This is a genomic window from Clostridium sp. 19966 (assembly GCF_032335695.1).
GTDB lineage: Bacteria > Bacillota > Clostridia > Clostridiales > Clostridiaceae > JACTOJ01.
Map to the genome: position 1 here is coordinate 1 of NZ_JACTOJ010000019.1, position 57,671 is coordinate 57,671.

General features: G+C 31.7%; 68 protein-coding genes and 1 pseudogene (1 of these 69 running past the window's edge). 3 read left to right on the plus strand and 66 right to left on the minus strand.

Annotated features, from left to right (window positions below; genetic code table 11):
* Positions 1-187: 187 nt before the first annotated feature.
* The 47 genes and pseudogenes from IAI10_RS17350 to IAI10_RS17580 form a co-directional block, all read right to left on the minus strand.
* Positions 188-808: a nuclear transport factor 2 family protein gene (locus IAI10_RS17350; protein WP_315674569.1), complete on the minus strand. Its 621-nt coding sequence runs from the start codon at positions 806-808 to the stop codon at positions 188-190.
* Positions 809-925: 117 nt separating this feature from the next.
* Complete coding sequence (locus IAI10_RS17355; RefSeq protein WP_315674570.1) at positions 926-1,486, minus strand: histidine phosphatase family protein; 561 nt, start codon at positions 1,484-1,486, stop codon at positions 926-928.
* Between the two features lie 90 nt (positions 1,487-1,576).
* Positions 1,577-1,756, minus strand: coding sequence for a hypothetical protein (locus IAI10_RS17360; protein WP_315674571.1), 180 nt, complete (start codon positions 1,754-1,756; stop codon positions 1,577-1,579).
* Positions 1,722-2,630, minus strand: a complete 909-nt coding sequence (locus IAI10_RS17365; RefSeq protein ID WP_315674572.1) for a BtrH N-terminal domain-containing protein — start codon at positions 2,628-2,630, stop codon at positions 1,722-1,724. Before IAI10_RS17365 ends, IAI10_RS17360 begins: the two co-directional genes overlap by 35 nt.
* Positions 2,631-2,708: 78 nt before the next feature.
* The gene (locus IAI10_RS17370; RefSeq protein WP_315674573.1) at positions 2,709-3,518 is read right to left on the minus strand and encodes a MerR family transcriptional regulator; all 810 of its coding nucleotides are present in this window, start codon (positions 3,516-3,518) and stop codon (positions 2,709-2,711) included.
* Between the two features lie 72 nt (positions 3,519-3,590).
* The gene (locus tag IAI10_RS17375) at positions 3,591-4,418 is read right to left on the minus strand and encodes a DUF2785 domain-containing protein (protein ID WP_315674574.1); all 828 of its coding nucleotides are present in this window, start codon (positions 4,416-4,418) and stop codon (positions 3,591-3,593) included.
* 138 nt (positions 4,419-4,556) lie between these two features.
* Positions 4,557-5,024: an NUDIX domain-containing protein gene (locus IAI10_RS17380; protein WP_315674575.1), complete on the minus strand. Its 468-nt coding sequence runs from the start codon at positions 5,022-5,024 to the stop codon at positions 4,557-4,559.
* Positions 5,025-5,126: 102 nt separating this feature from the next.
* Positions 5,127-6,188: a GNAT family N-acetyltransferase gene (locus tag IAI10_RS17385; protein ID WP_315674576.1), complete on the minus strand. Its 1,062-nt coding sequence runs from the start codon at positions 6,186-6,188 to the stop codon at positions 5,127-5,129.
* Positions 6,189-6,309: 121 nt separating this feature from the next.
* Positions 6,310-7,131, minus strand: coding sequence for a GNAT family N-acetyltransferase (locus IAI10_RS17390; protein ID WP_315674577.1), 822 nt, complete (start codon positions 7,129-7,131; stop codon positions 6,310-6,312).
* 110 nt (positions 7,132-7,241) lie between these two features.
* Positions 7,242-7,826, minus strand: a complete 585-nt coding sequence (locus tag IAI10_RS17395; RefSeq protein ID WP_315674578.1) for an FtsX-like permease family protein — start codon at positions 7,824-7,826, stop codon at positions 7,242-7,244.
* A 139-nt stretch (positions 7,827-7,965) separates the two neighbouring features.
* On the minus strand, positions 7,966-8,226 hold the full coding sequence (locus IAI10_RS17400; protein ID WP_315674579.1) for a type II toxin-antitoxin system Phd/YefM family antitoxin: 261 nt from the start codon (positions 8,224-8,226) through the stop codon (positions 7,966-7,968).
* 103 nt (positions 8,227-8,329) lie between these two features.
* Complete coding sequence (locus IAI10_RS17405) at positions 8,330-9,163, minus strand: helix-turn-helix domain-containing protein (RefSeq protein WP_315674580.1); 834 nt, start codon at positions 9,161-9,163, stop codon at positions 8,330-8,332.
* A 207-nt stretch (positions 9,164-9,370) separates the two neighbouring features.
* Entirely contained in the window at positions 9,371-9,898 is a 528-nt protein-coding gene (locus IAI10_RS17410; protein WP_315674581.1) for a GNAT family N-acetyltransferase, read from the minus strand.
* A gap of 30 nt (positions 9,899-9,928) precedes the next feature.
* The gene (locus IAI10_RS17415) at positions 9,929-10,432 is read right to left on the minus strand and encodes a kinase (RefSeq protein ID WP_315674582.1); all 504 of its coding nucleotides are present in this window, start codon (positions 10,430-10,432) and stop codon (positions 9,929-9,931) included.
* Between the two features lie 102 nt (positions 10,433-10,534).
* On the minus strand, positions 10,535-11,437 hold the full coding sequence (locus IAI10_RS17420; protein WP_315674583.1) for an NAD-dependent epimerase/dehydratase family protein: 903 nt from the start codon (positions 11,435-11,437) through the stop codon (positions 10,535-10,537).
* Between the two features lie 27 nt (positions 11,438-11,464).
* On the minus strand, positions 11,465-11,734 hold the full coding sequence (locus IAI10_RS17425) for a GNAT family N-acetyltransferase (protein WP_315674584.1): 270 nt from the start codon (positions 11,732-11,734) through the stop codon (positions 11,465-11,467).
* Positions 11,734-12,417, minus strand: coding sequence for a zinc dependent phospholipase C family protein (locus IAI10_RS17430; protein ID WP_315674585.1), 684 nt, complete (start codon positions 12,415-12,417; stop codon positions 11,734-11,736). Before IAI10_RS17430 ends, IAI10_RS17425 begins: the two co-directional genes overlap by 1 nt.
* 82 nt (positions 12,418-12,499) lie before the next feature.
* Positions 12,500-12,943, minus strand: coding sequence for a GNAT family N-acetyltransferase (locus IAI10_RS17435; RefSeq protein ID WP_315674586.1), 444 nt, complete (start codon positions 12,941-12,943; stop codon positions 12,500-12,502).
* A gap of 82 nt (positions 12,944-13,025) precedes the next feature.
* Complete coding sequence (locus IAI10_RS17440; protein WP_315674587.1) at positions 13,026-13,445, minus strand: hypothetical protein; 420 nt, start codon at positions 13,443-13,445, stop codon at positions 13,026-13,028.
* A 469-nt stretch (positions 13,446-13,914) separates the two neighbouring features.
* A complete protein-coding gene (locus tag IAI10_RS17445; protein WP_315674588.1) occupies positions 13,915-15,129 on the minus strand; it encodes a hypothetical protein in 1,215 nt (404 codons plus the stop codon).
* A gap of 385 nt (positions 15,130-15,514) precedes the next feature.
* Entirely contained in the window at positions 15,515-15,916 is a 402-nt protein-coding gene (locus tag IAI10_RS17450; protein ID WP_315674589.1) for a metallophosphoesterase family protein, read from the minus strand.
* A gap of 50 nt (positions 15,917-15,966) precedes the next feature.
* The gene (locus IAI10_RS17455; RefSeq protein ID WP_315674590.1) at positions 15,967-16,545 is read right to left on the minus strand and encodes an N-acetyltransferase; all 579 of its coding nucleotides are present in this window, start codon (positions 16,543-16,545) and stop codon (positions 15,967-15,969) included.
* Positions 16,546-16,813: 268 nt separating this feature from the next.
* Complete coding sequence (locus tag IAI10_RS17460; protein WP_315674591.1) at positions 16,814-17,269, minus strand: GyrI-like domain-containing protein; 456 nt, start codon at positions 17,267-17,269, stop codon at positions 16,814-16,816.
* Between the two features lie 128 nt (positions 17,270-17,397).
* The gene (locus IAI10_RS17465) at positions 17,398-17,850 is read right to left on the minus strand and encodes a GNAT family N-acetyltransferase (protein ID WP_315674592.1); all 453 of its coding nucleotides are present in this window, start codon (positions 17,848-17,850) and stop codon (positions 17,398-17,400) included.
* A 126-nt stretch (positions 17,851-17,976) separates the two neighbouring features.
* Entirely contained in the window at positions 17,977-18,429 is a 453-nt protein-coding gene (locus tag IAI10_RS17470; RefSeq protein WP_315674593.1) for a GNAT family N-acetyltransferase, read from the minus strand.
* 18 nt (positions 18,430-18,447) lie between these two features.
* Positions 18,448-19,254 (minus strand): hypothetical protein, encoded by an 807-nt coding sequence (locus IAI10_RS17475; RefSeq protein ID WP_315674594.1) that lies wholly within the window; start codon positions 19,252-19,254, stop codon positions 18,448-18,450.
* Positions 19,255-19,266: 12 nt separating this feature from the next.
* Positions 19,267-19,404, minus strand: a complete 138-nt coding sequence (locus tag IAI10_RS17480; protein WP_315674595.1) for a hypothetical protein — start codon at positions 19,402-19,404, stop codon at positions 19,267-19,269.
* A 41-nt stretch (positions 19,405-19,445) separates the two neighbouring features.
* Positions 19,446-19,607 carry a hypothetical protein gene (locus tag IAI10_RS17485; protein WP_315674596.1) on the minus strand — a complete coding sequence of 54 codons (162 nt, stop codon included), beginning with the start codon at positions 19,605-19,607 and terminating at the stop codon, positions 19,446-19,448.
* A gap of 95 nt (positions 19,608-19,702) precedes the next feature.
* A complete protein-coding gene (locus IAI10_RS17490) occupies positions 19,703-20,332 on the minus strand; it encodes a class I SAM-dependent methyltransferase (protein ID WP_315674597.1) in 630 nt (209 codons plus the stop codon).
* Positions 20,333-20,403: 71 nt separating this feature from the next.
* Positions 20,404-20,952, minus strand: coding sequence for a helix-turn-helix transcriptional regulator (locus IAI10_RS17495; RefSeq protein WP_315674598.1), 549 nt, complete (start codon positions 20,950-20,952; stop codon positions 20,404-20,406).
* Between the two features lie 205 nt (positions 20,953-21,157).
* Complete coding sequence (locus IAI10_RS17500; RefSeq protein WP_315674599.1) at positions 21,158-21,910, minus strand: methyltransferase domain-containing protein; 753 nt, start codon at positions 21,908-21,910, stop codon at positions 21,158-21,160.
* A gap of 35 nt (positions 21,911-21,945) precedes the next feature.
* Complete coding sequence (locus tag IAI10_RS17505) at positions 21,946-22,203, minus strand: TfoX/Sxy family protein (protein ID WP_315674600.1); 258 nt, start codon at positions 22,201-22,203, stop codon at positions 21,946-21,948.
* A 42-nt stretch (positions 22,204-22,245) separates the two neighbouring features.
* Positions 22,246-22,767, minus strand: a complete 522-nt coding sequence (locus IAI10_RS17510) for a GNAT family N-acetyltransferase (protein ID WP_315674601.1) — start codon at positions 22,765-22,767, stop codon at positions 22,246-22,248.
* Positions 22,758-23,345, minus strand: a pseudogene (locus IAI10_RS17515) (RNA-guided endonuclease InsQ/TnpB family protein); the annotation flags it as partial. The gene IAI10_RS17510 and the pseudogene IAI10_RS17515, both read right to left, overlap by 10 nt.
* 170 nt (positions 23,346-23,515) lie before the next feature.
* Positions 23,516-24,394: a carbon-nitrogen hydrolase family protein gene (locus IAI10_RS17520; RefSeq protein WP_315674602.1), complete on the minus strand. Its 879-nt coding sequence runs from the start codon at positions 24,392-24,394 to the stop codon at positions 23,516-23,518.
* Between the two features lie 99 nt (positions 24,395-24,493).
* Positions 24,494-25,024 (minus strand): CDP-alcohol phosphatidyltransferase family protein, encoded by a 531-nt coding sequence (locus tag IAI10_RS17525; protein ID WP_315674603.1) that lies wholly within the window; start codon positions 25,022-25,024, stop codon positions 24,494-24,496.
* A 292-nt stretch (positions 25,025-25,316) separates the two neighbouring features.
* Positions 25,317-25,886 carry a histidine phosphatase family protein gene (locus IAI10_RS17530; protein WP_315674604.1) on the minus strand — a complete coding sequence of 190 codons (570 nt, stop codon included), beginning with the start codon at positions 25,884-25,886 and terminating at the stop codon, positions 25,317-25,319.
* A gap of 42 nt (positions 25,887-25,928) precedes the next feature.
* Positions 25,929-26,282 (minus strand): DUF1801 domain-containing protein, encoded by a 354-nt coding sequence (locus tag IAI10_RS17535; RefSeq protein WP_315674605.1) that lies wholly within the window; start codon positions 26,280-26,282, stop codon positions 25,929-25,931.
* Positions 26,283-26,456: 174 nt separating this feature from the next.
* Complete coding sequence (locus tag IAI10_RS17540) at positions 26,457-27,011, minus strand: GrpB family protein (protein WP_396334407.1); 555 nt, start codon at positions 27,009-27,011, stop codon at positions 26,457-26,459.
* Positions 27,012-27,123: 112 nt separating this feature from the next.
* Positions 27,124-28,461, minus strand: a complete 1,338-nt coding sequence (locus IAI10_RS17545) for an amidase family protein (RefSeq protein ID WP_315674607.1) — start codon at positions 28,459-28,461, stop codon at positions 27,124-27,126.
* A 120-nt stretch (positions 28,462-28,581) separates the two neighbouring features.
* Positions 28,582-29,493: a phosphotransferase gene (locus IAI10_RS17550; protein ID WP_315674608.1), complete on the minus strand. Its 912-nt coding sequence runs from the start codon at positions 29,491-29,493 to the stop codon at positions 28,582-28,584.
* Between the two features lie 148 nt (positions 29,494-29,641).
* Positions 29,642-30,352: an HAD family hydrolase gene (locus IAI10_RS17555; protein WP_315674609.1), complete on the minus strand. Its 711-nt coding sequence runs from the start codon at positions 30,350-30,352 to the stop codon at positions 29,642-29,644.
* A gap of 165 nt (positions 30,353-30,517) precedes the next feature.
* Entirely contained in the window at positions 30,518-31,018 is a 501-nt protein-coding gene (locus IAI10_RS17560; RefSeq protein WP_315674610.1) for a hypothetical protein, read from the minus strand.
* A 293-nt stretch (positions 31,019-31,311) separates the two neighbouring features.
* A complete protein-coding gene (locus tag IAI10_RS17565; protein WP_315674611.1) occupies positions 31,312-31,464 on the minus strand; it encodes a hypothetical protein in 153 nt (50 codons plus the stop codon).
* Between the two features lie 78 nt (positions 31,465-31,542).
* Entirely contained in the window at positions 31,543-32,397 is an 855-nt protein-coding gene (locus IAI10_RS17570; protein WP_315674612.1) for an AraC family transcriptional regulator, read from the minus strand.
* 164 nt (positions 32,398-32,561) lie between these two features.
* A complete protein-coding gene (locus IAI10_RS17575) occupies positions 32,562-32,942 on the minus strand; it encodes a VOC family protein (protein WP_315674613.1) in 381 nt (126 codons plus the stop codon).
* 63 nt (positions 32,943-33,005) lie between these two features.
* Positions 33,006-33,143, minus strand: coding sequence for a hypothetical protein (locus tag IAI10_RS17580; RefSeq protein WP_315674614.1), 138 nt, complete (start codon positions 33,141-33,143; stop codon positions 33,006-33,008).
* 387 nt (positions 33,144-33,530) lie between these two features.
* Between IAI10_RS17580 and IAI10_RS17585 the strand changes: the two genes are divergently transcribed.
* A complete protein-coding gene (locus IAI10_RS17585) occupies positions 33,531-33,911 on the plus strand; it encodes a VOC family protein (RefSeq protein WP_315674615.1) in 381 nt (126 codons plus the stop codon).
* 187 nt (positions 33,912-34,098) lie between these two features.
* Here IAI10_RS17585 and IAI10_RS17590 read toward each other — a convergent pair whose 3' ends face one another.
* The 4 genes from IAI10_RS17590 to IAI10_RS17605 form a co-directional block, all read right to left on the minus strand.
* A complete protein-coding gene (locus IAI10_RS17590) occupies positions 34,099-34,698 on the minus strand; it encodes an NAD(P)H-dependent oxidoreductase (RefSeq protein WP_315674616.1) in 600 nt (199 codons plus the stop codon).
* Between the two features lie 120 nt (positions 34,699-34,818).
* A complete protein-coding gene (locus IAI10_RS17595; RefSeq protein WP_315674617.1) occupies positions 34,819-35,487 on the minus strand; it encodes a nucleotidyltransferase domain-containing protein in 669 nt (222 codons plus the stop codon).
* 56 nt (positions 35,488-35,543) lie between these two features.
* Positions 35,544-36,092: a dTDP-4-dehydrorhamnose 3,5-epimerase gene (rfbC, locus tag IAI10_RS17600; RefSeq protein WP_315674618.1), complete on the minus strand. Its 549-nt coding sequence runs from the start codon at positions 36,090-36,092 to the stop codon at positions 35,544-35,546.
* A 22-nt stretch (positions 36,093-36,114) separates the two neighbouring features.
* Positions 36,115-36,696: a DUF4256 domain-containing protein gene (locus IAI10_RS17605; RefSeq protein ID WP_315674619.1), complete on the minus strand. Its 582-nt coding sequence runs from the start codon at positions 36,694-36,696 to the stop codon at positions 36,115-36,117.
* Between the two features lie 171 nt (positions 36,697-36,867).
* On the opposite strand from IAI10_RS17605, the gene IAI10_RS17610 reads away from it, so the two are divergent.
* On the plus strand, positions 36,868-37,332 hold the full coding sequence (locus IAI10_RS17610; RefSeq protein WP_315674620.1) for a hypothetical protein: 465 nt from the start codon (positions 36,868-36,870) through the stop codon (positions 37,330-37,332).
* Positions 37,333-37,487: 155 nt separating this feature from the next.
* Here IAI10_RS17610 and IAI10_RS17615 read toward each other — a convergent pair whose 3' ends face one another.
* Together IAI10_RS17615 and IAI10_RS17620 are read right to left on the minus strand one after the other, a co-directional pair.
* Entirely contained in the window at positions 37,488-38,075 is a 588-nt protein-coding gene (locus IAI10_RS17615) for an ACP phosphodiesterase (protein WP_315674621.1), read from the minus strand.
* A 144-nt stretch (positions 38,076-38,219) separates the two neighbouring features.
* Positions 38,220-39,554 carry an ATP-binding protein gene (locus IAI10_RS17620; RefSeq protein ID WP_315674622.1) on the minus strand — a complete coding sequence of 445 codons (1,335 nt, stop codon included), beginning with the start codon at positions 39,552-39,554 and terminating at the stop codon, positions 38,220-38,222.
* 167 nt (positions 39,555-39,721) lie between these two features.
* On the opposite strand from IAI10_RS17620, the gene IAI10_RS17625 reads away from it, so the two are divergent.
* Positions 39,722-40,387: a L,D-transpeptidase family protein gene (locus IAI10_RS17625; protein WP_315674623.1), complete on the plus strand. Its 666-nt coding sequence runs from the start codon at positions 39,722-39,724 to the stop codon at positions 40,385-40,387.
* Positions 40,388-40,472: 85 nt separating this feature from the next.
* Here the strand turns inward: IAI10_RS17625 and IAI10_RS17630 are convergent, their stop codons facing one another.
* The 13 genes from IAI10_RS17630 to arsA form a co-directional block, all read right to left on the minus strand.
* Entirely contained in the window at positions 40,473-42,419 is a 1,947-nt protein-coding gene (locus IAI10_RS17630) for a transglutaminase domain-containing protein (protein ID WP_315674684.1), read from the minus strand.
* Positions 42,420-42,662: 243 nt separating this feature from the next.
* The gene (locus IAI10_RS17635; protein WP_315674624.1) at positions 42,663-43,826 is read right to left on the minus strand and encodes a DUF58 domain-containing protein; all 1,164 of its coding nucleotides are present in this window, start codon (positions 43,824-43,826) and stop codon (positions 42,663-42,665) included.
* A gap of 6 nt (positions 43,827-43,832) precedes the next feature.
* A complete protein-coding gene (locus IAI10_RS17640) occupies positions 43,833-44,768 on the minus strand; it encodes a MoxR family ATPase (RefSeq protein ID WP_315674625.1) in 936 nt (311 codons plus the stop codon).
* A 299-nt stretch (positions 44,769-45,067) separates the two neighbouring features.
* Positions 45,068-45,298: a DUF3892 domain-containing protein gene (locus tag IAI10_RS17645; RefSeq protein WP_315674626.1), complete on the minus strand. Its 231-nt coding sequence runs from the start codon at positions 45,296-45,298 to the stop codon at positions 45,068-45,070.
* Positions 45,299-45,390: 92 nt separating this feature from the next.
* A complete protein-coding gene (locus IAI10_RS17650) occupies positions 45,391-46,101 on the minus strand; it encodes a polysaccharide deacetylase family protein (RefSeq protein ID WP_315674627.1) in 711 nt (236 codons plus the stop codon).
* Between the two features lie 180 nt (positions 46,102-46,281).
* On the minus strand, positions 46,282-47,802 hold the full coding sequence (locus tag IAI10_RS17655) for a HAMP domain-containing sensor histidine kinase (RefSeq protein ID WP_315674628.1): 1,521 nt from the start codon (positions 47,800-47,802) through the stop codon (positions 46,282-46,284).
* A gap of 419 nt (positions 47,803-48,221) precedes the next feature.
* On the minus strand, positions 48,222-49,472 hold the full coding sequence (locus IAI10_RS17660; RefSeq protein WP_315674629.1) for a glycoside hydrolase: 1,251 nt from the start codon (positions 49,470-49,472) through the stop codon (positions 48,222-48,224).
* Positions 49,473-49,512: 40 nt separating this feature from the next.
* Positions 49,513-50,343 (minus strand): SUMF1/EgtB/PvdO family nonheme iron enzyme, encoded by an 831-nt coding sequence (locus IAI10_RS17665; RefSeq protein WP_315674630.1) that lies wholly within the window; start codon positions 50,341-50,343, stop codon positions 49,513-49,515.
* A 191-nt stretch (positions 50,344-50,534) separates the two neighbouring features.
* Entirely contained in the window at positions 50,535-51,173 is a 639-nt protein-coding gene (locus IAI10_RS17670) for a glycoside hydrolase family 11 protein (protein ID WP_315674631.1), read from the minus strand.
* A 527-nt stretch (positions 51,174-51,700) separates the two neighbouring features.
* Positions 51,701-52,921, minus strand: coding sequence for a U32 family peptidase (locus IAI10_RS17675; RefSeq protein ID WP_315674632.1), 1,221 nt, complete (start codon positions 52,919-52,921; stop codon positions 51,701-51,703).
* An 11-nt stretch (positions 52,922-52,932) separates the two neighbouring features.
* On the minus strand, positions 52,933-55,797 hold the full coding sequence (locus tag IAI10_RS17680; RefSeq protein ID WP_315674633.1) for an EAL domain-containing protein: 2,865 nt from the start codon (positions 55,795-55,797) through the stop codon (positions 52,933-52,935).
* Between the two features lie 207 nt (positions 55,798-56,004).
* Complete coding sequence (locus IAI10_RS17685; protein ID WP_315674634.1) at positions 56,005-56,322, minus strand: helix-turn-helix transcriptional regulator; 318 nt, start codon at positions 56,320-56,322, stop codon at positions 56,005-56,007.
* Positions 56,323-56,495: 173 nt separating this feature from the next.
* A protein-coding gene (gene arsA / locus IAI10_RS17690; protein ID WP_315674635.1) for an arsenical pump-driving ATPase crosses the window boundary here: on the minus strand, positions 56,496-57,671 show its 3' portion. Its footprint extends 576 nt past the window's final position; only the last 1,176 of its 1,752 coding nucleotides appear in the window; the start codon falls outside the window, past its right edge; the stop codon is at positions 56,496-56,498.

A 57,671-nucleotide genomic window follows, 5' to 3' on the forward strand; every position in this document is an offset into this window, starting at 1 on the left:
AAATTGGTAGCCAATTATAACAAAGCAGCCCTTAGAGTTTCTTACATGGGTTCTGAAAGAAACCATGCTAGACGAAAAACGCCTTTATCAACATCCTTTTAAAACATAGCCATTTTTTATTATTAGTTCGTAGTTTAAGAAAATTGTGAATCAATTTAATAAAATAAGGTTTATCAGTTTTTTTACATTAATAAATCTTGCGGCCTTCTATAATATGAATGTCTGTAGGTGGGGCTATGTGATAAGAAAAATGAATGTTATGAAATTTCCATATGTCATTTTTATTTACAAGAATCGCAGAAAATCTTACTGGTCTAACAACTTCTTCACCAAGATTTCCTTCATACAAACAATTAGAAACGGACTTTAATATATGTACAAGTTTATCCTTTGATTCTAATTCATAATCTAAATTTTCTCTTATTTTTTTAACACAATTGTCATACTTTTTATCTAATTTTAATTTCTTCTTTAATACTCCTTCTGTTGTTACCCACGCTACATCACCATATGATGATACTATCGCTCCATCAATATCAATAATGAAATCTCCCCAATATACCCAATCTATTTCAATTAATTCACTAATTTCTTTATTTCCCAAGCACCATTCACCATCTCCAGTTCCAACTATCAATGTATCATTATCATCCCAAAAAAGTTCCTCCACAAAACTATCTTTTAAGTTAATATCCCTTTTTGAGTATCCATTTTGAAATTTTTTTAATACATTCCTTACACTATACTGCACTTCCTCATTTGCATTCCCCTTGCCAAAATTTCTTCTATCTCCATTACAACCATTCACTTTTTTTATCCTCATTTCTTTCACTAAATTATAAAATTAAAATTTTAATTAGTTCGTAGTTATCTACAATTTTCACTTAAACATGATACTTTTTCGCAATCACATTCCATAAAGTTATTATGCAAAAGAATAAGTATCATCAGCTTTCCCTATTTCATAATGACACTCAATTATTTCACCAGGTGCAATTTCTTCTTCAGATGCCAATGCATTTATAACCATTCCATGACATACCATGATCACTTTATTGTAATGGGCATATTTATCTGCAGCCTTTTTAACCCTATTTCTCAATGAGTTTAAATCTTCCCATTTTCTTTCTTCTCCATTAGGATATATACCTTTATGGTGGTTAAAATCTCTGTATAACTCTAAGAATTCTTCGAATGCACCATATTGAAAAGTTAAATCAGGCATCCATTCATGTAAATCCATTTCTACTGTTATATCAATATTGGTCTTTTGAGAGATGATTGCAGCAGTCTGTAAAGCTCTTGTATATGGAGAAGATACAATAATGTCTGCACTTTTTAATCTTGAGTCCAATGCTGCTTTATAAGCTTGTGCTATACCTTCTTTTGATAAAGGCGCTAAATCTCTTCCGTGCCCTATATATCCTCTTTCATCGCAGGGACTATAATCTGGTTGTCCATGCCTAACTAAATAAAATTGTGCCATAAAATACCCTCCATTTAATTCGTATTTTTGCTGTTGTTGCTTAATTATTTGTAATTATATCATATACATACAAATACTGCCACAAGCCTTTTAAAAATCTAATGCATGATATCCGTCTATCATACTCTCTAAAACTTCAGCAAATAGTTTATGTAACAAATCTGTATTATCTTCTTTATCAGATAGATACTCTATTATGATATCAGAAATTCTCTTAATCACCGCTGCACCCTTATCAAAAAAAAACTGCTGACTTTGCCCAGTAATCATTTTGGGTTTCATCTCCTAAATATATAAGCAGCTTACTCATTTTATCAAATCCACATTTGAATTCAATTAAATCAGGCTCATCAACTCCCTTAATAGCATTTGGAATTGTTGGAACTGTGCCGAAAAATTCTACCATATTAGTTAGTATTTTATCATACTCTTCTTTGCTAATCTCCTCCTTCCATTTGGGGAGTTCACTGATAAACTTTTCAAACCCTTTATATCCTAGAAAACCTGTCGTTGGATTTAAGAATGAATATTTTTTCCTTGCAAGAGCATCTTTGGCAATTTCAATTTTATTTTTTCCTTCAAGCATTCTAATCGTGCATATTGTATTTGCCTTACTTAAGCCAGGATAATTACAATTCATAGCATTACATAGCTGAATATATGAGAGCGAGAGGAGCTCTAACCTACCACAATCGTATATATAAATACTTTGTTTTTGATCATCATATCCAACCATAAGTATATAATGAAAAGGAATATGTTCCTTATGGTACAACTTTTCAAAATATGGCAGGTAAAACATATCTATAGCTCCCAAAACCACTGGATATCCAGAATCAATTTCTGATTTAGCTTTTATTAATGCTTTTTCAAAATTCTTGTATTCATAATGCTTGTATTCAAAACCAACAATTGGTGCCAAAAATTTATACATCTTTTTGGTTCGTCCGTCTCCCAAAGCAACCGTCCTCTTTAGCTCAGCTTTTTGAGTTTTTAAATAGCAAAATGAACCAAAGCTTGATAAAATAAAGAAGTAATTGTTTGGCAAGCATTCCCCTGTTTTATTCATATATATATCCTCTATACCATTCCACACGCATTCGTAATCATCAAAATGATGCTTTATATCAATTATTTTTCTCATATCATGTCTCCTAAAATCTATAATTTTGTTGCAACACAAATATAATAAACCCTCGTACGATACGAGGGTCAATAGCTTTTATAGCTTTTTTATAGGATAATAATATTCCGTTATATAATTATTTGAATCGCATTCGTTATTAGGTGAGATAAAATACTTGCGTAATGGTGCATAACATATTTCATAACCTATACCTTTAATGTATTTATGCACATAGCTGCTGATGTCACCTACTCTACTATAAGTTCCCTTAAATGATACAACCGCAGCTTCACTTTGGGGCAATTCGTAATACTTTAGCCCTGTTGCTTTTTCTGGTATTTCATCGACTATCCGTAGGACCTCTGTATCTATTATGTTATTTACTAAATCAATGCTATGTGTGATAGCATACGAATATTCATTATTTAAAAGTTTTACATTGTTTTCAATACATTTACATTCAAGTTTTTCCCAAAGAATCCCCTCGTCTTCGAATTTGCTTATATTTGCTCGTAAGCTCACAACTTTCCGCGAAGCAAGAGTAGTTATTTTCACAGAAAAAGCAAAATCACTATTCATTCCAAAATTATTAATGATTTGATGCATCCGCTGAATTTGCTGTTCAATATGTTTTTTTTGCTTTTGTTTTTCTAAAATCTTATTTTCAATTAATTCACGTATATCATCATCAGAACAATTGCTTATAATTAGTATTTCTTTTAAAGCAAAACCTAGTTCTTTTAGCATTTGGATACGATTAGCTATAATTATCTGACTTTCATTGTAGTAGCGATAACTATTAACTTCGTCAACATATTCTGGAATTAGCATGCCTATTTTATTATAATTTCTCAGCATATTAATACTAATTCCAGTAAGTGCAGCAAATTCACCTATTTTTAACATTTAATAGTTCTCCTTATCTATTCCACCTGCACAAGTTGGAATCTATTACTTGCCTATCTAATCGATTTATGATTAATCCTCACCAAAACGACTCGTTTTCTTTAGCACCTCTTTAACTATTTTTGCTATTTGTTCATACTTCGTATTATCAACAAGTCTAAAGTATAAGCTTTTTAAGAAAAGAGTTACATTAAATTCAATAAATAAATCATCAGGAAGTATACCTGTTTTTTTTATATTTCCAAAGCTTCTGATCCATTCTTCAATTTCTCCTACAGGAATTGTATCTCTTTCCAAAACCTCCTTAACTGCCGATATCATACGCTCATCCTCGTTGTTAATATATCCATAGTAATTATTATTAATTTTTTTATGTATTGAAGCTAATATCTTTTTTAGTTCTTCATATCCTATTATTTCACATTGTGCAAGCTCCATCAAGGCATCAGCACCGTGGGCAGCCCCATGAGCCCAGCTTTTACCTTCTACAAAGCCTCTTACATCCTTGTCCTCATTATAAAATTTCAAAACTGTATTAAAAGCCTTTAAAATATCACTATCAGATAAAAGGTTCCTATGCTTATAGATTATACAAGCAGCTACTTCAACGGAAAAAGCTCTGCCAAAAACCGTATCATTTATTTCTCCCAATCCATTAAAAATATGTTTTTCGTCTAATGCTATCACAAATATGTCATGTGCTTCTTCAAATGTTAGGACATCCTTCATTATCCATTCTACAAGAACGTCAAAGAGTAAGTCATTACGCAGCTCACCGTCAATATCTCCTATATAATCCATCAACTCTAAGGATAATTTATATGGGTTCACACCCTCTGGTACTGCGTATTTGTTATCTTTTATATTTCTTAATAATGCCTTTAACGCATTTTTTCCCATATATTTCTTTCACCCCTCTATATTGTTTTGATTTTACTTTTTTTCCCATAGCTTACTATCTCTTTTTTCAAGAGTCTTTACTATACATCTTTCACCTTATTATTTCTGCCACTAAAGCAATTTTTCATCGAATACTCTCTATTCATAACTTATAAAATGCTCTATATTGTCAGAAATGCTTCCAATTTTATTTTTAATAAAAGTTGGGTAAATGGTTAATTTCTTCATTTCCTCTATTGAAACCCACTTTAACATTATATTACAGTTATCCTTTTGTGATGTAAAGCAATCGTCAGGTATATCAAAGTCATTTCTTAATGAAATTAGGTAATAAAAAACAATCCCATGTACATCTCTATTGCCCCATTTCCAAAATGTTTCTTCAACCCACATAAGACGTTCGCATAAAATATCTGCACCAGTTTCCTCCTTGTATTCTCTGATAAGCGTTTCTTCTGATGTTTCACCAACTTTAACATGTCCACCTGGTAAAGCATATACATTGTTATCACATTGAACAAGTATTTTATTATTTCTTAATAAGACACCAACGGTTCTAAAAATACAAACAGAATCATCATCCCTAAAGTGCCAATCTTTATTCATTAAATACCTCCAAATATTATATAAATTATCTTTACTTAACAATAATTTACTACTCCGAAGTAATTTTTTTTATTCATATACTAGGATTCTGTGTTAATCACTTCAATGAATACTTTTATTCAGAAAATCAATCCAAGCTTCACTGCTAAAATTGGTACACCTACCACAGCTTTGAAGATAAATAATATAATTTTTAAATCTCGAATAATCTATTGCAATTTTTTTATGTTCCATAATGGTCATAATATTGACGGTTTTTTCCACATCATTAGATTTTATATAACAGTAAAGACACTCCCATATCAAACATTCTTCAGTTTTAGATGCATTTTCTAAATATTCGCCCCATTCATGCCATTCAGCTTCAGATAAATCCTTTAAATTCTCAATTGGTGGATATGAGGAAAAAGAATAATAATCATTGTTGTATTTAAATCCAAATTTTTCGGCTATTCTACTTGAACCTTTGTTAGAATCTACACAAAGCCAATCAATTGTTTCGTACCCCTTGGCAAAACAATCTTTAATGGTTGCAGCAACAACTATTTTTCCAAACCCATTCTTTCTATACCTTTCATCTGTATGTATTCCAATTGCAACTTTATTGTCAAAACTACAATCACTCAATGACCAGCTTACAATTACCTTATCATTATGTATAAAATAACCCGTTCCATACTTTTGAAACATAGCATAATCACCCCAATTTTCAACCCATTCAAGTAGTTTCTCTGAGTTTTCATAGGAGTTTTGTCTTAATAAGTCTGTATCTACTTTTTCAATTACAAAACCATCTGACAAAGCCACATAACAATCCGTAAAATCGTCAATAGATAGTATATAGTGTCTTCTTTTATATTTTCTAATGAAGGGATTCTTATGAATAGTTGGTATTACATCTATCCACTGGCCTGTATCCGGCGTTAGATTGTCCCAAAAATCTAATTTCGAAGATACTTCAGAGTTAAAAATCTCATCATTAGAACTACCTGCAATTAAGTTGCATTCACAGGTCTTTATCAGTGTCACTGTTGGATTATCAATGTTGTTTACATATATTTCACCAGGCATAACACCATTTATAACAGAAAAAATAGATAATTCATTTTGGGATTTAATTAGATGTGCTATTTTACTAAATTCCTTATTCTTTAATTTAAGCATTAAATTCCTCCTTTATAATGTAAATTATGACTTGTTGCCCTATCCCTTAATTGCTTAAATTTCTGCTTAGCTGTTCCACCGTTAATGAAGAAACTAATGTGAATTAATAATTTTACACCACTTATTTATAGGTATGTTCTGAAAAACAAGCAATCTCAACGAAACCATTTATTTCATATAATTTTTTCGCACCAGTATTTGATTTCGCAACTCGAAGCCTTATGTTGTTAACAGATTTATTTATACTCATATTTCTAATGCAATGTGCTAATATATAACTTCCGTAGCCATTATTTTGATATATTGGTCTTACAACAATATCAGTAATATAATTTTGCTGGAAAGTATATGCACCTATTAATTCATTATTTGCCCAGAATGAACAGACTTGATTAAGTTTATTCAAAATATTGAGTTTTTGATTAAATTGTTCTTCATTTACAGCATACCTTTTTGTTTTCCAACCGTTATCTATATTCAACTTTTCATATGCGCTATCAAATAAATCAACAAATTCCTTTAACATACCGTTCTCAAAGCCATTATCAGTTAAATTACAATCCTTTAATTGCGGCAATTCTTTACCCCTATATTCAAGGTGGTATCCCTCCATATCTAATTTAAATCCTAACTCTCTCACTAAATTAATTATTTTAGAATTATTCCCATACACGTTAAAGCATAGCTCTTTTGAATTCATTTTTGAAATGTATTCATTGGTTTTATACTTAATTAATTCTAAGACATCTCCTATGTTATCTTCCTTAAGAAAAGAAGCGTAAAAAATGCAACAATCTTTGTTATCAACTTTTATAAATACACCTTTGTTATGTAATGTGAATATGGAGTATAATATCTCAACATTTTCAAAGGAATTATATACATACTCCTTTGCATGAGGGGATATATTTTCTATCAGCTTCAATATTTCTTCTTGTAACATTATAATAATCCTTCCGCTCCAATTATACTATTTGCAATCTAATATAAGGATTATTATACCACATTTAACATGTTATTCTATATATTTTCAATAACTCTTATTTTCTAAAATCAAACTTCACGTTTTAGAACCTTTCTTAAAGCTGTAGTACTTCCTACAGAGCTTATAAAAGTGCCCACTATTTCAAATTTCCAAAGCATTGTACTTAATATAAAGATAGGCTGTATAGGATTCATTTCTTTTGTAAACCTTATTGCGTTAGAGTAAATCAAACTATATGCAAAAAATAGCAATAGATTTCCTATAAAAGCCCCTGTAATTCCTATAACAAATCCTTCAATTATAAATGGCAACCTGACAAACCAGTTGGTAGCTCCAATAAGCTTCATTATACTTATTTCGCTTCTTCTCAAAAATATATTCATTTTAATTGCATTTGAAATTATGACAGCTCCAATAGGTGGGGTTACAATAAAGGTTATAAGTCCCATTAAATTAAAAAAAGCACGCATTCCGGGAATTCCTACAAAAATATATTCGGAATTTTTATCGATAATTAGAAAATATAATAAAAATAATCCAAAAATGAAAAGAACTATAGAAACAGTAATTATTGAAAAAATAGTTACCGTAATATTTCGTATTAAGCTTTTTATTGCACTAAAAGAAAGATATCCCAATGTTTTAATCTTCATAATCTCCACCCATTTATTAGACGTTTACGCAAGACCCATTGCTAGATATTACGGTGTTTATGATTAGCAGCTACTATTATTTGTTTACGATTTAATAATATGAGCTAACAATTCTCCTGCACGCTCAGTTAACGTAAGATTATACATCATACTTTTCTCTTAATTTTCCAAGAGGTTGTCTAGCATCCTTTGTTCTTCCTGATTCAATCTGTCTTTCAGAAAGTTCTAATTCACGGTACAGGTTTAACATCTTCATTGTACTCTCATACATTTCAACGCTCATAATAACCATGTCTCCATATCCATTCTTCGTAACATATATTGGCTCTTCTGCCGCATGAACCATCTCCGATATCTCGGCAGTATTCTTCAAATCTTTAATTGGGATAATCTGTGGCATAACATCAGCCTCCTTATTTTATGGCTTAATTATACCATAATTACAATTAAATATTTCATAAGTGCAAAGGTAAGTTCTAGCACCTAGAAATTTATTTTTCAGATCATTTTAGAGCAACGGGGATCCATATTTCAACCTTACAAATATCTGCTGCATCATCCCACAAGACGTACTTTTCAATAGTAGGTAAGCCTGATTTTTTATACTTGCTTTGAGGAAGAAATTCGTGATTAATTCGCTGCCATACATTATTAAGTACCTGTTCAGATATTTTTCCGTTTGCCTCAAAAATTAACCAAGTAGTATGTGGATAAGTATAGCTATCAAATTCCTCAATGTCTTCCTTATCCCATTGGATGCCACACATGTAGTCATTGCTGCCATCCTCGCCAAACCCAAAGCATAAGCCCAAATCACATAAATGCCCACTTAGCTCTTCCATGGCTTCAGCACTTCCATCACTTTTAACGATTGCCCAAGTTCCTCCTCCATATGGTGTAGTTCGTCTTCTTCCAATTACTTTGAAGGACTCTTTGTTAATTATCTTATAATCCATTTTATCAACTCCCTTAATAGTAAGTGCGAAGTATAAACGACAATAGAATGTAAGTTTTATATTATTTTTTCTTACCATTGATGGTACAACTCCGTGCACATGCTTAAAAGCCACGCTGAAGGCATCCGACGAGCTATATCCATACTTTAAAGCAATATCAATTACCTTAGCGTCTGTATTTTGCAAGTCGTAAGCAGCACATGTAAGTTTTCTACATCGGATATATTCTGACAATGGAATACCAGTTATTTGAATGAAAGATCTCTGAAATACATTAAAAGGACATGCCATAATCTTGCTTATCTCATTAGAATCTATTTCGCTATTCAAATGACCTTCTACATAATCAATGGCTTTATTCATTCTATCGACCCAGTCCATTACCTCACCTCCTGAATTCTATTATAAAACGCGCTATACTATTTTTCCCATTATTTAATAAACAGATATTAACGGATATTGATTCTATAAAAAAATTATTAGATTTGTCGTGATAGTTTTATCAGTACAAGCTGTCCTTTAACTTACTTTCCAATATTAGGTGTTTTTAAAATTTTCTCTTAATGAGACTTCCTTGCAAATCTGAATTTATAAATCTATCCAATATCGTTCAATAACGCAATTTTCAGCTTTAATTAATACTTCATTTTCTTTTTTTCCAGCTTGTGATAAAATAGTTTTCTGGGAAGCAAAATTATCATTATCACAAGTTAGTAAAACTCTATTAATATGTAATATGTCCTTACAATAAATTAACGCTTGTCTTAATTCTTCTTTTGCATATCCCTTGTTTCTTTCTGACTTTCTCACAGAATATCCTATATGTCCACCATATTGTAAAAGATACTCATTTAAAAAATGTCTTATCTGTATCATTCCTACAATACGATTATCACTTTTTCTGATTGCTAACAATTGTGTTGCAGTAACTTCTCTTCCATCTACTTTTTCTGTTTCATTCAATAATGATTTTTCAACATATTCCTGTGGTGAATTAGCATTTCTTAAAAAGCCTGTTCCATCCATTGATTCGTTATTATAAATAAACTCATTTTTATATGAAAATATATCATCACCATATTCTATTGCTACTTTCTTTAATACCAAATCCTCCATAAAATCACCTCTACAAATTAAAAGTATTAATTATCTTATAACATCGTCATAGATTGTACTTACTATTTCATTTAAACTTAATTCTTTATGCAGGCATGCTTCTGGAATGATATCTAATAAATCTTTTTCATTCCACCATTCTCTCATTTCTTTCTCCCCAAATTCATGTGCATTAGGCTTTTGCTTATGGCGGTTTAAGGTTTCTTCAAAAGGTACATCGAAGTAATAAGCAAAAATTTGGTTATTGAATTCGTTTAGCAAATTTTCAAATAAACTTTCATACCACTTTGAATTTAAAATACCTTCTAAAATTACTATATTGCAATGGCTTTTTCCGTATAGTGCAAGTTCCAATAATAGCTGACTAGCTTCTGGATTAGCTCCATCTTTCACAAATAGAATTTCGCGTCTAACAACATCTTGTGAAATTAGCATTGTACCATGTCCAAATTTTCTTTGTAAAGCCTTGCCTGTAGTAGTCTTACCACTTCCAGAATTACCTCTTAGTATTATTAACTTTGTCTCTCCATCCATATAACATCTTCCTTCCAGGATTAACCAATTACTGCTTGTATTCCTCAGCCTTAAATTGTGAATTTATCTATCTCATTAAATTTAAATTGTCATTACTATGGATTACTCAAAATTTTGCTTGATGAAATCAATATACCCTTTTTTTATAACTTCACAGGAATTCTCCTTAAACCAGTCATAAGATTCTTTTAATCCCTCAAATAAATTCTTTTGTTTTGGTAATAACTCCTCCTGTCTTGAAACATCCAATATATATTCATAATTATAAAAACTAAAATAGTCTCTTTGATTATCATGGTTAGTTACATATACTTTTTCCAAAGGAGTTCCCACTACTTTATAGCATAACTCAACAAAGGTATTTATATCTACCAATTCTGTGTTACCAACATTTAATATATGTTCCCTAGGGTGCTTCTCTAGAATTTTTTCAATAACTTTACATAAATCATCTACATGAAAAAATTGTAATTTCATCTCTCCATCCTTAGGAATATAAAATTTTCTATTTTTTAAAGCACACTCGAATACAAATGGTTCTCTATATAGGTTTTGCATTGGACCATATAAATAAGGAGGTCTTAAAATATATGCATTAGGAACTCTTGAAAGTAAATATTCTTCCGCTTCAATCTTATCAGTTCCATATTTACCCCAGATAGAATTGAGACCAGTCTTTTGACTTTCGGAAAATGGCTGTTCATTTGTTTCTGGATAAACGGCTGAGGAGCTAATAAATATGTAATCAGTGAATTTTCCTAACGCATCTAATATATTTCTAATATCCTTTTGATTATATGCACACACATCCACTATGGCATCAAAGGAGTATTTTGCTAAACAATCTTGTAAATTATTTCTATCTGCACATATTAAATTAACATTCTCTATTTGCTGTTTACTTCCTCTATTTAAGACATACACTTCATAGTTCTTTGATTCAAAATATTTTGCTACATATTTGCTAACAAATACAGTTCCACCTGTAACTAATATACGTTTCATAAACTTCTCCTTCAATAATATAGAAGATTATTCAATAATCTTTTCATATCTATATTCATTTAATTTTTTACCTATAATTATTTCTTTAACCATTCCATCATGATTAAATCCAACTTTTTCATAAAATTTTCTTGCATATATATTTTCTTCAAGAACCCATAATGTAACTTTATTATAGCCTCTTTTCTTTAACTCCTTTAATCCCCAATTGATTAATTCAAAACCTATGACCATCTTACAATACTCTGGCAATAAATATATTCCCCTCTTGCGCCACGGATTTTCAATACTATTCATTAAATACTATCTTTATAATCTTCCTTCAGTATTTGACTAATTTTCTCCGCACCTTCTTCAACAAATCTATCCATTTCTTCTTCTTTTAAATAGATATATTCTCTTTCCAAATTCTTTCTTTCCTCACTATAAAAACCTATTATATATTTTCTTCTATTTTCAAATGCATCGCTGCTAAAAAAATTCATATAATTATTATTGAATCCCTCTGCGTTTTTATAAATTGAAAAAGATCTAAAATTGGGATTTCTTTTAATATACAGAAAGTCAAGATCATACCAATCTTTCTTTAATGTCCATATCCATTCCGTCCTGTCTTTATCGTATAAAGATTTAAATTTATCTTTACTTGGACGAACTATTTCATTTACCCACATAATATCAGTTAATAAATGCGTTAAATAACCAATATAAAAAGATTTCTGTTTGTTGTTATATTTTTTTCTCTGCTCTACTGTAAAAAATCTTCCAATATATTCGCTTAAATGAATATCTTTTAATCCATCCCCATCTGTGGTTTTAAAGTGCGAAATATCCCCACTTGGAGTAAAAGCCGACCAATCGTCGTTTGGTATACCGCTATCAGGTGCTATATTTCCAACTACAAATTCTGTAGATGAAAGATTAGATATTTCATTCAACAGTTTGTCTGCAATTCGTAGATGTACCATCCAAGAAGCCATTTGACCCCTCCTTTTTAATAGATAGAAATAATCAGTTTAACTAATTATTAGAACCTGACTTACGATTTAGTATTTCAAGTAATTATGAAAATTCAAATCTATAGATACACTTCTCTGTTTCTCCCACTAATCTCATATCATTGTCTTTCGGTAATTCAACTATTTCTTCTAAAATTCCACCAGCATATTCGCATGTCTTTCTTGAAGCATAATTATCAGGGTTACAAGTGATGATTAAATAATCCATTTTGTGTTTCTTGGCAAGCTCAAACAGCAAAATGCACGCTTTCCCTGCAAAATTATGGCCTCGATATTCTTTATCTATGTGATAACCAATATTGCCTCCATAATATACTTTTTTATTGTAACCGATACGCAAATCACATCCTCCCATTTTTGTTCCACATTTATTGCAAATATCAAAGTGATATGCTGGAAGCCAATCTTTCTCCTCATTACCTTCAACAGTTCTTTCTAACTTGAGAAAAAGTTCTTCGTTTTTAAGAAATTCTGTATTTAAAAACATGAGTTATTTCTCCTCTTTTTCATATTGTTTATTATAAATATAAAATATTTAAATAAAGATAAGATGAACAGGTTCCTTACTACTACTCTGAGGCCTTTTTAATTGGAAGCCATAGTTTGAATCCTACTAACCCAGCGTCACCAATATTGGGATTTTCCCACCACTCTTTTGAAAAAATCTGTTCTTCCCTGTGTCGCCTTTCTTTTAAATCAAATTCATATTCCCCCATTTCTTTTAAGCATTCGGACATAACTTTAAAAGCTGTTTGCATAGATGAACCAATATCTATATTTCCATCATGATGAAACTCATTTAATGCCACATCTCCTACCAAAAATAATCCTTTAGGTGCGTCACAGACATCAGCCTCTAAAAAAGTACCGCTTTTACCTTCATCTCCAAATAGAAACATTTGCATAACATATTCGTGAAAATCTGCTCCCTCATTTGGATTATGTTCTTCTCCATCAGAGTGATGTCCTTTGGGTGCACACCAACACAACGACGAGCAGTATAATCACTTAAATTCTTAACAGCCCATTCCCGTAATAAATTTCCCGCAGCCCTCTCTGGATCTTTACAGTTTACAAAAAAAGAAGCTACAAGCTCATTACTATGTTTTTCTATACGAACCAAAGATTTGAAATTACCTCCATTTATTTTAATTTTAGGCTCTGTTTTAAATCAGTGTTGATTTTTACACTGATTTAAAACTTCCTTCAGTTCGGGAGGCTATGTTTTAAAATGTTGATATTATCGTTTAAGTTCTAGAAACTCTTAGGGATTGCGACTTATAATTGGCGTAATTTTGCCCAGGACGGGCAAAGCAATTTTAGCGCCATGGATGGCGCAATAAAATTGGTAGCCAATTATAACAAAGCAGCCCTTAGAGTTTCTTACATGGGTTCTGAAAGAAACCATGCTAGACGAAAAACGCCTTTATCAACATCCTTTTAAAACATAGCCTAATTTTAAATAAGATGCTCTATTTCAGGTATTGTAAGGCTTCTAAGATACCTGCCTTGTCCATCAATATTGTTTGGAGTTGCAACAAATCCTTCTTTCACTAAATATTCATTTATAGCACCAAAAATTTGATGCCATACTTCATTTGCTGTTTCTTTTATATTCACCTTATGCCTTACAGGTGTTAATATTGATGCATTAACTTCAAAACTATCAAAGACTTCTTTAACTATAGGAAGGATATTCTCAAGTATTACATCTGATAACTCTTTGATAATTGTGGATAATTCAAAGTCATAAAATATCGGAACATCCACTGAAATAATGTTATCATCTCCATTTATACTGATATATTCTAATTCCTTTAAAAGCTCTACTCTACTCTTTTCTTCTTCTGATAGTTTGCTATACTGAATATTGTTGTCAATGGCATTGTGTATTAAAGTACCACATTCATAGGCAATTTCTTTATTCATTTTATCTAAAATCTTGTTATACACAATATTTACTTTATGAAATGGACTTGCGCTATCTATGTTTTTCTGTGTTAACCTAAAAAATCTGAACATATCTTTTCTTAAACCATTTGAATCTCCGAAACTATTAAAAGTAAAACCAAAGCTGCTATAGTTATTACTACTGCATAATATCTTATTGCTGTGTTTTTCCGTTAATTTACTATTTTCGTATGCAACAATAATGTAGTCCCTATTTCCAGGTTGCAACTTAGATGCACAAAATATATCTCTTTCGGTAAAAAATTCAAAAGCAGTACCATCAAAGATTTTATCACAGATGGTGTGATATAGTATTCTCTCGTAACTATGGGACTTAGAGCATCTTAATTTTGAAGCTTTTGCATAAAGTGCGTCTTTCATATCGACTATTCTTTTACCAATTACCTCTCCTATTCCATTTACAAAATGCTCCATTACTATGACATCTTCCTCTAAGAAAACAGGAAATTTAACTCTGTATGTATTCTCTTTGGTTTCTATAGCATTAATTAATTCAAGATTATTGATAATATTTTCAACAATTTCTTCTTTGATATTTAAGATTTCTGCTATCTTAAATTTAGATATAGAAAAAGGATCATTCTTTGCAATCAAATAAAGCATTTCAGATGCATGTTCTTTATTACAAACATATTCTGGATTATAATTATCGTATTCTCCAATATCTCCAAAAAAATAAAAATTCAATTTTTTATTTCTCATTCCAATTCCCCCAAACAGTTGTTCTGTATATTTTTCCATTTAAAACAATTCACTATTCAAGTATGCTTATTATTTTATTAATCTATAAAGCTCTGTGGCTTAAACTACATTTGTTTATAGTAAAAAACAGTTTCGTGCAAATTACCATTAGCAAACTTCAGGTATTGTGGTATTCTCCCAGCTTCAATAGATACAACAAGTTTGAAGGATCTCCTGCTCTTGTATCTACTGCATTAACTCTCCGTTTTTTAATTTATAATATCTGTAATCAATTCCTTATGTTCAATCTTCCTTTGCACATGAGAATGTCCACATAAAATGATTGATGTTTTTACACTGTCCATGACTTCCATAGTCCTAGCATCATCCGGCAACATTTTTTCATTTATCTTATTAGGTGAGCCATGGCAAATAGTGATTGCTGGCATGTCCCCATCTTTATCTCTTCTGATGGCTGCAGCTGTGAAAAAAAGTCCAAATCTTTGGAAGTAAGGGATTTGTATGCATACAGTAGCGATCCACTGGCAGAATTTTTATCTTTCCAGCCTTTTTCACCGCCAGCACGGTATTTAAGCCAATAATCCTCCTTATTTCCTTTTATAAAATAACATTTATATTTTTTATTAACATCATATAATATTTTCATTGTTCTTTCTGGATATGCTAATTCCCCAATATAATCACCAAGAAAGATAAATGTACTAATATTTCGTGAAAATGAATATTCAAGGCAACGCTGTAATGCTATGTAATTGCCATGAACATTTGCTAAAACTGCTACATCCATGTTTTTAAGCTCCTTTTAAAATTGGAATTTGTAAGTTACTTAAATCTAAACTAAGCATTTTTATACATATCGTAGATTACATATCCTGAAATTCCTTCGAGAGAACCTGGATATGTTTCTTGATACATCATGCATTCAGGAATCTGCATAGGCCATCCACTTGTTGGATAGATATTGTACTTTGATGAAGTTATAAAGCCTAGAGTATTATAAAATGCTGGGTTACCTTCAACTTGAATTCCTCTATACCCCTTTTCCTTCACTCTTTCAATTCCTAATTTAATCATAGTAGAACCTACACCTTGTCTAAAATAATCGGCATGAACAGAAACCGGTGCAAGCATTACTATTTCTGTATTTTTGATACTTCTGTCATAATCCGCCTTTTGGGCAGTTGTTGATAGTGGAAAATGTGAAAACATAAAATGTCCAACTATTTTTTCATTAATTTCAGCCACTAGAGATAACTCGGGGCTATAGTATTGTCCTTCACGTATTTCTTTAATTAATGCCACAACATCTGTCCCATCTGAGTAATCTGTTCCTTCAGTAAATGATTTAATCACTAGTTTATTTACTTCTTCGAAATCTTTCTGGTTTTCTGCTCTTATTGTTAAGTCTTTTCTCATAACCATTATTTCTCCTTCTATAAATTACTGTTTATAATCATTATAGTTAGATTGCCAATACATCATAATTAAAGCTTAATATAAGGATTATTATACCACATTTAGCATGTTGTTCTATATAATCTAGATGGATTTAGTTTTTATATGAATAAACACCGCAAGATTCATTGCTGAATATCACGGCGTTTATGATTATTATTTATTTTTTATTATTGGTGAGCTGTTTTTTAATATTAGGAATTACCTCAACAATAAATCGAAATTTTTTTTATAATATTGGTACACAAATTTCACAATAATGCTTATTTATCATCTGCATTGCATAGCGTTCAAGAATAGGTCTTCTATCATCAAATTTATAATTTCTTTTTGATAACTCTGGAAATATCTCTATCCATGCTTTTTGCTCAGCATCCACTATATGATTTATTTTAAATACGCAATATTTTCCACCGATAGTTTTTCCAAAATTAATATGTTTATTATCAACATCAAATTCATCTGAAACAACTAAACATGTATCATAACGACAATCCTTAGGTTCTGTGAATTGAGGGTTATCTTGGGCTATACCTAATATGATTGAATTTTCATTAAATAAGTTTTTTTCTCTAGCCCAACTTTTTAATTGCTCCATTATTTTCACATTCTCTGAACCGTAAGGTCCTACTCTTCGTATATAAGCAATTTTATATGATGGTATCATTTCAATACTAATATTCATAATCTACCTTCTTTATTTTAATAGAGTACATCGATGCCTAAATTCATCATATAATGCTTTAAAATGTATTTCAACTTATTTTTTAAATATTCTGTATCGATCATAATATCCAAGCAAAATATCCAATATTATAAGTTTTTCTCCATACATACGCTATTTGCATTCCCTTTGTATGGTTGATAATTTTCTATTATCTCATATCCAGTATTTCTATATAGATTAATTGCTTCATATTGTTTTATTCCCGTTTCTAACAGAGCATATTTATATCCTTTATTTCTTCCTAATTTCTCTAATTCACTAATTATTAATTTTGATAATCCTTGTCGTCTGTTCTCTTTTTTTACAAATATTCGTTTTAATTCTATGGCTTCAATTTTGTGTTCCTTAAATGCTCCACAGGCAACAGGTACTTCATCCTTATAAATAATTACCACATCTTTTATATAATCAACTTTGTTATGCTTATCATATTGCTTTTGTAATTCTCCATATCGTTCATTAAGGTCATCATCTAATAGTTTTATAAGTTTTATAAAATCAATATTCGTACTATCAGTGCTTAATATTTTCAAACTCATTTTATATCGTCTCCATTAATAACTTACTTCGTCATAGTATACTATTGTGATACTTATCGTTAAAAACATATGCATTAGCAAATCATAACAGTATACTAATTTTGTTCAATCAGATAAAATATAATTTTACAGATTACAAACCATTGATATTTTTACTTCTTGAAAATCCTTTTTCTTATATAAATGTCTTGCACTTTCGTTGTTTGATAAAACATTTAAAGTCATCTTTTTGTATCCTTTTTTACTTGCAAATTCTTTAGCCTCTTTTACCAAAAGCTCTCCGATTCCATGCTTTTGAAAATCTGGCCATACTAATAAATCTTCAAGATGAGCTTCCTGCTCGCCCATTTTTTCTACCACAACCATACCAGTAGGTTTTTCCCCTTGAAATGCAATGAGAATATATCCTGTTTTTTCTCGGATTAAATTCTCCCAATATTGATCAGAATGTTGTTCTTCTTCATCTTCACCTATATCCATCAATTGTTTTAGCAGATTCGTCATTGTACTATCCAATAATTTATACGTATCTTTTATAAAATTTAAATCTTTTTCTTCTGCTATTTTTACTTCTAACATATTTGTCTCCCCTTTAAATTACAATTTATCAATAAATTTGTAAACTCTTTCTGACCATTCCCATATATCTTTGTTTTTACTATTCATATAATAAACTCTATCTTTAATATCCTCATTGATTATATTTTTAAATCTCTCTATATATAACTCTGGAATTATAATTGCAAATACATTATCTTTTAATGTTAATTCATCTTTAATTTTCAGTGGATGATATCCATCAAAAACAGCATCCTGATGCTTCACTAATTCATCGTATTTGAAAAAGAACCGCACTCCAGGTGTAAACCCCTTACTTAAATCTTCTTCATTAGGTTCACGCTCTAATTTTCTTTCCATAACAAGTCTATCACCAGCTTGACAATTTCCCCAAGATAGCATTAAGTATTCAAAATAGTCTGTCGGATCTTTTGCTGCATTTCTCGCTTCTAATTTTAATTGCTCTGCTGATATGTTTCTTGCTCTTACAGCCGAAAGTATGCTTCCACTTTTAATTATTGACACAGCATTTTCAACTGATGCTGTGTGGCAAAGATATTTGGTTATACAACCCTTTTGTTTGCAGGCAGTGCATTCTGTTATTTTTTCTGGTTTTTCTATATTGTTGAATTCATTTTTGTTGGATAATGCATAATTAACTTTTTCTATTATTTCTTCACTATCGCTAACAATTTCAACTTTTCTACCCTGCAAATTCTCATAGTCTACAAATTTAATAATTCCTCTTAATTCCCATTCGGATATGTTAGGATAATTTGATAATGCATGATAATATATACCATCCCAAATAATGCTGAATTCGTGTTTTCCAATATCAACTTTCATTAGATCACCAACCTAAATTAATTTGTAAAAATCAAGCATATATTTCGCAGTTTCTTCCTGTGACCAAACATTTACATACATATCCTTTAAATCGCCCATTGATGCCTTTTTCAAGACTAAATCTTTTGTTTCTGTTTTTTCCCTATACATATTGTATATTCTTTCTCCAAACTGTTATCAGCTTCATCATATTAGTTTTTCTTCTTTGGAAAGTCAAGTAAACAGAATACTATAGCTAAACATATATATGTGAAACCCATTGTTATTTTATGATCAACAAAATCTAATATTGCTGCAATTCCAAATATTGCTCCTGCAGGAAAATATAGATGATTGGCTATTTTCTTTTTCATAAAATTCTCCTTTTAAGAATAACGTGCAAGCCGTGGTGAATAGGTTACACATTATTCTTATTAATTAACAATTCACTGCTTTTATATAATTGTAATTATAGTTCTTTTTGACACTTTATCATTATAAATTTAAATGGAGGTTTATTTTCCATATTCTTATGTGGCTCAACAATTTCCGAAAATTCTATCAGTCCATATTCTCCAAATTCTTGTTTTATCGAGTCAGAATCATAAAAAAACATTTTTAACCCTTCCATTATCTCGAAATAGTCTTTACTAAGTTGTTTGCCTCTTCCATACATTGGGGCCTCTTTTGAAATAGTAGTAAAAATCATATATCCCTTTGGCTTTAACTGTTTATAGCAATCTTTTATAAACTTCTCTCGCTCTCCATTATTCAATAAGTGAATAAGTGCATAACAAAATATACCGTCATAGAGTTTGTCATCAAAAGGCATATCAGCTACTGAACCATGAAAAATACTAATATTAAGCTCATTTTGCCTTGCTATATCAATGGCTGTTTTTGAGATCTCAATACCTGTTACATTTATTCCATTATCAATAAAAACCTTTGCGTTTCTACCATATCCAATACCAGGTATCAATATGTCCTTAACTTTCTTCTCAAGGAAAAAATCCTTTGTCAAGATGGCTGAATCTGAAGGCTCAAATCCCCACATCATTTGATTTTCTATAAAACTTGATTCCCAGAATTCTGTCATTCATTTATCTCCTTTATGTTTTAAGTATGCATTATTTACTGCGTATTTATCTGCAACTATGATATTAGTTACTATTCATCTATTTTTACTCTTAATATTTTATTCTTAACTTTTACTGCATGTTTTAATTCATATACTGGTGCACCATTATTAATTGCTTCTGCAATTTCATCCATTTCCTTTTTTATATTTTCTTCATCAGTATACCAGCCAAGTACAATTGATTTTTCTCCCCAAAAGGCTCCGTTATTGACACCAAGCAGCCAATATTTAGGTTCATCGTCTTTTGCTTTGTACATTACATGTGACGCTAAAACCTTATAGCAATTAATAATTGATTTTCCATCATATGATTTAATAGTAATCTTTCCAGTTGGTACAATTAAATTATTGGATAAGTTTTTGTTGTTTTCGGCAGCCTTTACCTCGCCTAACATCAAATAATCTAATGATACATTAAGTTTTTTAGATAAAGCAAGTAGTTTTTCCATTTCTGGATAGCCGCTTCCCTGTTCCCATTTAGAAACTGCTTGACGACTTACTCCGATTATTCCTGCTAACTCTTCCTGTGAAATATGTTTTTCTTGTCTAATTGATTTTAAATTATCCGAAAAACCCATTACTTTTTACCTCTTTTCTTTGTTATTATGTGTAAATTATAATAGGTTTTGCCCTGAAATAACACCAATCTACAATTGCAAATCCGCAACTTGCATTTGCATTGTCCTTAAAAATAGAATGGAGAACTAAAAAACGCTTCAAAATTCTCTTTGAATAATGAGTTGTTTAAATCACCGTATTTGAAGCTGTTGACTAAACTTCCTATTATAGCTTTCTTGCCAAATACAAAACTATTGTATCATAGAGCTTTATATTATTGCCAAAACTCAAAATGGCGTCCTTGATGCCTGCGTAAAATTTTGATTTATCTGGCTCCTTCAAAGTTATATGAGTAGCATGTGTACTTATCCATGAAACATACTCATCAGCGGTAAGTTCCCTTGTTTTGTGATAATGACGGCATTCAATATCTGTAAAGCCGTATTTCTCAATATTGTTATAATTTATACTGCAGGTATATTCTGTTTCTGGATGAAAATATTCAGAGTATACTTCCTGTATCTTCATATATAAGGGTTCATTAGCACTTTTTTCATCTGTTCGAGTTAACATCATAGCAAATGTTCCATTGCTTTTTAATATATCATAAACTTTTGGAAAGCCGATTTCCTCCGGTATCCACTGAATTGTGGCTGCTGAATAGACCAAATCGAATTCATGCTTCCCGAAATCATATGTTTCGAAATCAGCATTTACAACTTGAAAATTATCATAGGAACTAAATTTATTTTTTGTATACTCTGCAAGATTTTCTCCAAGCTCAATAGCCAAATAAGAGCAACCTGTTTTCAATATGGGTTCTGTAGCTTGTCCTGTTCCAGGACCGATTTCAAGAGCTGTTTTGCTAGAATCCAGCTTTGAATATTCTATAACATCAGCAAAAAGTTCATCACAATAACGAGTTCTCCCTTTATCAAATTCTTCAGGAATACTATCAAAAACTTTTCTAAAATCCATAATAACACCTCACCTTATTATAAATAATTGTTAGCTCAAATTTTATGACGATTATAAAACTCTTTTAGTTCTGCTTTTCGTTTCTGCGGCAAGTCAGTTTTCTTAAGTCCCTGAATTGCACCTTCCAGTGCTAACAATCTATGAATACAAGCAGAGACATCAATTTCTTGTATCCTTAGCCATGCTTGTTCTGTGCCAGCATTCTTCAATTCATCGTAAGTAAATATACCCACTTCATTCAGCTGTCTTTCAACTTCTTTTCCTATATTAGGTAACTTCGATAATTCTCCCAAAATAAGCCTTCCTTTCAAATTGTAATTTTGTCGCGCTTCATATTATACTCTTAATATCTTCTTAGTGGAAAATAGAAAATGAGGCACATCAACACCTCGATAATGCTTGATAAACTTATCTATACAGGTCATTCCATTTCGTATTGCTACGTTTTGTGACGGTATATTTGTATCTCTAATAATAGAATATACTTCTTTAGCATTCAGCTTATCAAAGGCGTATTCTTTACAGGCAATCGCAGCCTCACTTGCATATCCGTGATGCCAGTATTCTTTTTGAAAAAGATAACCGACTTCCATTACCTTGGTGCTGTTGTAATCTTGCATTGTCACCCCGCATTGTCCTATCATTATTCCCGTTTCTTTTAGAACAACCGCCCATAGACCAAAGCCAAATTCTTTATAACGTTCAATTTGTCTGTCAAGCCATCCTTGAACCTCATCAATGCTAAATGCACCCTCATAAGCATACATTACATCATCATCATGCAAAATTTTACAAAGAGACTGAAAATCTGCTTGTATCATTTCTCTTAAAACTAATCTTTGAGTTTCTAATACCATGCCGTTACCGTTGCCAAAACCTTATAGAACTCCATAATACAGCCACATTTTTCGCAGATATAAGTTCTTTCTGATAGTGATAATTTAGTTTTTACATGACCACACTTACTACAAGTCTTTGATGCTAGATACCATTTATCAGCTTCAACAAATTCAATTCCATAAAGTTCGCATTTATATTGAAGCTGTCTTTTAAACTCATATAACCCTTGCTGCATTATAGCTTTGGATAAATGTTTATTCTTCATCATACCTTTAATATTAAGTGTTTCCATAACTACTCTTGATGGCTTGGTTTTCACTATCTTGGTAGTTGCTTGATGTAAATGGTTATTCCGAATGTTAGATAACTTTCTATGAAGTAATCTAATTTGCTTTTCAAGTTTTATAATGTTGCTTGTTTTGACAAACTTCCTCCCTTCTTTATTTAACTCATATTTTCTTGATATTTTACGCTGCAACCTACGTAATCTTTTTTCTAATTTCTTAACTAATCGTGTTTTATTTATATTTTTAAATGTTATTCCATTGGAGCATATGGCTAAATATTTAATGCCAACATCAATACCTATTGATTCAGTTAGTGTTTGAGCATTTTTACCTATTAGTTTTGAAAACTCTCCTATAGAATAGTATTTCATTTGTACCACCTCTTGAATTTATTACAATATAATCATTGTACAAATTCAGCAATATTATACAAACTTCTATAAGATTTCAATGACTGTTATTTAACCTCCTATAAATATTATTTTCTATAATCCTTTCTGATGAATGGCTCTTCAATACTTTCAGAAATGAGTATTTTGTATTTCTGTGGATGGCGGTATGCGTTGCCATGTACTTCTCGACTTCTATACTCCCTGATTTCATCAATAGGAAAGTCAGCTATATAAATTCCTTCTCCTTCACCAGCTTCAATAATAAGTGTATCTCTTGAGCCAAAGTCAGAAGGTTTGTACGCGATTCCATCAAAGGCTGAAGAATGACCGTTGCAGTCAGGTTTGCCTTTTGGATAATTAACGGTTGCAATACCAACCATATTTTCATAGGCTCTTGCTCGTAACTGCGATATGCGGTTTATCTCCATAGGACAAGCATTTGGTACTAAAATAATCTCAGCGCCTTTTAACATAAGAATTCTCGCACTTTCTGGGAATTCTCTGTCATAACAAATCATTGCACCGATTTTTACATTGCCTTGCTCAGTGTCTAAATCAGCAGAATAAAAATCATCACCTGCTGTCAATCTGCATTCATCGTCAAAATCGCAGGTGTGTACCTTTGCATATGTAAGTACATTGTTGCCAAAACGATCAAACACGCACAGGGTGTTCCTTGGTAATGGATCGTACTTTTCAAGGAAGGTTATACCAATAGCCATATTAAGATCTTTTGCAAGTTTACCAAATGAACTGACAAATGAACTATCAGCAAATGCAGCACTTGCTTTCAATTCAGCAATATCCTCTGGAATTTCATAGCCAACGCTCCACATTTCAGGAAACAATGCAATGTCCGCACCCATTTCTTTAGATTTTCTGCAATATTTCAATCCTTTTTGCAGGTTTCCTTCTAAAGTATTTTCAGGCATTAGCTGTAATAAAGCTACTTTTAGATTTTTCATAGTAAAATCTTCCTTTCAAATTACTAAATTGCTATTTATAATATTTAATTTTTGCCTCTGTTTTAAATCAGTGTTGATTTTTATAAACTTTATGCATGCTCATAATGAGAATACTGATTTGATATCTCTCCAAAGTTTTTTAGAAACAGCATTAATAATCAGTTCTTCTATTGCCGAAATACTTGCAATAAAACAAAGCAAAATAGTTGTTGTATTTGGTCCTAAACCAACATACAAAAATGGAAAGCAAAACAAAGCTACCCCTGTTAATTTGTTGGCATAAGTGTGTAAAAATGCCAGCTGTCTATAACGCATAACCCCAACGCCCAATGATGTGAAGCGAATAGCAGCAATACTAACTACCCAATATATTCCCCATAAAGGTAAACTTAGGTTGAGTACAAATACGAACAGCAACAGTATAATCATAAAAAAGTCTGCAATGCTGTCAAGAATCTGTCCTTTTTTGCTTACTAAATTCATCTTTCGTGCTATCATTCCATCCAAAACGTCACTGATGCCAGACAAAATATATATGATAAAGAATAGTCCCGAAAATGGCCTTATAAACAATAGAACCATTGTTCCTAAAATTCTTGTGATTGTAATTAAATTAGGAAGGTTCCCCATTTATATCGCCACCAATCTAATATAAATAATCTTCAATACTTGTATAAGTATTATTATACCACATTTAACATGTTATCCTATATAGCGCCAATAAATCTGATTTCAAAAAAATAAATAAACACCGCAAAATTCATTATTGAATATTAGGGTGTTTATGATGATTATTTGATTTGGCTATATTTTAAAAGAATGTTGATAAAGGCATTTTTCGTAAATGAACTCTAATGGCTACTTTGTTATAATTGGCTACCCATTCATAGTTTGCTTGTCCTTTAGCAATTACTGCATGGGCTTATTTAGTAAACACATCAAACATTTCTATACCCTGCAATACATCATTTTCAAAGGTAACCTTTACAATCCAAGGCATAAGCGATTTTATTACTTCAAAGCTTTCATATCCAAAGGAAGAATCATAATGGCTAATTATTGTGCTCAATGCCGTTCCATGACTTCCAATAACAATATTTTTATCTTTGTGTTTATTTAAAACTAGATTTAAAGCATTGATGTTTCTATTTTGTACTTCTCTCAGGCTTTCACCATCAGCTAATTTGTAATCAAAATCTTCCCATTGCTGTTTAGAAAAGGCTTTAAAATCATCTATCCATACATTAGCTATTTTTCTTTCTCTGAAATCATGAACAGTTTCTATCTTGTGGCTATATGCGTCTGCGAAATCTTTGATAGTATCAATAGAACGCGTATAAGGGCTTGATAAAACTACTCGTATAGCTTTGTCACTTAAAAAATTTGTAACAAGCCTACTATCCTCTAATCCCTTAGTGGTTAGTTCTCTCAATTCATCATTATGATTATTATAATTAGGCTCTGCATGCCTAACGAAGTAGATTACCGTCATAGTCTCACACCTCATAATAAATCATGAATACTAATAATTTATTCATAGTATGCTATTGAAATATTGTCTTACATTTTCCTTCACAATAGAAATAGTGCTTTCATCACCATACTTAATGTTAATGCATCTTTTTCCGAAGCTATTTGGCAGCACTTCTTTGAGCCTAGAAATATAGTTTTCATCATAAAAATGTACAGAATAATGCTTTTTGGCTGCTGAAATGGCTACATAACCATCATACATTTTGTCACCGGCCCACCACATCGGCATGGAATAACTAATTTTAGGAACAATGCTTGGAAATTCAGCTTTCATGAAATTTTCAAAATCAGAAACATCTTTTTTCACATTTTCATCCAAACTGTTTATATATTCATTAACTGAAACAAAGCTCATTGCCATTCCCTCCATTAATAAAAAATTTCATCACCAATCTATGTTACTTAATTCTAACATAAATTCAAAGAGTTCTTCAAAAATATCATCTAAAACCTATGTTGTTTCCTTAACTTGAAAATCTTTGGTCGTAGTTGACTCTCGGTTTTTTTCAAAAATTCAAACTTTAGCTTGTTAAGCATATATATTTCCATATTTTTTTCTTGCTTTATCAGTGACACTTAAAACAAAATCACTTTTTGCTTCTGTATATCCATCTCTATCATGTTCAAACTTTTTCCAAAGTTCAAGCTTTAATTCACCATATTCTTTTGCTACTTCTGGATATTCAATTAAATAATCTCTAAAATATAGTTCATTCCAATCATCAAAATATCTAACATGTAAATGGTACACTTTTTCAGCAAATCCCGTCTTAGTATATCCCTTATTGTACGTTTGCTTAAATTTAGGAGAAATTGTTGAATTCATTAATATCCATTCCATGGATAAAAGTTTTTCTTTTACTTCATCAATACTACTATCTGAAGAAATCTCCATTAATATGTCAACTGTTGGCTTTGCTATCAATCCTTCCACAGCAGTACTTCCAATGTGATTTATTCTTAATATTGATTTCCCAAATCCCTCAGTTAATTTTCTTTTTTCTATCTCATACCAAACTTTATAATCAGAGTTATGTTCTTTGAGAATAATAGGGAACAGCTGCCATAGCTCTTCTAATGTCATTTCAGATAATTCTTTCAAATAATATTCCTCCCACCTTTTATATTAATCATTATTTTTCTAAACACATAAAAAAATATGTATGAATTCTAGCATTCTATACTGTTTATTATTCTCAAAATTTAGGGTCAGTAACTCCTAAACAATAGTTCTCAATTGTTAATGCAGCAGAGTAAAGCCTCTCTTCCTCTGCACCGTAAAGAATAATACCACGAGGAGTGTTATCATCCGCCATACATAATTTCAATGCAACTGATGGAAGACCGACAAAATGCATTATATTTGTCGGTCCTGTCATTACACATGCATCATAATTTCGTAACTGATCAATTATTTGTGTCCGCAGTTTTTTACGTTCAGATAATGCTGTTAAGTAAGCTACATCATCAAGTTTTCCAGATGCTTCACTTAAAGCCGCACGAAGATATATAATATCATATTTCATCATTCTTTCTGGATTAGATTCATAAAATCGAATAATTTCATCTAGCTTTTTTGTTTTTGTAGACGAATATTTAAGATACTTCTCCAAATCATGTTTAAATTCAAACTTCATAATATCTCTTTGGTATGGCGAATACTCTTGGGAAATTTCGGAGAATACAACACCAGCTTTTCTAAGACTATCAAATAGTATTTCATATCTTTCCAACTGTGCTTTTGATACTTGATGGCGATTAAATACATTTACAGCAATATGAAGTTTCTCAGGCTTTGTTGGTATTAAGCGCTTCAGTTTTTTTTCGCTCATCCCTAAATACAACATATAAGCGTCATTAAAATTTCGTGTTAAAGCTCCTGCACTATCAAGTGTATGTGCTATGGGGATAATTCCTTTGAATGATAGCAAACCATTTGGCGGCTTTAGTCCTGTAACTCCGTTCTCTGTTGCACATCCCACAATGGAAAACGAAGTATCTGTTCCAATAGCCGCTGCACAAAATCCTGCTGATACAGCAACTGCTGAGCCAGAACTTGATCCGCTAGGACTTTTTTTGATGTCATAAGCATTTTTTACCTGACCTCCCCTTGAGCTGTAACCAGCTGGCATGCTATCTGTAGTATAATTGGCGAATTCGGTCATATTTGTTTTACCTAATATAATTGCTCCATTTCGTTTTAAATTTGCAATAATTGGAGCATCTTTAATCGCAATGTTATCTGAAAGAGCAAGACTTCCTGCTGTTGTGTGAAGACCTGCAACATCAATGTTATCCTTAACAAGTATCGGAATGCCATATAATGGCAAATCGCATATGTTTTTCTGTTTATCGATAATCCTTGCCTGCTGTATTACCATAGAATTTAGTTCTGCAATTGTATTCAATCCATTCTCACCGTCATAACAACTTATGCGATCAAGATATATCTGCACAAGTTCTGCAATTCCTATGTTCCTATTCCTTATTTCTTTTTTTAATTGATTTATAGACATCATAAATAGCTCTGACATGCAACCAATTCATCTCCTTACTTTTAATCAATATGAACAGAATAATCTGATTCAACATGTCTAATAAAATAAACTACTGCTTTTATGCATCCTTCTAACTTTAAAAAAACTATTTATTATTTATTTTCTATACCAATTAGGAATATAAGTACTATAGTTTCCAAACATTTTAGTCATAAAATCTGTGTTTGAATAAATTGACTTTATGCTTATTTTATCCTGATTATGTGATACTGAACGTGCAACATGTTCTAAAGTATACACACCAATATATAATGCTAATAGCTTGAAGAATTCATCAGGAACCTGATCTGAAAAATATCCATCTATTTGTCCTTTAGCAAATCCTTCACTCAATCTGGCGGCCCATACAATACCGCCAAATTCCTCCCAACCATCTCCAATATCGCATTTATCAAAGTCGATAACTCCTATTTCCTTATCTGGCGTAATGATCAGCTTACCTACATGAAAATCTCCATGCCTTATAACTTGGGGACGCCCATTGAGCAAATGCTTATAGGAATAAATATAAGACATGATTTTCTGTTCATGGTGGATAGAAATGCCTGTATTTTTGTATTCGTTAATTACCTTTTCTATATTTTTCTCGTATACAGTACCCCAGTTTAATTTAGAAGCAACTTTAGAACAATTATGTATTTCTCTCAACAATCTGCCTGATGAATAACCTAATTGATATTGAAGATTTTCTTCTAAATTACTTATCACATCTTCAACTGCGACTCCATCAATCCAGGTAAGCAGCATATATACATTCTTTCCACCATTACATGTACCAAAATCTATCGGCTTAGGCATTAGAATATTATTTTGAGATAACCTCATAATATTGTCATATTCCTGTTTTTTATCATTAAAAAGAGATATATCAGAGACCCTCAAAATATAATCGTTACCACTTATATCTTTAACTCTATATTTCATATTTTGTGACGAACCATACATGGGTACTGTAATTTTTGTCCATTCTTTATATCGAGAAATATCTTGAATGATTTCCAAGTTCATACAATTCGCCTACTGTCCCTTATTTAAATTTACAAATTAAAACTTTATTTGTAATATCCTATATTTCAAAACTTGTACTATCATTTATCTAGTGCAAAAGCTTCAAATACCTTAACGACCTTATCTAGCATGGTGAAATCTTGTTGCTTTAACTAATTGCTTCTACTAACTCCTTTAATGCTTTAATTTCAATAAAATTTTTATTGTTAATTTCTTCATCTTGTTTACGATTTATAAACACTGGCGTAAATCCAAAATTTTTAGCACCGAGAACATCTGCTTTAAAATTATCACCAATGAAGTAAACTTGTCCCATTTCTATGCTATTATCATACTGTTTAATCTTATCAAATACAATCTGAAATAAATCTTTGTGGGGCTTCCTTATCTTATAATCTGCGCTAAAATATATATCCATAAAATATTTTTCCAAATCGTATTGATTAATAAATTTTTTCATTACATTTTTTTTAAATATAGAATTGCTTAGTAGATAAACTGGAATTTCTAAAGATTTAAGCTGCTCTAAAGTAGAAATGGTGTCATCAAATAATTCAGTGATATTCATCTTAAGCGCACAATTAAATAAAATCTGTTCTAGATGAAAATATTCCTTAAAACCATATTTATTTTTAAAATCTAAAATTTCATCATCAAATGCCAATTCCGAATTGTTTTCATCTCTTTTGTCATAAAGCTCTTTCCAATATGTAGACGCATAATCTAGAAATTCTGCTTTATCAGTACCTTTTGATAAAATATCTTCATGCAGATATAATAAACCTGAAGAAAAATCAAATTTAACATCATGAATTAATGTATCAAACAAGTCAAACACAATGGCTCTTGCTTTTACCATAAAGCTTCACTCCTCAAATTGCAAATGATTGGTACATCCTCAGCAGTGACCTGTCTTAAAACTAAATTATCATTTTTTAAATACATTTTATTCTTTCTTAAAATATACATAACTGAAAAATCGTTTATTTGCAATCAATCACATTATGTACTAGCATTGTATTTTTCATCTTCTTGTAGCAAATATGTCACTATTTACATGCCATGAGTCTCCATCTTCTGTTGATATATTCTGCCAGTGAAATTGATTTTCTGTAATGTCAGAAAAAATCCATTTCATTTTCTTATTAGTTATTTCAGTGAGTACAATTTTATTTTCTTCTTTTTTTGCCTCAAGACGAGTAGCTGAACCGGTACATCCATAAAAAATATCCCACGCCTTGGAATTTGGATTATAAATTCTAAGCGTTGTCCCGTATTCCGCATCAGGTTGAACATTAGTTAGTCTCTCTGCTGTTGATGGACAAATAAAAATATCCTGTATTGCAGTTCCATCTAAAATCCAGGAAAATATCCACTCGCCTTTCACATGTCTCTCTCTATCTGTTCCAAAGCTGTCTACATATTCAATATCCCATTCCCCAACAAGCTTTCCAAAATAATTATACTCTTCTGGTATTACACTGCCTTTGGTATTGCAAATTAATCTCTCTGAAAATGCATCCATGCTTATACCTCCCCCGTAATAATATTCGATTATCCATTATTATAATGGCAACACCATTAAAGTCTCATGGTTTAAAATGTGATTTATCAGCTCCTTTTCCACTGAATCTATCCATATTAAAATTTGGATTTGCAGCTAAGGTAAGAAGTAGAGGTTACTGTGTTCTTTCAAAATTCTTTAAAAACTTTGCTCGTTCAATTGCCTTGATAGATTTGCACCAATTTCCGCTAATTACTGACTCTTTTGGATAAATTTCATTGTTATCAAACCATGACCATGAAATAGGCCAAGCTTCATTCTCTGGTAAAGTTTTGATAATACATCAAAGCATTAACTACATCTTCTTTATTTCCATCTTCAAAATGATATTTCCATATTGAAATTTCAAGTTCTCTTGCATTTTTATGAATCCAAGATGCTATATGATTTAAATTTACTTTGTTCATATACGTTTCCTCCATAAACTAGAATTTATTTATTAATTAAGAAATAATAGGGACTAGTTAAGAGTTAATGTACTTTGTCTAATCCATCCTTTTTGAAACCGGAATCCAAACCTCATACTTGGCATGTTCTGGGTCTGCATTTAAATATACTTCAATATCTGGCGCAGTTCCATATTCATACCCTGAGGTTGGAAGCCATTCAGTTACAATTCTTTTTTCTAGCTCCTGTATAGACTGATTATTTCCTTCTCCAGAAAAAATTGCCCAAGTGGAGTCTGGAACAATATATTCTTCTAAATCGTTATCTACTGGCTGACTGCTTGCAACTGCAATATAATATCTCCAATTATTTAATTCATTGCAGGAACTTACTCCTAAGAGTCCTATTGGCATTCCTTCCATTACGGCAGCAAGTCTAGGTATTGTACCATTCATTACAGCTGTCTCCCACATTTGTGGAACAATTTCAAAGTTTTTCTCAATGTCTGCTTCCAATGGTTCTGAAACACCCACAATTCTAAATGCTTCTTTCTTTTCAATTCTGTAATTCATCTCACTATCTCCTTTTATTGTTATTTTGAAGCTGATAGGAGGAAATGCTTTTAATATCGTGCCTTCTTCTCTTGCCTGAGATGGCGCTATCCCATGAACACTCTTAAAAGCTCTGTTAAATGCTGTGGGTGAATCATATCCATACTTTAGTGAAATATCTATCACTTTCTCATTGCCACTCTGTAAATCTACAGCTGCCAATGACATTCTCCTACGACGTATGTACTCTGATAATGGTATATTCGCCATATATGCAAACATCCTTTGAAAATGATAAGTTGAACAGCATGCAATCTTTGATACTTCTTTCAAATCAATAGTATCTTTCATATTCTCTTCGATATAATTAACCGCACTATTTAATCGTTCTATCCATTCCATATCTTCAGCTCCTAACAATAAAATACTCCATTTCAGATAATTACACCTCTCTTTTTCTGCCTAATAAAGAGAGCTTATTAAATAATCTTTAGTCCACAATCATTTTTACTTCTTACCTCAATTACAAGTTGAAACTTGTCCTAATATTAATTTATTTACCGGAATTACCTTTGGCATAAGCAAAATGGATGTCCCTCAGGGTCAATCATAACCGTCCAGTAATCAGAAAACTGAACAGATGCTGCAGTAGCCCCACAGTCTATAGCATGTTGAATAGCTTTCTTTATGTCCGATACAGCAAAATCCAAATGAATACTTTTCTGTTGCTCATTCGGATTATCCGGCCAAACGGGAGGCTTATAGTCAACTTCTTCTTGAAATAGTAAGCAAGGGGTTATTCCTGATTTACTTACCGATATCCATTCCGGATCATCAGTATTTTTCTGCCACCCTAATAAACTTGCATAAAAGTCTGCTAATGTGTTTGCATTTTTGCAATCAATTACTACTGATAACATCCTGATGCTAAAATCTTTATCACTCATTATATTACTACCTCCAAAAATTTAAATAATTTTAAGCCTGACTTGTTTACAATTTTATAAAAACTATTTCTGACTTTTACAAAACTCCTCATATCTTTTATCCAATATAATTGCAAATTCTTTATAACCCTTCCAGCTAAAATCAAACTCACAAGGAATACCATGAATTTCTTTAAAAACAAAATTTACGTAATCTGCCATAAAAAGTTCACTAGTATAATAATTATTATACCATATTTAACAATCTATTCTATATGTTATCAATTAATCTAATTTCTAGAGAAACAAATAAACGCCGCAAGCTTCATTGATTAATATCGCGGCGTCTATAATAATTATTTAATTTTTAAAGCTGTTTTATTAACCAATAGTAGGAAAGAGATCTTCTAGAAGAAACACTTTAAGCATATTTTTTAATGATTTCCCTTTTTCCTTGACAGAAATAGATCCAGACATGCATATCATTTTTATTACTCTGTGAGGCCCCATAATTCCGTAATACTGTGATATATTTTTTGCTAGAGTTTCCCCATTTGGTATAATTAAATCACTAGGACGACAATACTATATAAAGGAGTGCGAAAATCAATGATTAATAAAGTAGGTCAAATCATGTTATATGTTAATAACCAGGATGAAGCAAAGAAATTTTGGACGGAACAAGTAGGATTTAGTGTAATTTCAGAGGAAGATAACGGTGAAGGAATAAGATGGATTGAAATTGCTCCAACTAAACAAGCTGAAACAAGTATTGTTCTACATAATAAGGGATTAATTGCTAAAATGCAGCCTGAATTAAATCTTGGCACCCCTTCTTTACTCTTCTTCTCAAAAGAATTCGATAAGTTGTATAGTAACTTATTAAACAAAAAGGTTACAGTGGGAGATATTGTAAATATGCCTTCAGGTAGAGTATTTAATTTTGCAGATAGTGAAAATAATTACTTTGCAGTAATGGAAAAAAAATAAGTTTATATTCAATTTACTAGTGCGATGCTTGAATAAAAGCATCGCCTCTTTTGAGAGCTGATTTCATTTTATAAATTATCTGAAGGTGAATTTTAACCTTAACTTTCTTAGTTTTTACTTTTTACCTCGTACCTCTATCTTAGATATTCTTTATTAATTTCTATAAAAAAAATTTGAAGTAAATCACCTATCCTTTAGCAGGAAAATAATGATTAACAGTCTCTTTAACTTCTTGTAGCCATTCTTTACGTTCATCTAATGTGCTATCTGTTATAATTCTAAACATTTTCCTATAGAAATTCTTTACGCCACAAAAATCAAATATACAATTTTTCCATATAGTTTCAAGTGGATCTTTAAACAACTCTAATTCTCTTTGTTCCGCCGTATTTGAAGTGTTAAACACTAATGCTGCTTTAGCCTTCAGTAATCCTTTTGGGATACCTGCGCCATTATCATTTTCATCAAATTCATAAGCTACTCCAGGTCTTAATACTCTATCTACCCATCCCTTCAATATTGCTGGGGGCTGCCCCCACCAGTTAGGGTGAATTATAACAATCCCCTCAGCTTCCTTTATTTCCAAACAATGTTGCTGAACAAGTTTATCATTTCTAACGTCGTTAACAAGTTCATTTCCTGTAATAATCGCATCAAATTTTTCTTCATACAAATTGTGAAAGAAAACTTCATGCCCTAATTCTAGCAATTTACTAACAACAGCTTCACCTATTGCACAATTAAAGCTTTTTGTATATGGGTGCCCAATAATTACAGATATTTTCATTAGATTATCCCTCCCCAAGTAACATATTATGTGCCAATTATAGCATATAATACAATTACTGCGATGTTTCTGAAGGTTATTTACTTTTTATTATCGATTTATTAAATAAACTATTGCATTTTAAAGATTTTCAAAAAGATTATTAAAAAGAGCTTTTATTTGTGAATCAATTTCAAAATTCTCACAAAATATATTGAAAATATATTGAATATCATCACTAAAATTATTGTTGAAGTTTAGCTCTCCAATCCCTAACTTAATAAGGCTGTCCTTGATTTCCAATAATAGCTCCTCTGCGCTGCCAGTTTTATTAGATAGATACTTAATAACTCCTCTATGCAATAGTCTTAACACCTTGTACCACTCAGGTCTACTGGGCATGTATTCAGATGTTATCTTTTTTCTAATGGCCTTTTCACTATTTATAATAAAGTTTTCATCATATTTCAAAATAACATTACTATCTATCAAATCCTCCATTGAGATTGTTTCTCGTAAATCTAAATCTACAGAAATATTATTTTGATAAACTAAAATTAAAATACCTTTGGGATTTTCCGTAAAGTTAGTCATCACTGGATTTCCATAAAGTGTGATTAATTCATTAACTTTATGGGTATCTAGATTACCTAACACTATTAAATCAATATCCGAAAATTTTGTTGCTGTACCTTTTACTAAAGAGCCTTTGAAAATCATTGAATATCTATTCTCTTTGCAAAATTGATATATACGCTCAATAAAATTTTTACAATCTGGCGAGGGATAATTTATAGCTAAGTCAAGCATAATACCCACCTTTCTAAAAATCATATTTAAATTTGATATAAGAGGAAGTAAACTTCTTACAAATTACAATCACTATCTTTGAGAAATGGTGCTTCAATATCATGTTGTGCTAATATAGGATTATTTATTGGAAAACTTATATTTAAATCTGGATCATTCCACGCAATTCCTCTTCTATATTTTTGATTAAAATAATTGTCTATCCGCATTACAACCTTTGTATTATCCTCTAAAGATAAAAATGCATGACCAAATCCTTTTGGAATATGTATTTGCTTTCGATTATCTGAAGATAATTCTACACACGTCCATCGCTTATAGTTTTTTGATTTCTTTCTTAAATCAACTGCAAAATCAAGTCCTCTTCCTCTGACACAGTACAGTAGTTTCGATTGTGCCATGGGATGATTTTGAAAATGTATTCCATATAATGTTCCTGCATTTTGAGGACAATACACATTTTCCTCTACAAAATCAGTTTCTATTCCTGCTTCCTTTAATTCCTGTATTGAAAAATTTGAATATGAATACCCTCTGGATTCAACATATTTTTCATATTCCAAAATTATGACCTCTGGTAAATCAGTTTGGGTAACCTTCAACATTTTTTATTCCTCCCATCAAAATTTATACCCTTAGCGAGCCACGAAAACCCCTAGCAGCATAGTAGGATTCTGCTCCATTGTGGTACACAAAAACAGTATCATAACGACGATCACAAAAGATTGCTCCACCAAGCTTTCTAATATTATCAGGTGTTTTCACCCAATTTGATGTTTTAATGTCGAAATTTCCAAGTTCCTGAAGCTCTCTATATTCCTCTTCCGTTAAAAGCTCAATGCCCATGGCGGCGGCCATATCAATAGCGTTATTTTTGGGCTTATGTTCTTTCCTTGACTCCAAAGCTTCACTGTCATAACAAACACTTCTGCGACCTTTAGGGCTTTCTGCAGAACAATCATAAAAAATATATTTCCCTGTCTTTTTATCTTGGCCAACAACATCTGGCTCACCACCAGTTTTCTCCATTTCATTCAGCGACCACAGTTTTTCAGCATTAGCTTCTAACTTTTCTTGTACTTTATCCCATTCAATATCTTTATGATAGTTCATATTTTTCTCAAAACGAGTTTTCAATGTTTCAAGCAGTTCTTCACATTGTTCTTGTGATAATTCCTTTTTATTACTTATTTTGTCTCCCTTTGGCATATTAATTTCCTCCTCGTCTTTATACTATAATGATTTAAGTATATACAAATATTTATTAATAATAAATATTTTTCTGAAACTAAGTGGAAAAATTACGAATCGAGGATAACTAGATATGGCGATTTCTAGTTATCTTGATTTCCTGAGTTAAAAAATAAGATTACAGAAGCTATGAGCAATAAAGAAATTTATCTTCAAGTTGACAGAGTAGTTAGAGGAAGGCTGCTTGAAAATCAGGAGGAGCTTGATAGTCACGTAGAATATATTCAAAAGATTTTTGATGACTTCTACACTCCGCTGATGAAAAACTTACTTAAAATATTCAATATTAATTGGAATGAAAAAGAAAGTGAAATCACCTGTTTTTTAGGCTGCTATCCCGTATTTCCTAGAGATGTTATCTCAAAGGAATTTTGGGTGAACTTTAATTCCTCAGATGAAAAAATAATTAAAGGCAGCATTCACGAAATTGACCATTTTGTATTGTTTGAGAAATGGAAGTCTATGCATGGCTATGATAAAAGGCTTCAGCCTCAGCATCCTGAGACCTTGTGGTTTTTGGAGGAACTATCTGTGGACCCAACTCTCAATGAAAAAAGCATACAGGAAATAACACCATACCAGCAGCTAGCCTAAGTCAGTTTTATAAAGAAAAAATAGGTGAAATTATAATAATGGATAAAATAAAGCAGCTTTACAAGGAAAAATAAAGCATAGAAGCTTTCCTCGATAAAGCTTACTTATATATTGAAAGTAACCTTCAAGAGTTAACAGAAAAATGTGGTTAAGCTTTAGTTCTGCATTTTCAGCAATTTTGCATACTCCATAACTTCTCTAAAGAATTTCTCAAAATCCTTTTCTAAGGACTCATAATTATTTATAAGCTCTTCAATAGGATTGTATAAAGGATGCCTTGATTTTGAAAATCTCAAGGCTATCCTGTCTACAGGCTTTTTAATTCCATCCAGGTGCTTGTATGAAAGAAGCCAATTCTCTTCTATTATATAAGACAGCCTTTTAGTCAGCTTTTCAGGCAGGCAATAGGAATAATTTTTAAGCAGTTCGTAGAAATTATCAGCATATTCTTCCAAAGGTACTTTTGAATACTCACACCAATTTTTAGCTAAAAAATGATCGTAGAATATATCAATAAGCACCGCCGAAAAGAAGCTGTTGGAGCTAGAGATTCTTTTTTTACTTTCAAGAAAAATGGGATTTGAATCTGTGAAGCTATCTAACTTTCTGTGCATATATATTCCTTTTTTAATAGAGCTGTTATAATTTTTTTCCAGAGACTTGTTCACGAAATCTCCCAAGAAGTTTCCAAGTCTGCTTTCATCATTATCTTCTGCCAAATATATGTGAGCTAAATAATTCATTGTGCCCTCCTTAAAACTCTCTGGTTAATAAATAACCGTACACTCTCTTAATTATTGTGTACGGCTTAAGTTTATTAATTATATAATCCAGCATTTATAAAGAAAAGTAAATACCTAGAGGTAAGAAAATTTTAATTGCGTACTCTAAATTAACTTATACTTTTTATTTACAGATATGTCCTCTTTCGAAGCAGCAGGTAATTGAATAAAAAATGTAGTTCCTCTTCCCGTTTTAGTTTCAAACCATATCTCACCTCTATGAGTATTGGTAATGGCATGATAAACCATAAAAAGTCCAAGACCTGTGCCACCACTTCTTCTAAAGGTGAAGGGCTGAAATAAAGTATCCTTTATTTCTTCAGGTATTCCTCCTGCTGTATCTTTAATGGATATCAATACCGCTTGCTCTTTTTCTTCTATTTTTACTTCAATAAAATCGTTCTCTGAGGAGGCTTGGAAGGCATTTGCCACTAGATTTCTGATAACTCGCCTAAAAAGCATTTCTGATATATTAGCATATCTATCATATTCATCTATGAATTTTAAGCTTATCCCCTTAGCTTCGCATTCAGGCTGAAATTCTTCAATAACTTCTTTAACAATAGGGTTTATCTTCATTGGAAGGATCTCCTGAGGCCTAAATATGCTTAACAGTTCTACTACCATAGTGTTTAATTCATCTGCCTGCTTTATTACCTTATCAAAATAGGCATTAATTTTGTTTTTGTCTGAGGTTAACTTGCCTAATTGACCTAGTCCTCTTATTACCGCCAATGGATTCTTGAGATCATGAACTGCTGTTGCAATGAGTTCTGAAGCTGCTGATAAACTAACATCAGAAGACATTCCAAAAGGATGAGACACAGTGTCTGCCATAGTGGTTTGTATGGAGTTAACGCAAGCAATAGTAAGATTAAGTCTGGCAGGATGTGCGTACTTATTAGGTACTGCTACATCTAAGCTACCAATAATTTTACCATTAACTATAATAGGTACACCTACACAGGTAAAGGGTCCGCATACTTTATTAAAATGCTCCATTCCATATATTAATACGGGCTTTCCTATAACTAGCGCTGTGCCTGCTCCATTATTTCCAACATCTTTTTCAGCCCAGCTTGCACCAAGACAAAGTCCTCTATTTCTTCCCCCGAGTTCTTCTATTGTACCTTCGCAATCTATAATCCATCCATAGTTATCTGTTAAAATGATTAAATGAGGTATACCCGTGAGGCTTAAGGATAAATGACTTAAATAAGGCTTAGCAATTTCTATCAATTGAGAATTCTCGTCAATTTTTTTCTGAAGCTCTTCGGGAGAAAGAATTTTAAACTTTATATTCTCTGGTTTTAATCCTAAATCCCTGCATCTTTTCCAAGCTTCCATAGTCACGGTTCTGACTGTGGGATTTTTTTTCACAGCCTTAGTGAAGCTTTCCCATTCTTTAATTAAATCATCCTCATTGGCGAAGATTTCCATATGTATGCACCTCTACTAATATGTATATATTTTATTATATTCTACATATTCCTACTATTTTCCTTCAAAAAACAAAAATATATTGATATTTAAATGCAGCAGCGGTAAAGGTATAATTAATATAACAACATATCTAGGAAAGAATTTTTTTAGAAAGGTGGAAAAATATGCTTACATCAACCACAAATGGATTCACAAATAAAAATAGCCTTATTGATAAATTGCCGCTTGAAAATACTAGACAAGCAATGATCGTTAAAAGTACCAATATCACAGATATGAAAATTACCTTTGAATCTTATGAAAAAGATGATAATAACCAGTGGAATTTAATATTATCTACCAATGGAGTAGTAGGAAAAAACGGCATGAGCCCTGATAGGCATGAGGGAGACATGACTACTCCAGAAGGCATATTTGGATTTTTATTTGAATTCGGAATTGCTCCTAATCCTGGAACCAACATGGAATATAGACAAATTCATCCTAACGATTATTGGTCTTCAGTACCTAGTGAAGAAGAATATAATACTTGGGTTACTTATCAGGGAGATCCTGAAGAAAGATTTGGGAGTGATAAATATGAAGCTCTTTACCACATACCCTTATATAAGTATGGAGCTGCGCTGGATTTTAACTATGGATCTAATAAAATAATAGGAAAAGGAACAGCAATTTTCTTTCACATAGCTCCCTACAGCGGCGGGGGTACTGCAGGATGCGTAGGTATTCCAGAAGCCGAGCTTGTTGAAGTTTTAAAATGGATGACTCCGGAGAAAAATCCTAAAATAATTATAGGCACAGAGGATTATTTAAAAAGCTTGAGACCTTGAAAAAAAGAATGACTTTTAAATTCTGCTGCCACATACAGAAAAGAAACCAACCATACTACTGCTTATGATTGGCTTCTTTTACATTTTATAATGCAAATAGTTTCTTTAAAAAATATTCTTTTTTAGTTTTGCTCTCCTGCCTCAAATAAATTTCTATTTCGTTGTAAATCTGCCTTTTATCAAGGCTCTCACTTATAATTTTTCCATAGAATTCATCATAAACTGCTGCTATTAGAGGCTGCAAAATAATATATAGCTGTGCTGGCATTTTTTCTATGAATTCTTTGTCCGTAATATTATAAGGTTTTATGATTCTATAGCTTCTTAATCTCTTTTTAATGTATTTATATAGCTTTATAGAAGATTTATCCTTAATAATATTATCTATCATTTTTCTTTGAATCAGCCCTATAAGTATTATCACTGCTGCAAGTATGATTATCACAGCAATTATATATAACTTCATACTATAGTTTGAATTTTGTATATTGGTACTTGAATCAGCATTTTGCTCACTATTTTCATTTGCTGATGAATTATTTTTATCTTCATTAGAATTAGAAATCTGATTTGGCTGATAAGAAACAGGACTTGTATTTTCTTCAGTTGTGGTTGGTTTCACCTCTTCTTCTGCGGTGGGTGCTGCATCACTGATTTCCCATACATTTGGTTTCACCATATACTCGGTCCAGGCATGAGCCTGAGAATTTTTTACCATATACATTCCACTGCTGTTAGGATTATCAAGCATTTTAAAGCCTTCCACAAATCTAGCAGGTATGCCTGCGATTCTATACATTATGGTCATTGCTGTGGCAAAATGGACGCAATATCCTTTTTTATCATCAAAAAGGAAATAATCTACAAAATCCTTACCTTGGGGGAGCTCTGAAGCATTCAGGGTATATTTATAATTTTCAGATAAATAATCTCTTATAGCTTTCACTTTTTCCTCATTGGTGCTGCAATTCTTAACTATGTCATAGACCAAATCTTCAGTCCTCTGAGATACACTTTTAGGTAGCTTCAAATACTTGGAATACTTATCGCTATTATAGGAAACCAAAGCTCCGCAGGTGAGATTGACCAAATTAACATCATAAAAGCTAACTGTGTATTCATTAACCATATTTCTCGAACTTAAAAAAGTTCCCTCTTCTTCGTTGTGAAAAGTATCTTGTAGGTTGTCTATAATTTTTATAGGATACTTAGGCACAAATAAGGAGGTAGTGTTTAATCCTTCCGGGATTATAGTCAGTGTTTTAATTTTCGACTCATCAAAGATATTATCAGGCATTCCTCTTAAAACATCTGAATTTATATAATAATCACCTATACTGCTGCCTTTATCATATTTTACTTGAGACTTTCTCCAGCTGTATCCTGTGTATTCATCTTTCACATCTCCCACAAGATAGTATGGAGCACTGCTTTTTACTTCAAACGCTACAGAATCATTCAATTTGATCGGTCCACCTAGCTTTTTCTCTGTGCTGCTATAGCCTGAAGAATCCAATCCATATCTAGCAAGAAATGTACTGGATTTAGAATCGATACTTTTCCCATTGCTGTTTATGCTGTCAATAATTGTATTTTCATAATTTGATGCATATATCTTAGGAAGCTTTACAGCTATAAAGCCCACAAAAATACTTATAAGCATCGTCCAAACCAAAAATACAGCTGTATTTATGTGAAATATAGCCTTTTTCCTTTGAAAATTATTTACTGCAAAAGTAAAAATAGAAATTCCTAAAAATCCAAATAGGCATTTTTCTATCTCTTTATAGTACTGAAGCTGCCATAAAGCTATTACTTCAAATAATAATAGCAGCTGTACAGCATTTTTTATTCCAATATCATATAAGAAATATAAGCATATTGTAATCAGTATTTCTATCAAGGTAAAAATAGACATGAAGGTTTTAAAGGTAACATATCCGTAGTTTTGAAGCTGATTATCTATGTACCCTACATTAGATATTATGTCTCCATTTACTAGATTTGCAGCATCATTTCTATCTAACAACATAAACAAGGCGGCGGCTGCTAATATTGATAGTATTACGATCAATCTGATGTGGGTATTTTTTATAAACCTGCAAAATAAGTAACATGCAAACCAGGTTAATGTATACACTGTGAAAATATATAAATAATTAAAATCCTTTATATTGTAGCAAACTTTTATTATATGGAAAAACATTAGAATATTTACGAAACTTATTAAAATATAAACTATTTTTTCTGTGAGCCTTTGCATGATAATTTCACCCTAAACCTCTTTTTTAGTAATAGAATCATGAATACTGGAGATATTTATTTTAAGCCTTCTTAATTTGTTAATGATTTCTTGGTTTTCTGAATCGGTATAGATTATGGTCATATCTCTCTTTTTTTCCATCAAGGTTATTATATAACTTGTGATTTCTTGATTTAGATGAGCTGTAATTATAGTCATGTTTTTCATAAGTGGATTTTCAGCTGTTTTTTTATTTATAAATTCAGAAAAGCTTGCTTCTCCAAGGCTTTTATTTGATAGGAAGAATCCCATTAGCTTCTCAAAGGACTTTTCATCTTTTATCTGCATGGAAACAGACTCTTTTCCATTAATAAAAATATTTGAAACTACTTTTTTCTTTAGGAAGGCATAAATTATAGAAGCACAGGTATCTATAAGCTTTTCTTCTAATTCTCCGGAAGAGTCTCTCAAATAGTTTTCCTTGTTCATATTTATCATTAAATTGAATTCTTGTCTCCAGATTATATCCTTATTTTTAACATATAATTCACCATGTTTTGCGCTTACTTTCCAGTTTATCCTTTTTATATTGTCTCCATATACATACTTTCGATTATCTCTTAAGGAGTAGCTGTCTTCTATTTTCCTACCGCTGATTATTATGGGACTATTAATTATATTAAGTCCTTTAATTTTTGATACATTAATTTCATATATTTTGGGATAAATATATATTTTATTTTTGTAAGGGCATCTTTTTATAATTCTTATCATTCCACTTACATCCGTAAATTCTAAATCAAAGTTAGTAGTGCTATACACTCCTCTTGTATTAAAAGACATGGTGCATTCAAGTTTTTTAGTCTCATAGGGGTTCATGCTTATTATCATATTTTCATCTTTAACATTGGCTCCCTTTACAAATCCATTATTAAGTTTCACAAAAAATATTGGCAAAATGCTTTTGTTTGTGAAGCTTATGGGCATGGCTATTACTTCCCTAACTACAAATTTCTCTTTTACATCTTTCACCTCTGCCTTTAAAAAGCAGCTATTTAAGAATATCGTTACCATTTCTAACAGAGAAAAAATTAAAATAGCGTAAAATATTGTTATATATAAGTTTCCTCCATTTACGATTACCATAATTAAAGAAACTATAAAGGCTGTTACATACCAGATATTTATTTTTAACATATACCCCTACCCCATAAATCTAACATCTCTAATTATTTGACTTATTATATTTTCACTGCTTATATTCCGAGATCTAGCTTCTGAGGAAGGAATCAGTCTATGAGAAAGCACAAGTACTGCATTTTCTCTAATATCCTCTGGTATTACATGAGTTCTTCCAGCAATGAGAGCAGCAGCCTGGCTGATTCTTAACAATGACAGTACCGCTCTAGTGCTCATGCCCATTACAAGTGAACTGTTTCTTCTTGTAGCATCAGCTATATCTACTATATATTCATTAATCACGGAACTAACCATTATCTCTCTGGATTTTTGCTGGAGCCATAAAATTTGTTCTCCTGAAACAACTGGTGAGATTTCTTTCAAAGGTTCCCTGTTTTTATAAATCTGAAGTACACTTTTTTCTGATTGCTTATCTGGATAGCCTATGGATAATTTCATCATAAATCTATCCAGCTGAGCTTCTGGAAGATTAAAGGTGCCCTCATACTCTATAGGATTTTCAGTTGCAAATACAAAAAACGGTTTTTCTAATTTAAAAGTATGATTTCCTTCAGAAACTTGATTTTCTTCCATAACTTCTAAAAGTGCTGATTGAGTTTTTGGGGATGTCCTGTTTATTTCATCTGCTAATACAATATTTGCGAATATGGGGCCTTTCTTAAATTGAAATTCCATTTCTTTTTGATTGAAAATAGATACCCCTATTATATCGGAAGGCAACAGATCTGGAGTGAATTGAATTCTGCTGTAAGATAGGTCTAAAGTCTTAGAAATTGCTCTTATCATAGTGGTCTTGCCAACTCCTGGCACATCTTCAATGAGTACGTGTCCACCCGCAATTATTCCTTTTAAAACGTTTAGAATTTCTGCCTTTTTTCCTATCATCACCTTGTCTACATTTTCTACTATTTTCTCAATTAATTCCTTAGCCTCACCCATGTTAAAAACTCCTTTTCACCCTATAACAAATATAAGATTTAGAATATTCTAAATCTTATATAATTATATCATGAATTGGTAATTTTAAGAATACGATTACTTATTGCCATAAAATATATTTACTTACATATAATGTTTCAAGAGAATGTTGATATGAAGCTTTGGATTATTAAGCACATACTTATTCAATATGCTTATCCATATCCATTTGCGTGTAAAGCTCCAATTCCAATATAGAAGAGGAAGAGGATATATCGTGTAAAATATATCCTCTTTCCTATTTGGCTATGTTTTAAAACCTAAAAAACCGGTTTATTATCCAGATTGTCGCCTTCATCCCCATTAGGATTGCTTCTCAAATACTCTCTGCCATTTTTGGCTTTCCCTACATTTACTCCCTCTATTAAATTATCCTTGGCCATGGTTATGGCCTCATCTATTGAATATACACTGCCATTTTCCAGCATTACATCAGTTATATCCCCTTGGGGATTCTTTTTTACTTTTACAACCTTAGATTTATCACTCATACTAACACCTCTTTCATATTGATTAATATTATTTGGTGAAGCTTGTTTTAATATTATTTGCAGTAATACCGGATAATATTCTTATATCTATATTAATATATATGTCTACATTCTTTAACATCTTTATTTAATATTTCATCAATCATGACAAATCTATAACCATCTCTTTTTAGCCATGGCAAAACAATCTTTAATGCATTTATCGTCTTGAAAGGAGAATTTTTAGCTCCTCTTCCATCATGCAGTAATATAATATCCCCAGATTTTACATTTTTAATAAGTTTATTTTTAATAAAATCTATGGTGACCCATCTGCTCCAATCCATAGCATGTATTGACCAAAGTACAACTTTTAGATTGTTTACTTTAGCATAATGAAATGTAACTGGATTAAATATTCCCCAAGGAGGTCTAAAAAAATTGATATTTATTCCTAGCCTATTCATAATATTTATAGATTTAAAAAAATCCTCTTGTGTCTTGTTTGGTAATCTAAAAATAGCGTTCTTATGCTTTAAAGAATGAAGACCGATATAATGTCCCTCATCTCGAATACGTTTAATTATATCAGGGTATTTTTCCGCATTCTCAGCAAGAACAAAAAAAGTACATTTCACATTGTTCTGTCTAAGTATCTTGAGAAGCTCCAGAGTATACCTTGGATCCGGTCCATCATCAAAGGTAAGTGCAATCACTTTTTCTTTTGATGATACGTTTTTTATTACTTTTTTTGAAATTTTTCTATAATATAAGTTAGGTAATACTGCATATGCCATTACTACATAGAGAACTAATAACTTCATTTTTATTCATCTTTCTTTCCATATTTGATTATTTTCTAGCCTTTTATTATATTATTAATACAGCACTCATAATTATTCCTTCTGTAATAAAACATATATTATTACTGCTACATTAAAATAAGATTAAAAACGCCATGACCTACATAAATCTGTTAAAATCAAATATATGCAGGTTCATTCTTATTTTACTAACTTTATATAAACAGAAAAAGTTGTTCCTTTTCCCAATTCGCTATTAACTTCAATTTTACCATTATGTGCATCTACTATGGATTTTACTATAGACAAACCTAACCCGTATCCTCCTTGTGTTCTGGCTCTATGTGTCTCACTCATAAAAAACCTATCAAAAATTTTATTGATATTTTCTTCTGAAATTCCTGTTCCATTGTCCTTAACTTTAATTACTGCATAATCTTCTGAGGAAACTGACACCTTATCAACGCTAATGGTAATCTCTCCTTTTTTCTCATCTGTGTGCCTTACAGCATTTTGTACCAAATTAAAAATTATTTGCTTAATATGATTTTGGTTTACAATTACATTTATATTTTCTTTTAGATTAAGATTAACACTTCTTTCTTTAGCTAATATTTTAAGCTGCGGTGAAATTTCATTAACAATATTGCTTAAATCCTGTAAATCCATTTCTTCTTCAGTATTTCTATCTAATCTATTTAAAGTCAGTAGATCATTTACTAATTTCGTTAGCCTGTCACTTTCCAGCAAGATGCTATTAAGTGCTAAATCCAGTTGTTTTTCATTTTTAGCTGCCCCCCTTAAAAGCACCTCAACAAATCCATGTATGGAGGTTAATGGTGTTCTTAACTCATGAGAGGCATCTGAAAGAAATTGCCTCATCTGCTCCCTAATCGCTTGTTCTTTATTAAAGGAAGTTTGAATCCTTTCAAGCATATTATTGAAGGCTATAGATAAACTATCTATTTCAATTTGCCCATTGTCTACTGGTAAGCGTTTATTTAATTTTTCCACATCAATATGCTCCACAGTATTTTTCATTTTATACAAAGGATTTAAAGCATCTTTAAACACCTTTGCTCCGATGATAGCTCCAATTATCAGTATTAAGGCAGATGCAATTACATAAATATATATTTGCCTATCTACTAAATCTTGTATAGGCTTTGCTGATAAGCTTAATTGTATTATACCTACAGGTGAATTAATATTACCTATTTTTCTAAACCCAACTATTTGCAGGTTTCCACTTTTATCTTTAACTAATCTATAGCCCTCCAAAGAACCTATTTGCTTAAGTAAATTCCTATATTCTTGTTGTGATAAAGAAGGACTTGATACAGGCTCATCAATCTTTCTACCTAAATCTATGGAGTCATCTAGATCATATGAGTTATTGCTTTTAACTACCTTACTTGTTATAACATTTCCGTTTACATCAATAATTGCTGCACCCATATTAATATCTATAGTCATATTAATAAGTCTATTTGCATTTTCATGCACATCTTTTGATGTTTTTATGTTACTCAATGTTTTTATATCCATATTATGAAATCTTGCATCTAATATTTGTTCTTTGCTTTGATATAAATATTTTTTTAATGTTTCATATTGAAATACTTCCATTATGATAAGAAGAAACATCAATATAATAAAAAATCTAAATATTAATTTCCATCTTAAACTTTTCCCTCTTATAAAATTATTTATTTGCCTCAAATCATCACACCCTTTTAAATCATAGACTATTATTTTAATTATGCTGCCACCATTATTTTTTTGCAATCAGCTTACTGAAAATTTATTCACAAAAAATGCACCCCCAGAATGAAGATGCATTTTTATTTTTGAAATTTCTATTTTAATTTAAGGTTCTGTTTTAAATCAGTGTTGATTTTTACACTGATTTAAAACTTCCTTCAGTTCGGAAGGCTATGTTTTAAAATGTTGATATTATCGTTTGAGTTCTAGGAACTCTTAGGGATTGCAACTTATAATCGGCTTAATTTTGCCCAGGACGGGCAAAGCAATTTTAGCGCCATGGAGGGCGCATTAAAATTGGTAGTCAATTATAACAAAGCAGCCCTTAGAGTTCATTTACGAAAAATGCCTTTATCAACATTCTTTTAAAACATAGCCTAATTTAAATTTCCTACAAAGGTTGTTACGCTTTGTGCAGGAAGTGAAGCTGTGAAACTTCCATTAGATACCATTATATCAGAGCTTGATTTAGCCATATTTAATGATGCTGAAGTAACCCAGGATGACACGCTTGAAACATTACCATTTTGTATGTTGAAATTTTGATTTACATTGGTGTTTCCTTGATTTATAGCCACGATGACTACCTTATTACTCCCTGTATATGCAGACATGTACACATTTGTTTGAGGATTGCTGGCAGCATCAACTCTATAATATCCATTACCAATGAATTTAGAAAATTGACCAAGCACGTAGGGTCGTTTTTGAAGTACTCCAGCTTTATTATAAAGTCCATTAGAATCACTGATTACCCACCACCAGCAGTATGCATTCATATTGCCCACTGTCATACAATCATTAATCTCTTTAGCAGTGGTTATGCATGCACTTACACTTTGATCATTTAGAAGATGTTCTGTCATCCATAATTCTTTTCCTTTGCTGCGTGCCAATGGATAATCCTTAATTGTAGCTCCATATAAATGTCCACCAATAATAGACACATAAGAAGCAGCTGTAGCATCATTTAGAGTTGGATCTGACATAGCTTGATTAAAGTTTAAGGATTCAGGCATTATAATTTTAGTAACACTGGCAATTGTAGCCCCATTTGCTTTTATAAAATCTTTAAACTGATCTGCTGTCCATTGGCAGCCTTCGTAATTAGGATCCCAATCCGGTTCGTTTTGAAGAGATATGGCATATAGCTTTACTCCATTATTAGCAAAATAATTAGCAAAGGTCTTCAAATATGCTGCATAATCAGCATAGGAAGTGGTCTTCAAGGAGCCTCCTATAGTTGAATTATTAGTTTTCATAGAAGCTGGCGGTGTCCATGGAGTTGCAAAAACAATAGCTCCTCTGGCAGCTGCCTTTTTTGCATTAGAAAGTTCATCGGCCCAAGCACTGTAGTCTCCTTTATTCCAATTTTCATTAGGCGCAATACGCACTCTTAAAATACTAAGTCCTATATTGCTATATAGAGTATCCATATAAGAATCACTAAGAGCTCCACACCATACACTGGCCGCACCAAAACCTCTTATAACCTGCTGCTTAGAAGCCAGATTTATTGCAGCACTATTAGTTGCCGCATTGCTTGATATAGGCGCTATTAAAAATATTGCAGCCACTATGAAGCACATTGCTAAACTTAGAGATATTTTTTTAATTCTACCTTTCACTTTATTCCCCTCCATTTTATTTAATTTTAATACTCTAGAATTACTTACTTCGGCATACACGAAAGCCTTGATCTGGGCCCTTGCCATTTGCTTCGAATTTTCCGCGAAAAGATATCTCGCAGCAGCTTACGTCACCAATCCATCCCCCTCCCTTGCAAACTCGTAAAGAACCACTATTACTATTAAGGTCTCCATACCAGTTCCAGCACCATTCTCTTACGTTACCAGACATATCGTAAAGTCCCAGCTCATTGCTTTTTTTAACGCCAACAGATTTAGTTTTATTATTATTTTTTTCTATGGCAGCCCAATTCCATATTTCTGATAAATATTTATCTCCAGCATTTTTCCAATACCATGCTACTTCATCTGAATTACTGCTTCCGCTATATGTGTAATTTCTGCTAATCTGCCCACCACTTGCTGCGTATTCCCATTCTGCTTCTGTAGGCAATCTGTAACCGTTAGCTCCCTCATTTATATTTACTGTCCATTTTAAATTATCGTTATCACTTTTATTGTTAGGGTCTTTTTTATTCTTATCCACATTATAATACTGCTCCAACCCTTCTTTTTTACTTCTTGAATTGCAATACTCAATACAGTCATACCAACTCACCATTTCAACTGGTAAATTATCTCCTTTGAATTGTGAGGGATTACTTCTCATTACCTCAATCCATTCTTTTTGAGTTATTTCGTATTTGTCCATATAAAAGCTGGATATTGTTATGCCTTTTCCATAATAGTTAGACTTTGTATTTACAAACCTCCCGCCTTTAATTAGCATGAAGTTATCCTGTTTATCTTTGGAGCAAGCACTTACTGTGACCATTAAAGCCGTTATAAGAAAAATTAATAATTTTCTCATTTCCTTATCTCCTTAAACCTATCTAAAAAATTGTATACTTGATACCCCTAGTCCAGCTATACTATAGAAAATACCTTAAAACTCAATATTACTTGAGACAGTTTTTTCAAAATGTAATATTTAAGTAGTATGTAGGTAAGCATTTTTTAATCAGCTGACTTTTAAATGATCTATTACTTTAAAGTGTTCTTCTACCAAACTGTCACATTAGAATATCCGCTGCTTTGATATCCTTCCGTTGCCAATATTTGATAAACCCAACTGCTGCCTGGATTCATTCCGTTACTCTTCCATGCGTTAACATGGTTACTAAAAGTGATGGCATTGTTTGAGCCAATGGATCTCTTAGCCTGTCGTACACTCCAGAATTGAGTAAAAGTTGCAGTACCATCGATAGACGGTGCATTAGTTCGTGTAGCCGTATATATATCATATGTTCCACCATCGCTGGTGACAGTACCCTTATAGGTTCCAGTAGGTCTATAAGTGCCCCAGTTATCAACAACGTAATATTCTATAAGTGAATTTCTTGTCCAACCATAAAGTGACAAATATCCATTACCAGATGGTGAAAAAGCACCTGCATTATAGTTTACCACTCTAGATGGTGATCCAGCATTCCAGCCTTTACCAACAACAAAGTTTCCGCAATTTGACCATGAAACACTGTAATTGCCGCCAGATCCATTAGTAGCATTCACTGTTCCTCCGCCATCAGTCCAATTTTGCCAATAATCTGTAGCAGCATTTGCAGTTACTGTAAACAAGCTAGTAAAACCTATTGAAGCCGCAATAAACAATGTAGAAATTTTCTTGTTTAATTTAAACATAATTTACCTCCTAAAATAATTTTATTTATCAGTACTTACCTACACACTACTTGAATATCAATCTCACCTCTTTTTCTTAGAAATATTTTCTTTAAAATCATTTGAAGAAGCTAGTAAAATTTTATGTTTTTTATGGTACTAGAATAAAGCTGTGATGAAAGGAATCATATAGTATAAAAATATTTATCTGCAGGTTAATTGATATGCCGATGAATAAATCTTGCTGGAAAGTAAATATTAGAAATTTGTATTAATTGATTTGAATGTAATTTATAAGTGGAAATCTTAGTATCTAACTGTGTCAATTCCGTTTGCTTATCCCTTTAAACGGTTACATATATATGTTACTTTGTAATCTAATTTCATTCAATGCATATATTAAAGGTTTTGCCCTTGTAAATTAAACATTTAACATTTTGACATATTTTGCTAATAATTATAATACTTTTTAACCATAATCAACCTAATTATATTCCTCATATATAAAAAGGTACTAATCCACCAATTAGCAGATTAATACCTTTAAATTACTGTATAGCTTTAATTAGCATGTCTCCAGGCTCGAGTTCTTCATCACACTGCACAGTAAATATCATCTGTGCAGAAGGTGCAGACTCTATAGGCTTGCCCGCTTTATTTCTCATATTAAGTAGTTTTATAATTTTATCCTCTCCCTGAGGCGACAGAACCTCAACATGATCCTCATTATAGACTTTATTTTTCTGCTCTATTGTAGCAATATGAGACACACTGTCATAAGCTCTTACAATTCCCACAATATCATAGTTTCGTATGTATGCAGAGCTTCCATAATGCTGCTTTACATTCTCATTAAAGTAAAAGCCTGTGGTATAAGGCCGATGATTTGACTTCTGAAGATAATCCATCCATTTAGGATTAAAGCTATAATCTTCAGGATTTTCTGCATAGCTGTCCATAGCCTGCCTATAAGCCTTTACTACTGATGCCACATAGAAGGGACTTTTTATTCGTCCTTCGATCTTAAAGGAGTCTATTCTTGAATTCATAAGCTCTGGAATATGTTCTATCATGCATAAATCCTTGGAATTCATTAAAAAAGTTCCATCAGTGTCCTTTGTGATATCATGATATTCTCCTGGAGCTCTCTCCTCCGCCAGATGAAATTTGTATCTGCAAATCTGTGCACATTTACCTCTGTTAGCGTCTCTGCCCATTAAAAAATTTGATAACAAGCATTTTCCCGAGTAGGCCATGCACATTGCTCCATGAACAAAAGCTTCTATCTCGCAGCTTTCTGGGAGCCTCTTCCTTAGCTCCCGGTATTCCCTAAAGCTCAGTTCTCTTGCCATTACCACTCTTTTTACTCCTAGCCTATGCCAAAATAATGCCGCTTTATAATTTGTGCAGTTTGCCTGAGTGCTCAAATGTATTTCAAGCTCTGGCACTGCTTCCTTTGCAGTCATTATTATTCCTGCATCAGATACTATTATTGCATCGGCTCCTATATCGCTAAGCTCTTTAAGATATTCTTCTAATCCTATCAGCTCTTCATTATGAGGAAATATATTGACTGTAACATAAACCTTTTTGCCTCTTGAATGTGCAAATTCAATTCCCTCTCTTAATTGCTCAGTTGTAAAATTATCTGCAAAGGCTCTTAAATTAAGCCTGCTTCCGCCAAGGTACACTGCATCAGCACCAAATTCTATAGCAGCCTTAAGTTTCTCTAAATTACCCGCCGGAGCTAAAAGCTCTGGTTTTTTCATTGTCCTTCCCCCTAATCCTTTGTTAATAAATTTTCCAAATCAGTGCTGGAAAGAGGCTTACTGTAAACATACCCTTGTACTATATCACATTTTTTCTCTTTCATCACTTTTAACTGATCTACTGTTTCAATACCTTCTGCCACAACATTCATTCCTAATTTATGTGCCATCTCTATGATTCCATCCACTATGGCTCCTTGTTTGCTATTCACACAGATATCGTCTATAAAGGATTTGTCAATCTTCAATGTATCTATTGGTATAGTCCTTAAGTAATTTAAAGAAGAGTAGCCTGTGCCAAAATCATCAAGTGCAGTTCTTATTCCCATATCTCGCAGCTCCTGAAGAATCGCTACATTTTTATCTAAGGATTCCATCAATACACTTTCAGTTATTTCTAGCTCCAAAAAGTGCGGATTAATTTCATACTTTTTAACCAATCTTTTGACCTTTTCAAGAAAGTCAAACTGATGAATCTGCAAGGAAGAAACATTTATAGACATACGCACTTCTCCATATCCCTCATTAAACCATTCTAATTTCTTGGCAATTGCAGTTTCCATAACCCAGTCTCCTATTGGTATAATAAGTCCGTTTTTCTCTGCCAAAGGTATAAATTCTCCTGGGGATACAAAACCTAATTCATCACTTTTCAATCTAATAAGAGCTTCCACCCCTATTATTTTACCACTTTCAATATTAACCTGCGGCTGATATTGAAGATAAAAATCATTATTTTCTATTCCGCTTCTCATAGCCTTTTCAATTACCATATCTTTTAATATTTTATTTGACATATCTTCACTGTAAAACTCGAAAGTATTTTTACCTTTTTCCTTAGCTTTGTACATAGCTGTATCTGCATTTTTCAAAATGATGGTTTTATCTTTGCCGTCTATAGGAAATATGCAAATTCCTATGCTGCAGGTTATATAAACTTGCCTATTCCCTATGACAAAGTAGTTTTTGAATATATTTATTAATTTTTGCGATAAATCTATTATCTCTTCTCTTCCTCGCACATGATGCATCAATATTAAAAATTCATCTCCTCCAAATCTGCAGAGAAGCTGATTTTTATTCAGTAAAGTTTTTGCTTTAGTGCATATTGTTTTTAAAAGTTTATCTCCTATATCATGTCCTAAGGAATCATTAATTTTTTTAAAATCATCCAGATCTATAAATAGCACTGCACCTAATTCACTGTTTTCTACGCATTCATTTATTATTTCATCCAGCTTACTCATAAGTGTAGTTCTATTTGGAATTCCTGTTAATGGATCAAAATAAGCTAGCTCCACTATCTTATCATTAGCTTCCTTAATTTTTGTTTCATCAGATATAAAGCCTGTGAGTTTTATTGGCTTTCCCTTCCCGTCCCTGATTATTCTAGCCCTGTTTAAAATCCACTTTTTCTCATTGTTTTTAGTGTTAATTTGAAATTCCTGTCTATAAGATTGTGAGGAAACAATAGACGCTTTGTAGTCATTTATAATTCTTTCCAATTCATCGTTTTGAACAACAATTTTTAAAAACTTCTCCAGATCCACATTCTTATTGCTGTACCCTGTTAACTCTTCCCATTTGTCAGAAGCGAAAAAAGTATTTGTTATTATATCCCATTCCCATATCACATCATTTATTCCATCCAGAGCCTGTTTAAACCTGTCTTCGCTGGTAGCTAACGCCATCTGATTTTCTAGAAGCTCTTCATATTGAGAACGCAATTCCTCTTCTGTTGCAGACAGTTCCTCGTATACCGCAGATAATTCCTCATAACTGCCGCTGAGCTTTTTTATCATGCTGTTAAAATTATTTGACAGCTTGCCTAACTCATTGTTTGAATTGTAATCACATGTTACAGACAAATCACCATTTTCCGCCTTATTCATTACAGCTATAAGGCTATTAATAGGTTTAATTATAGATTTTGATGCAAGAATGCTGATTATGGAGGCTATAACAAGCATTAAAAAGGTTATCCCTATTATAAAGTATAATTCCAATTTCGCTGGAGCATTTATTTCATTTACATTTTGTGCAACCGCCAAAATCCAGTTTATTTTTGGAATTACAGTATATGCAAAATATTTTTGATTTCCGTAATACATATATGTATCAAATCTTGTATCTGTCTGGCTTAAATTAGATTTTGAAGCAACTACTTTTTTTAAAACTGAATTTTCAACAGCTTTTCCCAGCTTAGATTTATCAGGATGCGCTATCATAATTCCATCGTCATCTACTAAATAAGCATATCCTGTATTACCTATTTTAATATTTTCTATAAATTTATCAAAGGCCGAAATTAGTATTGAATTGCAATATAGTCCTATTGTATTTCCCTTTTCATCCATTACCGGGCTTGCAAACACAATTATATTTTTATTACTTAGCTTTGATTTTATCTCATCACTTATTACGATTTTTCCCTTTATTGCTTCTTGAAAGTAATCTCTATCTGTTATATTAATCATCATTCCTGCCGAATCACTGTCTGCAATAATATTTCCTTTTAAATCACAGACAAAAGAATGTTGAACATCTTTAAGTTCTTCCACTCTTGAAGCCAATATTTTGTCTACTTCTAAAGCTTCAGGCGTACTAATTAACTGCTCAGAATGATCTGATTTTTCAGAATTTTTCAGCAGTGCTATAACACTTTCTCTCCTTGATGAGAGCTCTACTTCTTTGATTTGATAATTAATAAAGGTACTTAAGGCATTTCCCTCTACGGAAGTTACTTGTACAATATGTTCTCTGCTATTTTTAGTAACAGATAAATATGTATAATGATAAATCACATAACATAATATTAGCAGCGGTATTGAAATTAGTGTAATCATGGTTATGGGCAATTTCTTCCTTATATGCATAATTTCCTCCATGTGTATGCTTATACTTAATTTTAACTGACTGCATGTACAAATTAATATTCAATAAGATTATTTTTTAGCTAATTATATCATATTAAGGGCAAAATTGTCATATGTTTTTATGAAGGAAAATTTAGTATTAATAGTTTAATTACAAATAATCTCTTTATTGATTCAAGTATTATAAATTTGTTAGATTTCAAGTTATTATTTACTGATTGCAAACTCATATAATTTATCTAGTGTATCTGCAATTCGGCTTAAATTACCATTAATTTTTACTAATATCTCCTGGCTATCAATATTCTCGCTCATATCTCCAATTAATGAGCTCATTGGAATAGATAATATCTCACAGATTTTTTGTATTTTATTAAGTGGGATTGGTTTTTCACCCTTTTCATAATAGGAATATGCTGGTTGAGTAATATTCAGCAATTTAGACATCTGTTCTTGTGTTATACCTGCTTGTTTTCTTGCTAATGATATGTTTTCTTTGATTTCCTGAAGTGATAATGATGACATAATAGACACCTCCATAATATAATTTTTTTATAAATTATTATAACTAATAATTATATTATACTTATAAATCATATAACTGTCAATTATATTTATTTATAATTAGTTATATAGGAGGTGTTTCTTCTATTATATATTTGGCTTCTAATACTTATATGAGTAGCTTATGCTAACATTTATTTTATCAGACCTTTCAAATTCTCTCCCCTAAGTTCTTTATTGGTCCAAGCAATTACAGCGAAATTACCTAAAGAGATTTCATTTACTTTATTTATCCACTGTATCTCACTTTTAGACTTTGCTTTTAGAAATTTACTTCGTGTATTAGTAACATATAAACTTGAGTTGATTACCCACCATTTGCTATTAATCTTTGCTCTTTTTAAGTCCTCCTGCAATCTCATAGCTTCATAAACAGGGGTTGCTTCTGGAAGAGTGACTATTACTACTTCCGTTTCTTTTTCATTTCTTAATCTTGGCAGAAGCTTTAATACAGCTTCTGGCACGTCTCCTTCTGATCTTTGAAGCTCCTTATTATAGCTTTGAGTAGAAGATAAAAGTAACAAAGTATGTCCTGTTGGTGCTGTGTCTATAACTACTACCTCATTTTCCGCTCTCTCAACTATTTCTGCAAAAGCCCTAAATACTGCAATCTCCTGAGTACAAGGTGACCTTAGGTCTTCTTCTATATATGCAACATCCTCTTCACCCATAGTTTCTCTTGCTTTTTCTAAAACTTCTTCTTTATAATTTTCAAGTTCTTTCTTTTCATCTATTGTGCTTAAAGTGATATTCTTCGTTTCATTAATAACAAATTTTAAGTGAGCCGCTGGATCAGTGGTAGCTAAGTGAACTTTCCTTCCTTTTTCTGAAAGACCCATAGCTATAGTCGCAGCTAAGGTTGTCTTTCCTACTCCTCCTTTACCCATGGTAAAAATCACTTTCTTATCACTTGAATATAAATCATCTATAAGCTCTTTTATTCGTTTTAAGTTTTGCATATCAAGTTTAACTTCTTCATACTCTGACTTATCTTGATTCAGCATCATTCTGACATTATCTATTCCAGTAACATTATATGATCTTAATGGAATTTCATAGGTTTCAATGCTTTTTAAATTCTCTGGAATATCTTTAAGAGCTATTGATTGTTTATGGTATAAACCTTTAGATATCTCATCATCTGCAACATTTTCCTCCAATACTCCGTTAATAACCATTACTTGATTTTTAACTCCTATAGCTTGCAGCTCAATGGAAGCTCTTTCTGCCTCTTTTAAAGGAGAGTACTCTGGTCTTGAAACTAAAATTAATGTTGTCAATTTATCATTTGATAGAGCTTCAACAGCATT

What these genes read in the sequence shown, in the direction of transcription:
- IAI10_RS17670 (WP_315674631.1), bottom strand. Translation starts at nt 51,173, where the DNA reads ATGTTTAAATTAAACAAGAAAATTTCTACATTGTTTATTGCGGCTTCA.
- IAI10_RS17395 (WP_315674578.1), bottom strand. Translation starts at nt 7,826, where the DNA reads ATGAAGATTAAAACATTGGGATATCTTTCTTTTAGTGCAATAAAAAGC.
- IAI10_RS17455 (WP_315674590.1), bottom strand. Translation starts at nt 16,545, where the DNA reads ATGAGAAAAGACTTAACAATAAGAGCAGAAAACCAGAAAGATTTCGAA.
- rfbC (WP_315674618.1), bottom strand. Translation starts at nt 36,092, where the DNA reads ATGTTGAAGGTTACCCAAACTGATTTACCAGAGGTCATAATTTTGGAA.
- IAI10_RS17545 (WP_315674607.1), bottom strand. Translation starts at nt 28,461, where the DNA reads ATGTCAGAGCTATTTATGATGTCTATAAATCAATTAAAAAAAGAAATA.
- IAI10_RS17380 (WP_315674575.1), bottom strand. Translation starts at nt 5,024, where the DNA reads ATGAATAAAGATTGGCACTTTAGGGATGATGATTCTGTTTGTATTTTT.
- IAI10_RS17435 (WP_315674586.1), bottom strand. Translation starts at nt 12,943, where the DNA reads ATGTTTTTAAATACAGAATTTCTTAAAAACGAAGAACTTTTTCTCAAG.
- IAI10_RS17550 (WP_315674608.1), bottom strand. Translation starts at nt 29,493, where the DNA reads ATGAACTTGGAAATCATTCAAGATATTTCTCGATATAAAGAATGGACA.
- IAI10_RS17445 (WP_315674588.1), bottom strand. Translation starts at nt 15,129, where the DNA reads ATGAGAAATAAAAAATTGAATTTTTATTTTTTTGGAGATATTGGAGAA.
- IAI10_RS17560 (WP_315674610.1), bottom strand. Translation starts at nt 31,018, where the DNA reads ATGGATGCATTTTCAGAGAGATTAATTTGCAATACCAAAGGCAGTGTA.
- IAI10_RS17375 (WP_315674574.1), bottom strand. Translation starts at nt 4,418, where the DNA reads ATGGGAAAAAATGCGTTAAAGGCATTATTAAGAAATATAAAAGATAAC.
- IAI10_RS17650 (WP_315674627.1), bottom strand. Translation starts at nt 46,101, where the DNA reads ATGAAGTTATTAGTTCTCTATGTAGTAATGGCATATGCAGTATTACCT.
- IAI10_RS17495 (WP_315674598.1), bottom strand. Translation starts at nt 20,952, where the DNA reads ATGGGTTTTTCGGATAATTTAAAATCAATTAGACAAGAAAAACATATT.
- IAI10_RS17635 (WP_315674624.1), bottom strand. Translation starts at nt 43,826, where the DNA reads ATGTTAAAAATAAATATCTGGTATGTAACAGCCTTTATAGTTTCTTTA.
- IAI10_RS17415 (WP_315674582.1), bottom strand. Translation starts at nt 10,432, where the DNA reads ATGGATGGAGAGACAAAGTTAATAATACTAAGAGGTAATTCTGGAAGT.
- IAI10_RS17470 (WP_315674593.1), bottom strand. Translation starts at nt 18,429, where the DNA reads ATGTTAGAAGTAAAAATAGCAGAAGAAAAAGATTTAAATTTTATAAAA.
- IAI10_RS17450 (WP_315674589.1), bottom strand. Translation starts at nt 15,916, where the DNA reads ATGGATGTAGCAGTTTTAGCAAATGTTCATGGCAATTACATAGCATTA.
- IAI10_RS17575 (WP_315674613.1), bottom strand. Translation starts at nt 32,942, where the DNA reads ATGAGTGATAAAGATTTTAGCATCAGGATGTTATCAGTAGTAATTGAT.
- IAI10_RS17485 (WP_315674596.1), bottom strand. Translation starts at nt 19,607, where the DNA reads ATGAAAAAGAAAATAGCCAATCATCTATATTTTCCTGCAGGAGCAATA.
- IAI10_RS17365 (WP_315674572.1), bottom strand. Translation starts at nt 2,630, where the DNA reads ATGAGAAAAATAATTGATATAAAGCATCATTTTGATGATTACGAATGC.
- IAI10_RS17625 (WP_315674623.1), top strand. Translation starts at nt 39,722, where the DNA reads ATGCTTACATCAACCACAAATGGATTCACAAATAAAAATAGCCTTATT.
- IAI10_RS17475 (WP_315674594.1), bottom strand. Translation starts at nt 19,254, where the DNA reads ATGAAAGTTGATATTGGAAAACACGAATTCAGCATTATTTGGGATGGT.
- IAI10_RS17390 (WP_315674577.1), bottom strand. Translation starts at nt 7,131, where the DNA reads ATGTTACAAGAAGAAATATTGAAGCTGATAGAAAATATATCCCCTCAT.
- IAI10_RS17410 (WP_315674581.1), bottom strand. Translation starts at nt 9,898, where the DNA reads ATGGAGGATTTGGTATTAAAGAAAGTAGCAATAGAATATGGTGATGAT.
- IAI10_RS17675 (WP_315674632.1), bottom strand. Translation starts at nt 52,921, where the DNA reads ATGAAAAAACCAGAGCTTTTAGCTCCGGCGGGTAATTTAGAGAAACTT.
- IAI10_RS17555 (WP_315674609.1), bottom strand. Translation starts at nt 30,352, where the DNA reads ATGGTAAAAGCAAGAGCCATTGTGTTTGACTTGTTTGATACATTAATT.
- IAI10_RS17540 (WP_396334407.1), bottom strand. Translation starts at nt 27,011, where the DNA reads ATGACATTAGAAGAGCTATGGCAGCTGTTCCCTATTATTCTCAAAGAA.
- IAI10_RS17525 (WP_315674603.1), bottom strand. Translation starts at nt 25,024, where the DNA reads ATGGGGAACCTTCCTAATTTAATTACAATCACAAGAATTTTAGGAACA.
- IAI10_RS17510 (WP_315674601.1), bottom strand. Translation starts at nt 22,767, where the DNA reads ATGGTATTAGAAACTCAAAGATTAGTTTTAAGAGAAATGATACAAGCA.
- IAI10_RS17385 (WP_315674576.1), bottom strand. Translation starts at nt 6,188, where the DNA reads ATGCTTAAATTAAAGAATAAGGAATTTAGTAAAATAGCACATCTAATT.
- IAI10_RS17430 (WP_315674585.1), bottom strand. Translation starts at nt 12,417, where the DNA reads ATGGCTTCTTGGATGGTACATCTACGAATTGCAGACAAACTGTTGAAT.
- IAI10_RS17490 (WP_315674597.1), bottom strand. Translation starts at nt 20,332, where the DNA reads ATGACAGAATTCTGGGAATCAAGTTTTATAGAAAATCAAATGATGTGG.
- IAI10_RS17605 (WP_315674619.1), bottom strand. Translation starts at nt 36,696, where the DNA reads ATGCCAAAGGGAGACAAAATAAGTAATAAAAAGGAATTATCACAAGAA.
- IAI10_RS17370 (WP_315674573.1), bottom strand. Translation starts at nt 3,518, where the DNA reads ATGTTAAAAATAGGTGAATTTGCTGCACTTACTGGAATTAGTATTAAT.
- IAI10_RS17595 (WP_315674617.1), bottom strand. Translation starts at nt 35,487, where the DNA reads ATGCTTGACTTAGCTATAAATTATCCCTCGCCAGATTGTAAAAATTTT.
- IAI10_RS17630 (WP_315674684.1), bottom strand. Translation starts at nt 42,419, where the DNA reads ATGTTGTTAGATAGAAATGATGCTGCAAATCTAGTAAATGGAGACATA.
- IAI10_RS17500 (WP_315674599.1), bottom strand. Translation starts at nt 21,910, where the DNA reads ATGGATTTTAGAAAAGTTTTTGATAGTATTCCTGAAGAATTTGATAAA.
- IAI10_RS17565 (WP_315674611.1), bottom strand. Translation starts at nt 31,464, where the DNA reads ATGAACAAAGTAAATTTAAATCATATAGCATCTTGGATTCATAAAAAT.
- IAI10_RS17480 (WP_315674595.1), bottom strand. Translation starts at nt 19,404, where the DNA reads ATGTATAGGGAAAAAACAGAAACAAAAGATTTAGTCTTGAAAAAGGCA.
- IAI10_RS17460 (WP_315674591.1), bottom strand. Translation starts at nt 17,269, where the DNA reads ATGAATATTAGTATTGAAATGATACCATCATATAAAATTGCTTATATA.
- IAI10_RS17360 (WP_315674571.1), bottom strand. Translation starts at nt 1,756, where the DNA reads ATGATTACTGGGCAAAGTCAGCAGTTTTTTTTTGATAAGGGTGCAGCG.
- IAI10_RS17580 (WP_315674614.1), bottom strand. Translation starts at nt 33,143, where the DNA reads ATGGCAGATTACGTAAATTTTGTTTTTAAAGAAATTCATGGTATTCCT.
- IAI10_RS17535 (WP_315674605.1), bottom strand. Translation starts at nt 26,282, where the DNA reads ATGAGCTTTGTTTCAGTTAATGAATATATAAACAGTTTGGATGAAAAT.
- IAI10_RS17425 (WP_315674584.1), bottom strand. Translation starts at nt 11,734, where the DNA reads ATGAATAGTATTGAAAATCCGTGGCGCAAGAGGGGAATATATTTATTG.
- IAI10_RS17355 (WP_315674570.1), bottom strand. Translation starts at nt 1,486, where the DNA reads ATGGCACAATTTTATTTAGTTAGGCATGGACAACCAGATTATAGTCCC.
- IAI10_RS17405 (WP_315674580.1), bottom strand. Translation starts at nt 9,163, where the DNA reads ATGGACTGGGTCGATAGAATGAATAAAGCCATTGATTATGTAGAAGGT.
- IAI10_RS17620 (WP_315674622.1), bottom strand. Translation starts at nt 39,554, where the DNA reads ATGGAAATCTTCGCCAATGAGGATGATTTAATTAAAGAATGGGAAAGC.
- IAI10_RS17615 (WP_315674621.1), bottom strand. Translation starts at nt 38,075, where the DNA reads ATGAATTATTTAGCTCACATATATTTGGCAGAAGATAATGATGAAAGC.
- IAI10_RS17585 (WP_315674615.1), top strand. Translation starts at nt 33,531, where the DNA reads ATGATTAATAAAGTAGGTCAAATCATGTTATATGTTAATAACCAGGAT.
- IAI10_RS17645 (WP_315674626.1), bottom strand. Translation starts at nt 45,298, where the DNA reads ATGAGTGATAAATCTAAGGTTGTAAAAGTAAAAAAGAATCCCCAAGGG.
- IAI10_RS17685 (WP_315674634.1), bottom strand. Translation starts at nt 56,322, where the DNA reads ATGTCATCATTATCACTTCAGGAAATCAAAGAAAACATATCATTAGCA.
- IAI10_RS17590 (WP_315674616.1), bottom strand. Translation starts at nt 34,698, where the DNA reads ATGAAAATATCTGTAATTATTGGGCACCCATATACAAAAAGCTTTAAT.
- IAI10_RS17530 (WP_315674604.1), bottom strand. Translation starts at nt 25,886, where the DNA reads ATGACGGTAATCTACTTCGTTAGGCATGCAGAGCCTAATTATAATAAT.
- IAI10_RS17640 (WP_315674625.1), bottom strand. Translation starts at nt 44,768, where the DNA reads ATGGGTGAGGCTAAGGAATTAATTGAGAAAATAGTAGAAAATGTAGAC.
- IAI10_RS17680 (WP_315674633.1), bottom strand. Translation starts at nt 55,797, where the DNA reads ATGCATATAAGGAAGAAATTGCCCATAACCATGATTACACTAATTTCA.
- IAI10_RS17665 (WP_315674630.1), bottom strand. Translation starts at nt 50,343, where the DNA reads ATGAGAAAATTATTAATTTTTCTTATAACGGCTTTAATGGTCACAGTA.
- IAI10_RS17520 (WP_315674602.1), bottom strand. Translation starts at nt 24,394, where the DNA reads ATGAAAAATCTAAAAGTAGCTTTATTACAGCTAATGCCTGAAAATACT.
- IAI10_RS17610 (WP_315674620.1), top strand. Translation starts at nt 36,868, where the DNA reads ATGAGCAATAAAGAAATTTATCTTCAAGTTGACAGAGTAGTTAGAGGA.
- IAI10_RS17420 (WP_315674583.1), bottom strand. Translation starts at nt 11,437, where the DNA reads ATGAAACGTATATTAGTTACAGGTGGAACTGTATTTGTTAGCAAATAT.
- IAI10_RS17570 (WP_315674612.1), bottom strand. Translation starts at nt 32,397, where the DNA reads ATGGAATGGATAGAACGATTAAATAGTGCGGTTAATTATATCGAAGAG.
- IAI10_RS17400 (WP_315674579.1), bottom strand. Translation starts at nt 8,226, where the DNA reads ATGCCACAGATTATCCCAATTAAAGATTTGAAGAATACTGCCGAGATA.
- IAI10_RS17465 (WP_315674592.1), bottom strand. Translation starts at nt 17,850, where the DNA reads ATGAGTTTGAAAATATTAAGCACTGATAGTACGAATATTGATTTTATA.